The 57,671-nt window shown below is 50.4% G+C and carries 51 protein-coding genes and 2 pseudogenes (2 of these 53 only partly in view); 39 read left to right on the plus strand and 14 right to left on the minus strand.

What is annotated here, in order from left to right; genetic code table 11:
* The 6 genes in view from T458_RS0129450 to T458_RS52515 are tightly spaced (at most 16 nt apart) and all read left to right on the plus strand, a layout consistent with a single transcriptional unit that may run on beyond the window.
* Window positions 1–66 carry the 3' end of a tetratricopeptide repeat protein gene (locus T458_RS0129450; protein ID WP_031306231.1) on the plus strand. It extends 828 nt beyond the left edge of the window, so only the last 66 of its 894 coding nucleotides appear in the window; its start codon lies beyond the left edge, outside the window; the stop codon is at window positions 64–66.
* A gap of 1 nt (window position 67) precedes the next feature.
* Window positions 68–1,912 carry a DUF2194 domain-containing protein gene (locus tag T458_RS52505; RefSeq protein WP_023559150.1) on the plus strand — a complete coding sequence of 615 codons (1,845 nt, stop codon included), beginning with the start codon at window positions 68–70 and terminating at the stop codon, window positions 1,910–1,912.
* Window positions 1,913–1,916: 4 nt separating this feature from the next.
* Entirely contained in the window at window positions 1,917–3,356 is a 1,440-nt protein-coding gene (pelF, locus tag T458_RS52510; RefSeq protein ID WP_023559151.1) for a GT4 family glycosyltransferase PelF, read from the plus strand.
* Window positions 3,332–6,448, plus strand: a complete 3,117-nt coding sequence (gene pelG / locus T458_RS56730) for an exopolysaccharide Pel transporter PelG (RefSeq protein ID WP_144083907.1) — start codon at window positions 3,332–3,334, stop codon at window positions 6,446–6,448. The genes pelF and pelG overlap by 25 nt, the downstream gene beginning before the upstream one ends.
* The gene (locus T458_RS57030; protein ID WP_031306232.1) at window positions 6,449–7,159 is read left to right on the plus strand and encodes a polyphosphate polymerase domain-containing protein; all 711 of its coding nucleotides are present in this window, start codon (window positions 6,449–6,451) and stop codon (window positions 7,157–7,159) included.
* A gap of 16 nt (window positions 7,160–7,175) precedes the next feature.
* On the plus strand, window positions 7,176–7,856 hold the full coding sequence (locus T458_RS52515; RefSeq protein ID WP_023559152.1) for a DUF4956 domain-containing protein: 681 nt from the start codon (window positions 7,176–7,178) through the stop codon (window positions 7,854–7,856).
* Between the two features lie 437 nt (window positions 7,857–8,293).
* On the opposite strand, the gene T458_RS52520 is transcribed toward T458_RS52515, so the two are convergent.
* Genes T458_RS52520 through T458_RS52535 form a run of 4 tightly spaced genes read right to left on the minus strand, consistent with a single transcriptional unit; the run spans window position 8,294 to window position 12,034 of the window.
* Window positions 8,294–9,304 (minus strand): FecCD family ABC transporter permease, encoded by a 1,011-nt coding sequence (locus T458_RS52520; RefSeq protein ID WP_023559153.1) that lies wholly within the window; start codon window positions 9,302–9,304, stop codon window positions 8,294–8,296.
* On the minus strand, window positions 9,301–10,311 hold the full coding sequence (locus tag T458_RS52525; RefSeq protein ID WP_023559154.1) for a FecCD family ABC transporter permease: 1,011 nt from the start codon (window positions 10,309–10,311) through the stop codon (window positions 9,301–9,303). Before T458_RS52525 ends, T458_RS52520 begins: the two co-directional genes overlap by 4 nt.
* Window positions 10,312–10,316: 5 nt before the next feature.
* The gene (locus T458_RS52530) at window positions 10,317–11,240 is read right to left on the minus strand and encodes an iron-hydroxamate ABC transporter substrate-binding protein (protein WP_023559155.1); all 924 of its coding nucleotides are present in this window, start codon (window positions 11,238–11,240) and stop codon (window positions 10,317–10,319) included.
* Window positions 11,237–12,034 carry an ABC transporter ATP-binding protein gene (locus T458_RS52535; protein ID WP_023559156.1) on the minus strand — a complete coding sequence of 266 codons (798 nt, stop codon included), beginning with the start codon at window positions 12,032–12,034 and terminating at the stop codon, window positions 11,237–11,239. The genes T458_RS52530 and T458_RS52535 overlap by 4 nt, the downstream gene beginning before the upstream one ends.
* A gap of 139 nt (window positions 12,035–12,173) precedes the next feature.
* Between T458_RS52535 and T458_RS52540 the strand changes: the two genes are divergently transcribed.
* A complete protein-coding gene (locus T458_RS52540; protein ID WP_023559157.1) occupies window positions 12,174–13,223 on the plus strand; it encodes an NAD(P)/FAD-dependent oxidoreductase in 1,050 nt (349 codons plus the stop codon).
* Window positions 13,224–13,318: 95 nt separating this feature from the next.
* The gene (locus T458_RS52545) at window positions 13,319–15,994 is read left to right on the plus strand and encodes a YhgE/Pip domain-containing protein (protein WP_023559158.1); all 2,676 of its coding nucleotides are present in this window, start codon (window positions 13,319–13,321) and stop codon (window positions 15,992–15,994) included.
* Between the two features lie 9 nt (window positions 15,995–16,003).
* Here the strand turns inward: T458_RS52545 and T458_RS57980 are convergent, their stop codons facing one another.
* A complete protein-coding gene (locus T458_RS57980; protein WP_216087487.1) occupies window positions 16,004–16,333 on the minus strand; it encodes a hypothetical protein in 330 nt (109 codons plus the stop codon).
* 161 nt (window positions 16,334–16,494) lie between these two features.
* Window positions 16,495–16,669 (minus strand): annotated as a pseudogene (locus T458_RS57985) (AsnC family transcriptional regulator); the annotation flags it as partial.
* A 176-nt stretch (window positions 16,670–16,845) separates the two neighbouring features.
* Here T458_RS57985 and namA point away from each other — a divergent pair.
* Window positions 16,846–17,859, plus strand: coding sequence for an NADPH dehydrogenase NamA (gene namA, locus T458_RS52555; protein WP_023559160.1), 1,014 nt, complete (start codon window positions 16,846–16,848; stop codon window positions 17,857–17,859).
* A 66-nt stretch (window positions 17,860–17,925) separates the two neighbouring features.
* Here the strand turns inward: namA and T458_RS52560 are convergent, their stop codons facing one another.
* The gene (locus T458_RS52560; protein ID WP_023559161.1) at window positions 17,926–18,687 is read right to left on the minus strand and encodes an IclR family transcriptional regulator; all 762 of its coding nucleotides are present in this window, start codon (window positions 18,685–18,687) and stop codon (window positions 17,926–17,928) included.
* 337 nt (window positions 18,688–19,024) lie between these two features.
* Between T458_RS52560 and kduI the strand changes: the two genes are divergently transcribed.
* From kduI to T458_RS52615, 11 genes and pseudogenes are all read left to right on the plus strand, one after another.
* Window positions 19,025–19,855, plus strand: coding sequence for a 5-dehydro-4-deoxy-D-glucuronate isomerase (gene kduI, locus T458_RS52565; protein ID WP_023559162.1), 831 nt, complete (start codon window positions 19,025–19,027; stop codon window positions 19,853–19,855).
* A 15-nt stretch (window positions 19,856–19,870) separates the two neighbouring features.
* Complete coding sequence (locus T458_RS52570; RefSeq protein ID WP_023559163.1) at window positions 19,871–20,845, plus strand: C-terminal binding protein; 975 nt, start codon at window positions 19,871–19,873, stop codon at window positions 20,843–20,845.
* Between the two features lie 13 nt (window positions 20,846–20,858).
* On the plus strand, window positions 20,859–21,896 hold the full coding sequence (locus tag T458_RS52575) for a TRAP transporter substrate-binding protein (RefSeq protein WP_023559164.1): 1,038 nt from the start codon (window positions 20,859–20,861) through the stop codon (window positions 21,894–21,896).
* Between the two features lie 17 nt (window positions 21,897–21,913).
* Window positions 21,914–22,414: a TRAP transporter small permease gene (locus T458_RS52580; RefSeq protein ID WP_023559165.1), complete on the plus strand. Its 501-nt coding sequence runs from the start codon at window positions 21,914–21,916 to the stop codon at window positions 22,412–22,414.
* 6 nt (window positions 22,415–22,420) lie between these two features.
* A complete protein-coding gene (locus T458_RS52585; RefSeq protein ID WP_023559166.1) occupies window positions 22,421–22,636 on the plus strand; it encodes a TRAP transporter large permease subunit in 216 nt (71 codons plus the stop codon).
* A gap of 230 nt (window positions 22,637–22,866) precedes the next feature.
* Window positions 22,867–24,105 carry an IS110 family RNA-guided transposase gene (locus T458_RS52590; RefSeq protein ID WP_031305278.1) on the plus strand — a complete coding sequence of 413 codons (1,239 nt, stop codon included), beginning with the start codon at window positions 22,867–22,869 and terminating at the stop codon, window positions 24,103–24,105.
* Between the two features lie 115 nt (window positions 24,106–24,220).
* Window positions 24,221–25,318: pseudogene (locus tag T458_RS52595) on the plus strand (TRAP transporter large permease); the annotation flags it as partial.
* 33 nt (window positions 25,319–25,351) lie between these two features.
* On the plus strand, window positions 25,352–26,365 hold the full coding sequence (locus T458_RS52600) for a zinc-dependent alcohol dehydrogenase (protein ID WP_023559168.1): 1,014 nt from the start codon (window positions 25,352–25,354) through the stop codon (window positions 26,363–26,365).
* A gap of 21 nt (window positions 26,366–26,386) precedes the next feature.
* Complete coding sequence (kduD, locus tag T458_RS52605) at window positions 26,387–27,151, plus strand: 2-dehydro-3-deoxy-D-gluconate 5-dehydrogenase KduD (protein ID WP_023559169.1); 765 nt, start codon at window positions 26,387–26,389, stop codon at window positions 27,149–27,151.
* Between the two features lie 31 nt (window positions 27,152–27,182).
* Window positions 27,183–28,130, plus strand: coding sequence for a sugar kinase (locus T458_RS52610; RefSeq protein ID WP_023559170.1), 948 nt, complete (start codon window positions 27,183–27,185; stop codon window positions 28,128–28,130).
* A gap of 23 nt (window positions 28,131–28,153) precedes the next feature.
* A complete protein-coding gene (locus tag T458_RS52615) occupies window positions 28,154–28,777 on the plus strand; it encodes a bifunctional 4-hydroxy-2-oxoglutarate aldolase/2-dehydro-3-deoxy-phosphogluconate aldolase (RefSeq protein WP_031306235.1) in 624 nt (207 codons plus the stop codon).
* 68 nt (window positions 28,778–28,845) lie between these two features.
* On the opposite strand, the gene T458_RS52620 is transcribed toward T458_RS52615, so the two are convergent.
* Entirely contained in the window at window positions 28,846–30,351 is a 1,506-nt protein-coding gene (locus tag T458_RS52620) for a zf-HC2 domain-containing protein (protein ID WP_023559172.1), read from the minus strand.
* Between the two features lie 315 nt (window positions 30,352–30,666).
* Here T458_RS52620 and hmpA point away from each other — a divergent pair, with 315 nt between their 5' ends.
* Entirely contained in the window at window positions 30,667–31,881 is a 1,215-nt protein-coding gene (hmpA, locus tag T458_RS52625; protein ID WP_023559173.1) for an NO-inducible flavohemoprotein, read from the plus strand.
* Here the strand turns inward: hmpA and T458_RS52630 are convergent.
* Window positions 31,871–32,398, minus strand: coding sequence for a Crp/Fnr family transcriptional regulator (locus tag T458_RS52630; protein ID WP_023559174.1), 528 nt, complete (start codon window positions 32,396–32,398; stop codon window positions 31,871–31,873). The two genes, hmpA and T458_RS52630, sit on opposite strands and share 11 nt — an antisense overlap.
* 277 nt (window positions 32,399–32,675) lie before the next feature.
* On the opposite strand from T458_RS52630, the gene T458_RS52635 reads away from it, so the two are divergent.
* From T458_RS52635 to T458_RS52710, 16 genes are all read left to right on the plus strand, one after another.
* Window positions 32,676–33,737, plus strand: a complete 1,062-nt coding sequence (locus tag T458_RS52635) for a SulP family inorganic anion transporter (protein ID WP_023559175.1) — start codon at window positions 32,676–32,678, stop codon at window positions 33,735–33,737.
* A gap of 22 nt (window positions 33,738–33,759) precedes the next feature.
* The gene (locus T458_RS52640; protein ID WP_023559176.1) at window positions 33,760–34,314 is read left to right on the plus strand and encodes a phosphoribosyltransferase family protein; all 555 of its coding nucleotides are present in this window, start codon (window positions 33,760–33,762) and stop codon (window positions 34,312–34,314) included.
* A gap of 253 nt (window positions 34,315–34,567) precedes the next feature.
* A complete protein-coding gene (locus tag T458_RS52645) occupies window positions 34,568–35,662 on the plus strand; it encodes an iron-containing alcohol dehydrogenase family protein (RefSeq protein WP_023559177.1) in 1,095 nt (364 codons plus the stop codon).
* On the plus strand, window positions 35,659–36,777 hold the full coding sequence (gene hisC, locus T458_RS52650; RefSeq protein ID WP_023559178.1) for a histidinol-phosphate transaminase: 1,119 nt from the start codon (window positions 35,659–35,661) through the stop codon (window positions 36,775–36,777). Before T458_RS52645 ends, hisC begins: the two co-directional genes overlap by 4 nt.
* Window positions 36,778–36,789: 12 nt before the next feature.
* Window positions 36,790–37,830 (plus strand): ABC transporter substrate-binding protein, encoded by a 1,041-nt coding sequence (locus tag T458_RS52655; RefSeq protein WP_023559179.1) that lies wholly within the window; start codon window positions 36,790–36,792, stop codon window positions 37,828–37,830.
* Window positions 37,831–37,937: 107 nt separating this feature from the next.
* A complete protein-coding gene (locus tag T458_RS52660) occupies window positions 37,938–38,735 on the plus strand; it encodes an ABC transporter permease (RefSeq protein ID WP_023559180.1) in 798 nt (265 codons plus the stop codon).
* A 1-nt stretch (window position 38,736) separates the two neighbouring features.
* Window positions 38,737–39,519, plus strand: coding sequence for an ABC transporter ATP-binding protein (locus tag T458_RS52665; protein WP_023559181.1), 783 nt, complete (start codon window positions 38,737–38,739; stop codon window positions 39,517–39,519).
* A 254-nt stretch (window positions 39,520–39,773) separates the two neighbouring features.
* Window positions 39,774–40,841 (plus strand): ABC transporter substrate-binding protein, encoded by a 1,068-nt coding sequence (locus T458_RS52670; RefSeq protein ID WP_023559182.1) that lies wholly within the window; start codon window positions 39,774–39,776, stop codon window positions 40,839–40,841.
* Window positions 40,842–40,845: 4 nt separating this feature from the next.
* Window positions 40,846–41,619 carry an ABC transporter ATP-binding protein gene (locus tag T458_RS52675; protein WP_023559183.1) on the plus strand — a complete coding sequence of 258 codons (774 nt, stop codon included), beginning with the start codon at window positions 40,846–40,848 and terminating at the stop codon, window positions 41,617–41,619.
* Between the two features lie 4 nt (window positions 41,620–41,623).
* Entirely contained in the window at window positions 41,624–42,418 is a 795-nt protein-coding gene (locus T458_RS52680; protein WP_023559184.1) for an ABC transporter permease, read from the plus strand.
* Window positions 42,419–42,844: 426 nt separating this feature from the next.
* On the plus strand, window positions 42,845–43,318 hold the full coding sequence (locus T458_RS52685; RefSeq protein WP_023559185.1) for a GyrI-like domain-containing protein: 474 nt from the start codon (window positions 42,845–42,847) through the stop codon (window positions 43,316–43,318).
* A 182-nt stretch (window positions 43,319–43,500) separates the two neighbouring features.
* Window positions 43,501–44,856 carry an MATE family efflux transporter gene (locus T458_RS52690; RefSeq protein ID WP_023559186.1) on the plus strand — a complete coding sequence of 452 codons (1,356 nt, stop codon included), beginning with the start codon at window positions 43,501–43,503 and terminating at the stop codon, window positions 44,854–44,856.
* Window positions 44,857–44,996: 140 nt separating this feature from the next.
* A complete protein-coding gene (locus tag T458_RS52695; RefSeq protein ID WP_031306236.1) occupies window positions 44,997–45,680 on the plus strand; it encodes a hypothetical protein in 684 nt (227 codons plus the stop codon).
* 121 nt (window positions 45,681–45,801) lie between these two features.
* Window positions 45,802–46,941, plus strand: a complete 1,140-nt coding sequence (locus T458_RS52700; RefSeq protein ID WP_023559188.1) for a nitric oxide synthase oxygenase — start codon at window positions 45,802–45,804, stop codon at window positions 46,939–46,941.
* 116 nt (window positions 46,942–47,057) lie between these two features.
* Window positions 47,058–47,636 (plus strand): RNA polymerase sigma factor, encoded by a 579-nt coding sequence (locus T458_RS52705; RefSeq protein ID WP_023559189.1) that lies wholly within the window; start codon window positions 47,058–47,060, stop codon window positions 47,634–47,636.
* Complete coding sequence (locus T458_RS52710; protein WP_023559190.1) at window positions 47,611–48,543, plus strand: hypothetical protein; 933 nt, start codon at window positions 47,611–47,613, stop codon at window positions 48,541–48,543. Before T458_RS52705 ends, T458_RS52710 begins: the two co-directional genes overlap by 26 nt.
* A 150-nt stretch (window positions 48,544–48,693) precedes the next feature.
* Here the strand turns inward: T458_RS52710 and T458_RS52715 are convergent, their stop codons facing one another.
* From T458_RS52715 to T458_RS57375, 5 genes are all read right to left on the minus strand, one after another.
* Window positions 48,694–49,932 carry an IS110 family RNA-guided transposase gene (locus T458_RS52715; protein ID WP_031305278.1) on the minus strand — a complete coding sequence of 413 codons (1,239 nt, stop codon included), beginning with the start codon at window positions 49,930–49,932 and terminating at the stop codon, window positions 48,694–48,696.
* Between the two features lie 568 nt (window positions 49,933–50,500).
* A complete protein-coding gene (locus T458_RS52720; protein WP_023559191.1) occupies window positions 50,501–52,129 on the minus strand; it encodes a family 10 glycosylhydrolase in 1,629 nt (542 codons plus the stop codon).
* 101 nt (window positions 52,130–52,230) lie between these two features.
* Window positions 52,231–54,012 carry an SH3 domain-containing protein gene (locus tag T458_RS52725; RefSeq protein WP_023559192.1) on the minus strand — a complete coding sequence of 594 codons (1,782 nt, stop codon included), beginning with the start codon at window positions 54,010–54,012 and terminating at the stop codon, window positions 52,231–52,233.
* A gap of 14 nt (window positions 54,013–54,026) precedes the next feature.
* A complete protein-coding gene (locus T458_RS52730; protein WP_023559193.1) occupies window positions 54,027–54,965 on the minus strand; it encodes a hypothetical protein in 939 nt (312 codons plus the stop codon).
* The gene (locus T458_RS57375; protein ID WP_023559194.1) at window positions 54,962–55,111 is read right to left on the minus strand and encodes a hypothetical protein; all 150 of its coding nucleotides are present in this window, start codon (window positions 55,109–55,111) and stop codon (window positions 54,962–54,964) included. The genes T458_RS52730 and T458_RS57375 overlap by 4 nt, the downstream gene beginning before the upstream one ends.
* Before the next feature lie 177 nt (window positions 55,112–55,288).
* On the opposite strand from T458_RS57375, the gene T458_RS52735 reads away from it, so the two are divergent.
* Together T458_RS52735 and T458_RS52740 are read left to right on the plus strand one after the other, a co-directional pair.
* Window positions 55,289–57,082 (plus strand): vWA domain-containing protein, encoded by a 1,794-nt coding sequence (locus T458_RS52735; RefSeq protein ID WP_023559195.1) that lies wholly within the window; start codon window positions 55,289–55,291, stop codon window positions 57,080–57,082.
* 13 nt (window positions 57,083–57,095) lie between these two features.
* A protein-coding gene (locus T458_RS52740; RefSeq protein WP_023559196.1) for a tubulin-like doman-containing protein crosses the window boundary here: on the plus strand, window positions 57,096–57,671 show its start. 2,790 nt of this gene lie beyond the right edge of the window; 576 of the gene's 3,366 nt are visible here — the first part of the coding sequence; it begins with the start codon at window positions 57,096–57,098; the stop codon falls past the right edge of the window.

The raw sequence follows: 57,671 nt of genomic DNA on the forward strand, positions 1-57,671 counted from the left end.
CAGACGCCGTTGAGACTGTCCAATCACGCATTGACACTCGTCCGATTCTGGTCGGAGGGAGCTTAAAATGCAAAAGGAAGTTGGTTTTCGAAGAAATGTGTATTTGATTATGCTCACGATTCTGGGCCTTGCTGTTTTGATACAAGTCGCCAGGTCGCAGCTCGTGCTGCAATTCAAGCATAACGATGAGCATCTGAAGGAACGCGCAGCCATCATGGCGCGTGCTGCTGCCCCGGATTCACAAGCAGCCGGAGTCATGACGGACGAGCTGTTTTGCCTTGCCTACTTGGGCGATGACCCACCGAGTGTGGAATTGAAGGAAAATACAGCGCGCACCCTGTCCTATCTGAAGCGCCAGGTCCAAGAAGTTGATTTGAATACGGATGTCATTGACTATAAAGCATGCACAGCAGTTTTGCTTGCCACTGGCGAGCTTGACGCGTTGGAGAGCGGGGCTGGTCTGGAGGAGTTCGTCCATCACGGCGGAGCGGCTTTTCTCATGACCACGCCAGTCATCGGGGATCGCTTTCATCAGATGTATCGCAAATTGGGGATTATCGAGTTTGAATATCCCGTTCTCTCCAAAGGCGTTCGTCTCCTATCGAACGTACTCATTGCAGAGAAGGGGCTGGAGGTAGGGGAAGAGATCGTTTCCAACGTCTCCAATCCGGTAGAGCTGGATGCCGAGTCCACGAAACTGATCGAGAGTGAGGATGGGATCCCGCTGATGTGGAAACGCCAATACGGCGCTGGGAGCTTCATCGTCTACAACGGGGACAAGCTGCATTTGAAAAACAGCAGAGGCTTGGTCGTCGGAGGAGTAAGCATGATGCAGCCCGACTTTCTCTATCCGATCTTCAACTCGAAAATCTTTTACATCGATGACTTTCCTTCACCGATCGCCAAAGGCATCCATCCAGCCATCTATCAGCAGTATGGGATGGAGCTGCCCACCTTTTTCCAGGACATATGGTGGCCGGATATGCTGAAGGCAGCTCGCCTATACAATGTCAAATATACGGCTGCAGTCATTCAATCCTATAACGATGAGGTCAATCCTCCGTTCCGGGACCCGGTCGACCAGGAATGGCATCAGCTGGTTTCCTATGGGCGTGAAGTCGTCAAGAGTGGCGGAGAGATCGCCATACACGGCTATAATCATCAATCCCTGCAGACCAACAAGGCGATTGCGGATTATCTAGGCTATCAGATCTGGAACAGTCAGGAAGATATGGAGGAATCGATCAAGGAAGTGAATCGGTATCTTAAAACGGCATTCCCGAATTTTACTCCGATGTCCTATGTGCCTCCCTCCAATGTACTGGGCAGAGAGGACGGACGGGAAGCCCTGAAAAAGGCCTGGCCGGAGATGTCTGTCATTGCCTCCTTGTACGATACGGACTACGAGGGGCGGGCGTACGTACAGGAATTCGAGCTGTCCAAGGATGGGATTATCGAAATGCCGCGGGTGACCTCGGGATATTTTGAAACGCCATATACCAGATGGCTGGAAGCCAATACGATTACTTCTGTCGGCGTATTCTCCCACTTCCTGCATCCGGACGATTTGCTCGATCATGCCAGAGGCCGGGACCAGACGTGGGAAAAGCTGTACCAGGATTTTTCAGATTATCTGGAACGTTTGCACCGCACTTACCCATGGATGCGGGACATCACTTCTACAGAAGCAGGATTTGATATGGTCAACGTCCTTCAGACAAAAGTAAGCGTGACGAAAGAGCCCCAGCGCATCAAGGGAGTAGTGGATCAATACAAGCAACCGCTCTACTATGTGTTGAGGACAGAACGGAAAATTGCTGTACAAGAGAACTGCACGGTTCAGAAAATAGATGAGAATGTCTACCTGGTTACGGTGACAGGCTCGACATTCTCGATAGGTTTAGGGGGATGAGTCTATGAGGATCTGTATCATTGCCGAAGGTTCGTATCCTTATGTCACGGGTGGCGTGTCCAGCTGGATTCATAACCTGGTCCTTCAGATGCCCCAGCATGAATTCGTGATTTATGCCATCGGGGCCCAAAGCAAGCAAAGGGGTCAATTCAAATACGAGATCCCTCCCAATATCGTCGAGGTAAAAGAGACTTTTCTCGATGAGTACTTGAATGAGGAGGGGAAGTGGGGCAAACATTTCCGCATTCCCCCTGAGCAAAAAGAAAATATACAAATGCTGCTCGGTTTGGAAGGCGAGGTACATTGGAATCGACTGTTTGATTTTCTAAGAAACGGCAGCTTTCGCAATGCGGCTGATTTCCTCTCCAGCAAGGATTATTTTGATCTGTTGGACGATTTATGCCAGAAGCAATATTCACTCGTACCGTTCACGGAGATGTTCTGGACGGTTCGCTCGATGATTTTGCCGCTGTTTCTTGCCATTCGGAACGAAATTCCCAGGGCGGATCTCTACCATAGCGTATCTACCGGCTATGCAGGTGTTGTTGGGGCGTTGGCCAAGCATGTTCACGGCAGTCCCTTCTTATTGACGGAGCATGGCATCTATACGCGGGAGCGGGAAGAGGAGATTATCAAGGCAGAATGGGTCAAAGGATACTTCAAAGACCTCTGGATTCAATATTTCTACCGCCTGTCAACTTGCGCGTATCAGGCAGCAGATCAAGTAACGACCTTGTTCCACCACAACAAGGAGATTCAAGTCGAGCTGGGCTGCGAAGAATCCAAGATCAAGATTATTCCCAATGGCGTGGATATCGACGACTATCGTTATTTGCCGACGGCGCCAGAGGATTCCATCATACGAATCGGAGCAGTGGTGCGCGTCGTGCCGATCAAGGATATCAAAACCATGCTGCAGAGTTTTGCGGTGATCAAACGCGAGGTTCCTCAAGCGGAATTTACGATTATGGGACCTTATGAAGAAGATGAGGAGTATTACGAGGAATGCCTGCAGCTGGCTGCTGCGCTGGAACTGACAGACGTGACGTTTACCGGGTCAGTACGGGTAAAAGATTACTTGGGAAAAATGGACATGCTTGTGCTGACCAGCATTAGCGAGGGGCAGCCGCTGGCGATTCTCGAAGGAATGGCCAGCTCCAAGCCTTTCGTCGCGACAAACGTAGGAAGCTGCAAGGAGCTGCTCTACGGATTGAATGACGGCATCGGCCATGCTGGCTTGATTGCACCGGTCATGCACTATGAACAGATAGCCCAGGCCGTCATACAGCTTTGTCGTGACCGCGAGCTGCGGGAAGAGATGGGGCGCAATGCATTTTCGCGTGTGCGGAGATTTTACCGCCAGGAGGATGTCATTGCTGGCTACCGTACTTTATATGAATCGTTGGGGGGTGAGGAAAAATGGCAGGGATTGGCTTCGAGCTGAGAAAATTGTTTCGTGATCAAGGGCTGATCAATAACGTCAAAGCGTATGCCTACTCCTCATTGACGACGGTCGGTCCCATGATCCTGTGCATGGTTCTGATTATTGCTCTGCAACGAATCATGTCGTCTGCCAACAGCAGCTATATTGAATGGGAATTGTACATTGCAACCGTATCGTATTGCTTTGTTTTTTCCATCATTTTTACCAGCGGCATTTCCATGGTGCTCACCCGGTATGTAGCCGACATGATCTACGAGAAAAAGTATGATCGCTTGATGTCGTCCTATTACGGTGCTTTGATTCTGATTCTACCGATTGGAGCCGTTCTCGCAGGATGGTTCGTGAAGGATGTTTCTGCCGGGCTGGATTATAAGATTGCCGCCTACTTGTTTTTCATGGAATTGATCGTCATCTGGATTCAGGGCGTGTATCTCTCCGCGTTGAAGGATTATATCCGCATTGTCAAGAGCTTCATAATCGGGGTAGTAGCAGCGTTGATCAGCGGCTGGCTGTTGTTCCAAATCACCGGGCTGCAAGCGACGTCAGCGGCGCTTCTGGGGATCGATATCGGATTTTTCATCATTGCTGTGCTGTCCTTTCATCACTTCGAACAACGGTTTCCCAAGGGAAAAGCCGAAACCTTTTTCCATTTTCTAACCTATTTCCGCAAGTACAGCTCGCTGTTTTTTGCAGGATGCTTCATTTATTCCGGGGTGTATTTGCATAACTTTGTGTACTGGCTAGGACCCAAAGGCGTAGAGGTAGCCGATCGCTTTCTGGTCATGCCATTCTATGATTTGCCTGTGTTTTACGCGTTCATCAGTGTGATGCCAACGCTTGTCACGTTCGTCGTTTCGGTGGAAACCTCTTTCTATGAAAAGTTTCGCATCTATTATTTGAACATCCTGAACGGAGGGACGGTTACGGATATCAAGGGGGCAAAGGCAGCCATGCAAAAAACACTCATCCGGGAGATAAGCTTTCTGATGGAAGTTCAACTGCTTTTTACCGTTCTGGCGATCGCGCTGGGCATCAAATTTCTTCCCACAATCGGTTTTACGATGGCACAGCTGGACGTATTTATCCTGCTGGCGCTAGCTTACTTCCTGTTTATCATCATGTTTGTGCTCAGCCATATCCTGATGTATTTTGACGATCGAAAAGGCGTTCTGCTGATCGGGGCGCTGTTTGTCCTGTTGAATATCGGGTTTACCTATTGGATGATGACGCTTGAGTATGACGGGCTTGGGATGTTCCTCGCCTCCTTCCTTGCTTTGGCCATCGTGATTGCCCGCCTGCGGTATGTATTGCGCAACATTGACTACTTCACATTCTGCTCGCAGCCGATCAACGCGAACCAGCCGGCTCGTACCAAGTCCTTTTTTCCCAAGCCGAAGACGACCGTTTCCGCCCTGCTGCTGATCAGTCTGGTACTGTCTGGATGCACGGCAGCAAAGGATGCGGGGAACGCTTCAGGCCAGGAGGGGCAAGCCGAGGAAGTCATACAGATACAAGAGGAATCCTCCTCTTCCAGACTGTCAGAGGATAAAAGGATCTACGAGCGGGACCAGGATGATTCTCTAAAAACGATATACGTGACGATTTTGCCGGATAAGGCAAATGCAGACAAACCGCTTGACTGGTACGGTCTCAACCGCCTCCCGGATCGCATGGAAAAAGGCAAGCTGGAGATCATCATGCAGGAAGGCCAAGCGGACGGCAAAGGACCGGCTCCAGGGATGTTCGGCTACGGATCAGACCAGCCGAATGCGACGATTACCCTGCGAGGAAATACGGCATGGCATACCGCACAGAAATCCTATCGAATCAAATTGAATTCGGAGGCAGGCTTGTGGCTGGATCAACGGACGTTCAATCTAAACAAGCATATGCTGGATCCGTCCAGGGTGAGAAATAAGCTGAGCTTTGATCTCTTCGAAGAAATTCCCAATATGACAAGCCTGAGAACGCAGTTTGTGCGGATGTACGTAAAGGACTTGTCGACCGGGAACAAGCAAGCCCCCTTTGTGGATTACGGCTTGTACACGCATGTAGAGCAGCCCAACAAGCGCTTTTTGCAATCTCATATGCTGGATCCGAATGGGAATCTGTACAAAGTCGCCTTCTTTGAATTTGAACGTTACCCGGACAATATCAAGTCGCATGACGATCCGGAGTACGATCGGGAAGCCTTCGAGAAGATCCTGGAGATCAAAGGGCGCGAGGAACACGACAAGCTCATCCGCATGCTGGAGGATGTCAACAACAGAACGATCCCGATTGAACAGGTGATTGAGAAACACTTCGATCTCGACAACTTCCTGACCTGGACCGCTGCCAATATTTTGATGGACAACATGGATACAGACGCCAACAACTTCTACCTGTATTCACCGCTTAATTCAGAGAAGTGGTACTTTCTCCCGTGGGACTATGACGGCGGTTGGGAGCTGCAGCGTAAAAAGGGCAGCCTGCAACCCTACCAAAACGGAATCAGCAACTATTGGGGATCGGTTCTGCATAACCGATATTTCCGCCACGAGGAACATATCGAGCAGTTGAAGGAAAAGCTGGATGAACTCTCTGCGATCATTAACAAGGATCGGGTTGCGCAACAGCTGGACAAGTATGGTCCGGTAGTTGAGCCGTTTTTATTCCGGAACCCTGACATCGGTTATTTGCCGGGACTCAACACAGACTTCAAGAAAGAGCTGCAAAAAATCGCGGAGACTCCTGAACGCGGGCTGCAACGATTCTTGGAGGACCTCGAGAAGCCACGGCCCTTTTACCAGGGAGAGGTCGAGGAAGAGGATGGTCTGATGAAGTTTGTATGGGACATCTCGTTCGATTTTCAGGGAGACGACCTTTTGTATGATGTAGCGGTATCCAAGAATCCGCAATTTACGCAAGTCGTGGCCAGCAAGAACGGACTCAAGGAAAATAGATGGGAGATCCCCGCTCTTCCTCCCGGGACTTATTATTGGAAGGTTGTAGTCACTGACAGCAGCGGAAATCAGCAGAATTCATTTGATTACTACCTGGACAGCGATGAAAACTACTTTTTCGGGATGAGAGAATTTGAGGTGGAGTAGTTGACAAAGAGTCGTCAAACATTCCGGACCGAGCATAAGTACTACTTGCATATCCATGATTACCAATCGCTGCGGCATCGGGCATCGGCCATGCTTATGATGGACCCGAACTCAATCAATTTGGATGGTTACTGCATTCGGAGTCTGTACTTCGATGGCCCACATGACCATGCCTTGCATGACAAAAACAACGGGATATTCAACCGGGAAAAATATCGCATCCGGATCTACAACGGCAAGGATGATGTCATCGCCGTCGAGCGCAAGAAAAAGCGAGGAGACTATGTATTCAAGGAGTCGTTCCGGATCAATCGGGAGGAGTACGATCTGCTCCGGGTAGGAGACTACGAATTCCTGCAGAAAAAGGATTCTGCGCTGCTGCGTGATTTTTATCTTGCCTTGGCGCATCGAGCTTTCCGTCCTACAGCGATCGTCGAGTACTGGCGCGAGGCTTATGTCTATGAGTACGGCAATGTGCGCATTACGTTCGATAAGAAGCTGTCTGCCGGCGTCAATTCCTTTGATCTGTTCGATCCCAATCTGGTGCTGGAAGAGGCGATTGCTGTTCCGCAGACGATCATGGAAGTAAAGTTCGATTCTTTTCTTCCGGACTTGATCCGCAACCTGATTCAACCACAGAGCCAACATCGCTCTTCGATATCGAAGTACGTCATTTGCAGAGAAGTCAATGTAAAGCATTTTAAAGAATAGTCGGGCAGGTGCAGCTATGGATGAAGTATTAAGTTTTCAGGATATTATCAAGAAAAGCATTCTCCATTTGGAGGCTTTTCGCAGCGTGTCGTATATCGATATGATTCTGGGGTTGCTATGCTCGTTTGCAATCGGGATGTTTATTTACTGGATCTATCGAAAAACATTTCGAGGTGTCGTCTACAGTTACAATTACAATGTGTCGTTTGTGCTGATGTCGATGCTGACGGCGTTGATCATTATGACGATCAGCACCAACATCGTCCTGTCCTTGGGGATGGTAGGCGCCCTCAGTATCGTGCGTTTTCGGACGGCTGTTAAGGACCCGTTGGACATCGTCTATATGTTTTGGTCCCTGACTGCAGGGATTGCCAGCGGGGCGAAGATGTATCCGCTGGCTCTCGGGGGATCTCTCGTGATCGGCTTGGTGATCATCTGGATGTCCAAGCGCAAGGTGACGGAGCAAGCCTACCTCATGATCATTCGCCATACGGAGGAAGCGACAGACGCTCTGCGGGTAGAGCTGCGCAAGCTGAACAGCAAATTGAAGTCAAAGACCGTGCGCAAGGGCTTTACCGAGGTTACCGTAGAAGTGATGCTGCGGGATGACAATACTGCGTTCGTGCAGACGATTAGCGAGCTGGAAGGCGTAAGCGATGTTTCGCTGATCAATTACACAGGGGATTACGCTCAATAACGGAGCGGTTATTGAGAACAAAAGCAGCCATTCGACACTTGGATCGAAGGCTGCTTTTTTGTCAGGCTGGGGATGGTAAATTTCGGATGCCCTCCGAAGCTGAAGATACTCCATGAGAAGCCTGCAAAAGGTGGGGGGACCAGGCAAAGCTAGTCGAGGAAAAAGGGGAAAACCAGCGAAGGTATTTGGGATCTTGACACAGGTGCAACGGAAAAGGCGGAACACGGTTTCAGCGGCCAACCCTGAATCGCTTCATCGAAACGGCTGCTTTTGGCCGCGGTTCCGTCTTTGGAGTGGAGACGGCCAGAGCCAGCCCTCAGTGAAGATCCCAACCCACCTGAAGCGTTTTCCCCTTTTTCCTCCCCGCCGCTACAGCTGGTGGACCGCCAATTAAAAGGCCACGGGTGATCTTCCACGTTAATCTTGAATACCGAGCCTTACTTGCTTTGCAAAAGAAGCTTGATAAAATAAGGTGCTCCAATAAGCGCTACCATGATTCCCGCCGGAATGCCATCCGGCTCGACCAATTGCCGTCCTGCCGTATCTGCAAACAGGAGAAGCCATCCGCCGATCAGCAAGGCTACCGGTAGCAACAATTGATTTCGCGGTCCTATCAAGGCTTTGGCGATATGAGGAGCCATGAGACCGATGAAAGCGACCCCTCCTGTGACAGAGACGGCTGATGCGGCCAGGGCAACGGCCGTTACCAAGAGAATGACACGCTCCTTCTCGACGGAGACCCCGATGCCGATCGCGACGGATTCGTGAAGGGTCAGGAGGTTCAAAGCATGTGCTTTATACAGTGCAAACGGAACCAGGATCACGAGCCAAGGCAGAAGAGCCCATAGAAATGGCCAGTCCGATCCCCAGATATTCCCTGCGAGCCACTTGGCGATAAAGTCTACCTTGGATCGCTCCGCAGAGGAGATCAGAACAATCATCAACCCGGATAATGCCATGGAAAAGCCGACCCCTGTAAGGATTAAGCGGTTCGGTTGCAGTCCGGTCTTTTTGCTGTAGGAAAACAGGTAAATCAGACATGCTGTCAGAAGCGCGCCGAGAAACGCGACAAGCGGGAGCGCGTAGATAAACAATCCCGCTTGTACAGGGAAAAACAGAAAGAACAGCGCAATGGCTACGCCTGCCCCGGCATTAATCCCCACAATGCCTGGGTCTGCCAACGCATTTCTTGTGATTCCTTGCAGGATGGCGCCTGACAAGGCAAGGGCCATACCCGCCAGCAAAGTAATGAGCATGCGGGGCAGACGGAGCGAGAAGAGGACAAACTCCTCTTTAAAGGTCCCTTGACCAAGAAGCACAGGGATCAGTCTGTCATAGGAAACAGAGGAGTATCCGAGTCCCATGCCGATCCCAATCGTGACGGCAGTCAAGAGAAGCAAAAGCAAAATAATCATCCGTTGTTTTCGTATGACAGCGGGTTGGATCATGAGAGTGCAGACCCTCCTTTCCGTACGACAAAAAGGAAGAAAGGCAGGCCCATTACCGCGATGATCGCTGCTACTGGGGTTTCATACGGAGCGTTCACGGTTCGGCCCAGAGTATCAGCAATCAGCATGAACGAGGCTCCGACCAGGGCAGACATCGGAAGAATCGAGCGGTAATCGGTGCCGACCAAAGTACGGACGATGTGTGGAACCATCAGGCCAATGAACGTCATGTTTCCGATCAATGCCACAGAAGCGCCTGTCAGCATGATGATGACGAAAAAGAGCAGGATTTTGATTCTGGTGGTTTTTTGCCCCAATCCGACTGCTACCTCCTCGCTCAGACTGAGAATCGTCAGCTGTTTGGACAACAGCAGGGAGAGCAGGATGCCGAGCGTGATGCAAGGGACAATGACTTGAAGCTGGCTCCACGACGTGCCGATCAGCCCGCCAGCCGTCCACATGGATACATCCTTGGAGATCTTGAAGGCTAGCCCTACGCCCTCTGCGATCGCATAAAGCAACGAGGACACGGCTACACCAGCCAGGACGATGCGCAGCGAGGAAAATCCGCCCTTTTTTCCTGCACTGATCCCGAATACCAGCAATGCACCTGCAGCTGCACCGACCATGCATGCCAGCATCAAGCCGAAAGAACTGGCAGAGGGGACAAATGTCATGGAGATGGCCAATGCTGCATGTGCCCCGGCTGTCAGTCCGAGCAGTCCCGGATCGGCGAGCGGGTTTCTCGTCATCCCTTGCATGATGGCGCCGGCGATGGCAAGGGCAGCGCCCACGAAGATCGCAGCAATTTCACGAGGCAAGCGGAGGTCCCGGATGAGGGAGATTTTCTCCTCCGCAGCCTGCGATGAGACGGCCAGCCACACGTCACGCAGCGTCGTGTCGGCTGCTCCGAAAAGCATGGCGATCACGAACATCACCAGAAAGAACAGGAATCCCGCAAGCAGTTTATAGACGAATGGAATGGAATGCCGAAACGTTTTTTCCATGTCACTCAGTTCCCTAAAAAGTGTTTGAGAAAGAAATCGAGCTGCAGCTCCAAGGTCAACGGATCGTTGAAGTAGAACTCCTGGGCATTGGCTTCTAAGACGCGATTGTTTTTGACGGCAGGAATGCTTTGATACGCAGCTGTTTCCTGAAACGAATTGTCTGTCTCTTTGTTTTTGCTGAAGATCAGATAATCGCCCGCAAATTCGGGAAGCACCTCAAGGGACAGGGCATAATAACCGTCCTTTAGCGCCAGCTGCTTTACCTTCTCCGGCATGTTCAGCTTCATCTCTTGATAGAGAATTTCAGTTCCGCGTCCCCAGTTATCGCCGTAGACGTAGAGCTGTTTGTTGAAGTTTTCGATGACAGACACAGTAGCGTCCTCGCCAATTTTGGCCTTTATCTCTTCTCCGGCTTTCTGAGCTCGCTTTTTGAAATCATCGATCCAGGCCTGCGCCTCTTTTTCCTTGTTCAACAGCTTTCCAATCTCCAGATGCTGCGTCAAGTAGTCTACTTTTCCGTATGTAAAAGTGACTGTTGGTGCGATTTGTTTCAATTTGTCCAGATTTTTGACCGTGGACAGCCCGATGATCAGGTCGGGATTCAATTCGATGATTTTTTCCAGGCTCTCATCGGATACTTCCTCCACGTCTTGTAACGGCTCGTGGAAATTCGGATTCATTTTGGACCAGGAGTCGACGCCGACCAGCGGAACGTGCAAGGCCAAGACGTTTCCGGTGAAGCTGGAGAGGACGACAACTCGTTTGGGATCGGCAGGAACCTCGACAGGTCCCTCTTCAGACTGGTAAGTGATCGTATTGGCCTGCGACTGGTCGGCGGGTGTAGGTTCTGCATTTTCGGCAGATTGGCTGCTGCAGGCACTGAGCAGCAGGACTAGCACAAGCATGAGGGGAGTCCAGATGTTCTTCATTTTGCTTCTCCTTTTATCAGATCGTAGGTTAGGCAGACCGGTTTTTTGGTCCGCGGATCGCGGCCGATTTGGGCATCGATTTGAAATACCTTTTTCAGCACGTCAGGCTGCATGACTTCTTCGCAATCGCCGGCTTTGACGATTTGTCCGTCTCTGAGGGCGATCATGTAGTCGGCAAAACGGGCAGCCTGATTCAAATCATGGAGCACCATGATGATCGTGCGCCTCTGCTCCACATTCAGCCTGTGCAAAAGCTCGAGGACTTCAAGCTGGTGAGCCAGGTCCAGATAGGTGGTCGGTTCGTCCAGAAAGATCATCTCGGTATCCTGAGCCAGTGCCATGGCGATCCACACCCGTTGTCGCTGACCGCCGGACAAGGCATCCACAGGCCGATGCATAAACGCTTTGGTCCCTGTGACCTCCAGGGCCCAGTCAATCACCTCGACATCCCGTTTTGTCAAACGTCCCAAGCCTTTTTGATAGGGAAACCTGCCGTAGGAGACCAACTCTCCCACTGTCAGGCCGCTTGCGCCCTCGGGTGTTTGCGGAAGAATCGCCAGCTTTTTGGCGAGCTCCTTCGTGTTTTCCTTGGCAATTGGCTCACCGTCCAAAATGACTGCTCCTGATTGATGCGGAATGATCCGGGTGATGGCCTTCAGCAGCGTTGACTTTCCGCAGCCGTTCGAGCCAATGATCGCGGTGATTTTTTGATCGGGAATTTTCAGGCTGAGATCCTTCACAATCAGACGCTCTCCATAGCCGATGCGCAAGTCGCTCGTGTAAAGACGAACCATGATTTGACCTCCATGAAATGGTATGCACAACAAAATAAACGTTGATAATGATTATCAATTTCGGTATTGTAAACAATATAAAGACATCCGCCTTTTTTTGTCAACAGGTTTTCCAAAGGGCGTGAAGGAGTGATCGTGGATGGATCAGCAGGAGCTTTTTGATGTGACAGTGATTGGAGGAGGGCCGGCAGGACTCTATTCGGCCTTTTATAGCGGGCTTCGCGAAATGAAAACCAAATTGATCGAGTTCCAGCCCCAGCTGGGTGGCAAAATCCATGTCTATCCGGAAAAAATGATTTGGGATGTGGGGGGACTGACACCCGTACCCGGAGCAAAATTAATCGAGCAGCTTGTCGAGCAGGGACTAACGTTTGGTCCGGAAGTGGTGTTGAATGAAAAGGTAGAAGTGATTCACCGCAACGAAGAGGGGATTTTTGAATTGGAGACCGCTTCGGGGCGCAAGCATTTTTCAAAAACGGTCATTGTTGCGATTGGCAGCGGGATCTTGAAGCCGCAAAAGCTGGAAATTGATGGAGCGGAAAGGTTTGAGATTTCCAACCTGCATTACACAGTGAAATCCTTCCGCCCCTTCAAAGACAAGACGATTCTCATCTCAGGCGGCGGGAATGCTGCCCTGGATTGGGCAGCCGAGCTGGAGCCGATCGCCAAACAGGTGTATCTGACTTATCGCAAAGAGACGTTTGCCGGCCACGAAGCGCAGGCATCGCAGGTCTTGAACAGCTCTGTTGCATGCTTTTTCCAAACGACGATTACAAAGCTGATCGCGAGTGATAATCATGAAATCATTGACCGGGTCGAGCTGACCCATCTGGACACGGGAGAGGTCTCCCATCTGCCTGTCGATGAGGTGATTATCAGCCACGGCTACGAGCGCGATACGTCTTTGTTGCAAAATAGCAAGCTGCCCATCAAGATTGCGGACCAGTATTACATAGCAGGCAACGCCAATAGCGAGTCCTCCATTCCGGGACTGTATGCGGCAGGCGATATTTTGCGGCATGAGGGGAAATTGAATTTGATCGCCGGGGCCTTCCAGGATGCAGCGAACGCTGTGAACAAGGCCAAACAATTCATCCAGCCGGATGCCGGCAAAAGCGGAATGGTTTCCTCGCATAATGAGTTGTTCAAAGAGCGCAACAGGGAACTGGTAAAGCAGATGCTGAGATAGCAAAAAGGCGGCTTTCTTTCCGGATTTTTTTCTCCTGTGGTAAACTGTCTGTGAACAAGAAGCGATTTCACGACAGAATACTGGGTGGTTTATAGATGCGTTCAATATGGCAAATTTACAAAACAGACTGGCTCAACATTTTCAAAGTGCCGACGGGCATCTTTCTGATTGTCGCGATCTGTATTCTTCCCTCGCTCTACGCTTGGGTGAATATCAAATCCGTCTGGGATCCTTATGCGAACACAGAAGGCGTCATGGTCGCGGTAATAAGCGAGGACGAGGGGACGACGATCGGCGATAAAACGATCAATATCGGTGATGAGCTGATCCATAACCTGCAAAACAATCACAAGCTCGGTTGGACGTTTGTGGATCGAGAAGAGGCAAATAGAGGCTTGCAGAGGGGAGAGTACTACGCCAGTATTTTGATTCCGGCTGACTTTTCTTCCAAAATGACAGGCATTATCGACGGACGGCTGGACCGACCCGAGGTGGTCTACAGCGTCAACGAAAAGGTAAATGCGATTGCGCCGAAAATCACCTCTTCGGGCGTCTCCACGCTTGCCAAGCAAATCAACGAAAATTTCACGGAGGCGGTCAGCGAGGCCTTGCTGACCAAGCTGACAGAAGTCGGGATCAAGATCGAGGAGCAGCTTCCGACCATTCGCAAGATCGAGGCCGGGATTTTTGAGTTGGAAAGCAGGCTCCCTGAGATTCATGCAGCAGGGCAAAAGGTGCTGGAGCTGGAACAAAAGCTCCCTGCAATTCACGAAAAAGCGCAAGTCATCCTCGAAGTGGAGAAAAAAATCCCGCAGATCAATCAGGCGGCAGAGTCGATTTTGACATTGCAGAAGCATTGGCCGCAGATCAGTGATACGCTCTCGCGGGTCGGGGAGATTCAGGATCGACTCCCTGCTATACAGCACGCGGTAGCCCGCGTCCAGGAGCTGGATCAGAACTTCGACAAGGTCGCGGGAACGATCGAGCATGCGACGGATATAGCAGGACGGGCGATCGGGATCGTAGAGGCTGCTCAGGCAGCGATACCGCGCGTAGAGGATTTGGCAGACAAGGGTGCTTCCATTGCTGAGCGGATAAACGCATTCCTGACGCAGAATGAAGCAGCGTTCCAACTGATCGGTCCGTTGGTCAAGCAAAATCTGACGCTGGTACAGCAAGCTGCGGATGCGACGACAAAGCTGACGGAGAGACTGCTCCAGGTGGATCCTGCCCTTTTGCCAACAGCAGAGGAGGCAGCCGCATTGAGAGATCGGTTGGCTGGCGCGGGCCGGATCCTTGAACACACTTCATCGCTCTTGGAGAAAATCAACGCCTATCTTCCCGGACAGCCGCTAAACGGATTGATCGAGCGGCTCCAAGCCCGTACGGACTCCATCCACCAAAAGGTCCAGCTATTGGACATCGTTGTCAAGGCTTTGGAGAATGGAAAAACGCCAGCGCGGGATGTCGTGGAGCGCTTGCACAAGCTGTCTCAGGAGACGAGCAGCGTGCTGGGCGATATTCTCTCGCGCTATGACAGCGAGATTTTGCCCAAATTGGAGGACGGCATTGCGAGGCTGATTGATATTTCCGATGTCGCCACTGAAAAAATCGAGGCAGTACAAGCACGTCTCACCGCCATCGATGGGATACTGGCGGATGTGAAGCAGGGGTTGGAATTCGGTCAGACGGAATTGCAGCGAATCACGGAGCAGTTGCCGCAGATTCGAGCGAGGGTGCATGAGGCAGCCGTGGATCTGCAGCAAAAGGCGGATGAGTTTGAACGTGTGGTAAATATCGCGGTCCCGCTGATCCAGGAAAATCTCCCGACCATCGGCAAAAAGCTGGATCAGGCAGCAGCCTTCATCCAGAACGACCTGCCGAGAGCGGAACAGGAGCTGTCTCAATTAGCCGACTTCGTACGAGTGAGGCTTCCTGAACTGGAATCGGGCGTACATCGGGTCGCATCGTTGGTACGGGACGATTTGCCGCAGCTTGAGCGGGCGGTGAGTCAGGCCGCAGACAAGCTGCGCGAAGTGGAGGCGAACAATAACTTTGCCGCCCTCGCGAAGCTGTTGCGCGGCGATATCCAGAAGGAAAGCGAGTTTTTGGCAAGCCCGGTCCAGATCAAAGAGAACCGGCTGTATCCGATCCCCAATTACGGTTCTGCCATGTCGCCCTTTTACGGGGTTCTGTCCTTGTGGGTGGGAGCTACGTTGCTGATCTCTCTGCTGAAGGCAGAAGCGGACAATCCGGAGGGGCGCTACAAGCCGTACCAGCTTTATCTGGGCAGGCTGGGAACGTTCCTGACGATTGGGCAGCTTCAAGCGATCAGCGTCACGCTTGGAGACATGTGGATTCTGGACGCCTTTGTAGCGGACAAGCTCCCGTTTGTGCTCTTCGCCATGCTGGTGAGCGCGGTGTTTGTTACGATTACCTATACGCTGCTGTCGGTGTTCGGCAATGTGGGCAAAGGAATCGCGATCATCTTCATGGTGTTCCAGTTCTCCAGCTCGGGCGGCACGTTTCCAATCAGTATGACCGCGCCCTTTTTCCAGATGCTCAATCCGTTCATGCCCTTCACGTATGCGATCAGCTTGCTGCGAGAGGCGGTCGGGGGGATTTGGTGGGAGACAGCTTGGCGGGATATTTTAGCGCTGCTTGGCTTTATCGGTCTCAGCCTGTTCGTCGCGCTGGTCCTCAAGCGGCCACTGAGCGGCATTATCAAGAAGTCGACAGAGAATGCAAAGAAAACCAAAATCATCGCCTGATGATGAAATTCACAGCCCGCCTGCGCGCGGGCTTTTTTTCATCTCTAGATAGTCCCTCAAGTGGGCAAAATCGGTCGCATAAATATGTTCATGCCCATGATCGCCTTCTCGTTCCCCGACGATAGAGGCAAATTTGGCATACAGGCGATTCAGGTACGTATTCTCCGATTGGGCGAAAAATCGCACCTGCTTTACCTGGCTGTTCTCCGCTTGTATCTGCTCCACCATGTATCGGAAGCCCTGCAAAAACAGACGGCTGCTGCGAAACTCCTGCTTGATGATGGCAGAGAAGATAAAGACAACCTCTCCCTGAGGATCAGGCTGGTGCTCTTTCGTCACGTATTGATAATGACCCCAGCCAATTACGTTGTCCGGCGGGTCTACGACAAGGATGATCTGCGAGTCTTGAATATTTTCCAATACGTGGTAGATGGCATCGATTGCATGTGACTGCCTATCTGCTTTTTCACAGCAAGGATTGCGACAAGTTCGTCCAATTTGATTTTTTCCGGGGAAACGACGGCGCGATACTCGGAGATGGCACCCTTTTCCTCCAGTCGGCGCACTCTTTCCGTCACGGCTGGTTGAGAAAGCCCGACGATTTTGCCCAATTCTGTCATCGAAAGTGCCCTGGTTTTGCAGAAGGAGCAGGATATGCTTATCGACTTTATCCACGCTCACACACCACCTTTGTTTTCAATTTTTTATAGTTAAAATAACTTGAAAACCAATTTGTTTGATCCTTTATTCCGTTGTTATCTCATGTAAAACCTTGTAGTCATCTTATAAAATAAGGGTCAATTGAGCAAAGAAAATATTTTGCAAAAGCCGGAAGAAAGGGTGCGTGAACGATGAGTCTGCTATTTACGCCGATGACGATAAAGGGAGTCGAACTGAAAAACAGGATTGTCATGTCACCGATGGGGACGTTGGCTGCTGAAGAAGACGGCAAGGCCACCGAGTGGCATATGCTTCATTATGGAGCAAGGGCGATGGGACAGGTGGGTCTGATTATCTTGGAGGCGACCGCCGTATTGGAGGAAGGCAGGGATTATCCCAGCAATCTCGGACTGTGGTGCGATGATCAGATTCCGCCGATGCGCCATCTGGTGCGGATCCTGCATGAGAACGGCTCAAAAGCAGGAATTCAGCTCTGGCATGCAGGACGCAAACGAGTGATGGAGGGGGAACCGCGATCTTCCTCGGGATTGCCGTACAAGGGCAGAGCTACGAAAGCGTTGACTCCTGAAGAAATACGTGAAACGGTAGCGGGGTTTGGGCAAGCAGCAATCCGGGCAGCAAAAGCTGGTTTTGATGTGTTGGAGATTCACGCTGCTCACGGCTATCTGATCAATGACTTTCTTTCCCCGCTTACGAATACCAGGGGGGATCGGTACGGTGGATCAAGAGAGGGGAGGTATCAGTTTTTGCGGGAAATCATCGATGAGGTGCGGAGTGTCTGGAGCGGGCCATTGTTCGTTCGGGTTTCTGCAAACGAGTACAGCGAGCAGGGAAATAGCATCCGGGACTACGTGCAATTCGCCGCATGGATGAAACAGCAGGATGTAGACATGGTCGTATGCAGTAGCGGAGGACTCTTGCTGGAAAGTCCGAGGGTCTATCCGGGCTACCAAACTCCCTACGCAGAGATGATCCGACGTGAAGCTCATATTGCTACGGCAGCAGTGGGTTTGATCACACAGGGAATTCAGGCGGAGGAAATCTTGCAAAACGGTCGGGCCGATCTGGTAGCGATAGGCAGAGAATTGTTGCGAGATCCGTATTGGCCGCGTACGGCTGCAAAGCAATTGGGTGTGAAAATACAGGAACCGGCTCCGTATGAGAGCTTCTGGTTTGGAACGTAAACGCGAAGAAAGCCTTCCGCCGAACGACGGAAGGCATTTTTGCATGTTCGGGACCCAGTACGCAAGCTAGACCCGATAGCCAAGCTGCCGGGAAATCTCCTGCGAGGTTTCGCGGATTCTTCTGACCAGTTCATCCTGTACGCGCTCCATCGTGATCCGATTGCTTGGGCCGGAGATGCTGAAGCTGGCGATGATCTTTCCTTGAAAATCAAAGATTGGAGCTGCGATACAGCGGATGCCCTCTTCGTTTTCAATATTGTCCAGAGCGTACCCCTGATTTTTCACGAGCGCGACTTCTTCGGCAAGTGCATCAGCTGATGTAATCGTCTTGGCGGTCCTGGCTACGAAATCAATCCCGGAAACCACTTTGCGGTAGGTCTCTTCGCTCATCCCGGAGAGCAAGACTTTCCCAACCCCTGTACAGTACATGGGAGCCCGGCTGCCAATCCGGGAGAACATGCGAATCGTCTGATTGCTTTCGATCTTGTCGATATACATCACTTCGCCATTGTCGTCGATGCACAAGTGGATCGTCTCATTCACATCGTGGCAGAGCTTCTCCAGAAATGGCCTAGCGATCTGGATGACATCTATGCTGTTCAGGATATTTCGCGATAAATAGATGAGCTGAAAGCCCAGCTTGTACTTCTCCGTCTCCTCATCCTTGACGACGTAATTCATGTGTACAAGTGTGGCCAAGAGGCGATGCGTCGTGCTTTTGGACAGTCCGACTTGTTCGGATAAACGGGTAATTTGGATGCCTTCTGGATACTCCGACAAGACATTTAAGAGTGTAAGTGCTCGTTCTAAAGATTGCACATTTGACATGAACGTTCTCCTTCTCAATGAATGCTTCTATCCCACACATGAATCCCCAATCGATTTTCCAAAATCACCCTTTTGAAATGCTGTTCCATTTTTATCATAGTGGAATGAACTGGCTTTGTAAACCGAGGAAAGCCGAGCGGATCAGCGATTCGTCTGATAAATCGGGCAAGTTAAAAGAATTTGGGAATGATGTATTGAAATATTCCCGCAGTTCGTTGTAATATATTTATGGAACATTGTTCTACAATGCGGAACCGAAAATTATTCATACAAACAATGCTTGTTCACATGTGAACCCCACAGATTGATTTTCACCACAAAGAGGAGTTGATACCGAGTGAAAATTGTTTATGCTCACCATCCGGAGGACGTCAAAACGTACACAACCGAGAAGCTTCGCGAGGAATTTGTAATGGAAACCGTATTCGCAGCTGACGAGATCACGTTAACGTACAGTCACGTTGACCGGATCATATACGGCGGCGCCATGCCGGTAGAGAAAGCGCTGTCATTGGATGCCGGAAAAGAGCTGGCAGCCAAATATTTTCTCGAGCGCCGGGAGCTGGGCGTCATCAATGTCGGCGGCGACGGCACGATCACTTGCGATGGAGAAGTGCATGAGATCCGCGAAAAGGAAGGTATCTACATCGGCCGCGGGACCAAGGAAGTAGTGTTTGCCTCGAAAGACCCGTCTCGTCCAGCGAAGTTTTACCTGAATTCTTGTCCGGCCCATACGAGCTATCCGACGGTGAGGATCAATCGACAAAAAGCATTGGCTCGTCCTTTGGGGGACAATGCCACAATGAACAAACGGACGATTTATCAATTCATACATCCTGATGTCTTGCAGTCTTGCCAGTTGAGCATGGGCATGACAGTTCTGGAGGAAGGCAGCGGTTGGAATACCATGCCATGCCACACGCATGAGCGCCGGATGGAAGTCTATTTTTACTTCGATATGGCAGAAGACACGCGCGTCTTCCACATGATGGGCAAGCCCGATGAAACCCGTCACATCGTGATGAGCAATGAACAGGCGGTCCTGTCGCCAAGCTGGTCCATCCATGCCGGGATCGGAACTCGCAACTATACCTTCATCTGGGGCATGTGCGGAGAGAATCAAGACTTCGACGATATGGACCACGTAGCGATGAAGGATTTGCGATAGGTGGGTGAGAGAGACATGTCTGTTCAACAGGTAATCATTACGGACTGCGATCATGAAGATATAGAAATCGAGAGCAGAGTTCTGGACGAGGCGATTGTCCCTTTTGTCCTCAAGCAATGCAAGACGGAGGATGATGTCATTCGCGAAGGACAAGGCGCTGCCGTTTTATTGAACCAGTATGCGCCGATCACCGACCGGGTCATGAAAAGTCTCCCGGCACTGAAGCTGGTCGTACGCTACGGGGTAGGGGTCAACAATGTCGATCTGGAGGCAGCCACTCGCCGCGGCGTACAGATTTGCAACGTGCCAGATTACGGGACGAACGAGGTGGCCGACCATGCGTTGGCCCTGATGCTCTCCATGACACGCAAAATTTCTCGGATGACGGATGAGGTTCGTAAAGGCAACTGGAATTATCAGACGAGCATCCCGATCTTCCGCCACAGCGAGCAGACCGTTGGTGTAATCGGCGTCGGTCGCATTGGAACCTCGTTTGCCAACAAGGTAAACGCGCTCGGCTGCAAAGTGATCGGCTATGATCCCCGAATCAGTGAAAAGTCGAATCGAAGCATCCCTTCGTACATGGAACTGGTCGAGCTCGATGAACTGTTGTCGGTATCAGATGTAGTCTCGATCCACTGTCCACTCGACCATGCCCGCAATCTGATTGGCGAGGCAGAGCTGCGCAAAATGAAGCCAACCTCGTACTTGATCAACGTATCACGCGGGGGCATCATCGACGAAACAGCCCTGGACAAGGCGCTTTCAGAAAAATGGATCGCGGGAGCAGCTGTGGATGTGGCTGAGGTGGAGCCGTTGCCGATTGATTCTCCCTTGCTTCGCCATCACAACTTCTTTTGCACTCCGCATATGGCTTGGTATTCCGAGCAGGCTGCACAGGAGTTGAAACGGAAAGTGGCCGAGGAAGCGGTTCGCTTTTTGCGCGGGGAAGCTGTCCACTATCCCGTGAATCAAATAAAAAATAGATAAGGGGTTTTGAAACATGAAAAAATCATTCCGCTCTATCGCTGTATGTGTAACCGCTTTCCTTGCTTTTTCTGTGCTGTCGGCCTGCGGCAGCGGCAACAGCAGCAACGGCGGCACTGCTGCCAACTCTGGCTCTGGCAATGCCCAAGTGCTGAAAGTAGCTTTCAACCAACCGGAGAACCACCCGCAATTTAAAGCGATGAAAGAGTTTGGAGAAAAGCTGAAAGAGCGAACCAATGGCAAATACGCCGTAGAAGTTTACCCGAATGAATTGCTCGGAGCCCAACGCGAAACGATTGAGCTGGTGCAATCCGGCACAATTGCTATGTCCATTGTGGCGGGCAGTCTGATGGAAAACTTCAATCCTGATTTCGTGGTGTTCAATCTTCCCTATGTCTTTGACTCCAAGGATCACCAGATGTCCGTACTGAATAATCCGGAGGTAGTCGGTGACCTGTACAAGTCTACGGAGGACAAGGGAATGACGGTCTTGGGTGCATTCCACAGCGGAATCCGCAATGTGTACAACAAAACAAAGCCGATTGAGACGCCGCAGGACCTGGCTGGCCTGAAAATTCGCATTATCGAAAGCGATACCAATATCAAGATGATGGGTCTCATGGGTGGTACAGGAACGCCTATGGGTCAAGGGGAAGTGTACACCGCGATTCAATCCGGCGTCCTGGATGGCGGAGAAAACAACGAGTTGATCTATACCAACCTCAAGCATGTCGAAATTGCGCCATACTATTCCTACACGCAGCATCTGATGATTCCAGACTATTTGATCATCAACACCAAATTGCTCAATGGCATGACTGAAGAAGAGCAGGCCATTTTCAAAGAAGAGTTTGCGAAAGCCATCGATAAAGAGGTAGAGCTGTGGGAAGCCGATGTAGCGACAGCCAAACAAACGGCAGAAGCTGCAGGAGCCAAGTTTAATCAGCCTGATATCAAGATTTTCCAAGACGCTGTAAAACCGTTGCTGGAAGAAAAACTGACCACAGACAACACCAAAGCTTTGTATGAAAAGGTGAGAAAAGCAGCCCAATAAGGGATGGAGTGATTGGGATGGGAGCTTTGAAAAAGGGATTAGACAAAATTCTGGCTGCGTTTTGTATTGCACTGTTTGGCTTTCTCGTTCTGCTGGTAACTTGGCAAGTGGTAACCCGCTTCGTATTCAACGATCCGAGCGTTATTTCCGAAGAATTGGCAAAATACTGCTTTGTCTGGCTGGTTTTGTTTGGGTCCGCCTATGTATTTGGAGAAAACGGGCATATGGCCATCGAATTTGTAAAAGACAAGTTCCCTGCCGGCATGAAGAAAGGGTCGGAAGTTTTGATCCAGGTCGTGATCATCGTATTTGCAGCACTTGTTCTGTTGGTTGGCGGGTTCAAAGCGACGAGCCTGGCCTGGACACAGCTGTCCGCGGCTTTGCAAATACCGGTCGGGTATCTGTACGCAGCATTGCCGATCAGCGGGTGCTTCACGATCTTTTATTGCATCCACAATGTGTATCAGGTTCTGACACAGAATAAAGCCGGGCAGCACCAGGTGCAGGAAGGGAGTTAAACATATATGGACGTTGCTGTTCAGGCTGCGATGATTTTGTTTTTCGGAGTAGCGATCCTGCTGGTGATTGGGGCCCCGATCAGTGTCAGTGTAGGGATTGCCTCGGTCCTGGCGATGTTCTCCATACTGGAAGCGGACAATGCCTTGCTGACTTCCGCCCAACGCATGTTTACAGGGATGAACTCGTTCGCCCTCTTGGCTATCCCCTTTTTCGTATTATGAGGTCAGCCAGAAAAAACTGGCTGGCCATTTTTCATGGAAATGGCTTTACTCTATTGGTAGCCGGGTAGAACGATCCCCTTTTTGGGAAAAACCCGTGGAGGAAACTGTTCACCCCCTACTTGTACAACTATGTTTGGGCTGGTTGGGACAAGATCCCGTATCACATGCGAAGCTATGGCATACAAGTGCTAAAGGGGCTGCCGGTAAAAGAAGTGAGGGGAAGGAAGAACGTGAATCCAGTTGTAGGAATCGATGTGGCAAAAGGAGAAAGCCAAGCACAGATCTTTCTGGATCGGAACAAATTATACGGAAAAGGATTTCGTTTTTCGCATACCATAACAGATTTGGAATGGCTTCATGGAAGGCTAAAGGAAGTAGAAAAGGACAGCGGTTGTCGTCCAGCAATTATTCTTGAGGCTACAGGTCACTACCACCTTCCCATTGTAGAGTGGGCAGAGGAGAAAAATTATGACCTGTATATCCTTAATCCCTTATTAGCCCAGCGGGCTAAGAAAACGCACCTAAGAAAAGTGAAGACCGATAAATTGGACGCGGTTCATTTAGGAGAACTTTATTACAAAGAGGAGTTTGAACCGTACCAAAAGCAGGAAACGCACTGGCTTCATTTACGTCATCTCACGAGACAACATGAGGCAATGACGGATATGTATGTTCAGACAAAATTGCAATTTCGGGCTGTCCTAGACCAGGTCTTTCCCACGTATGAAGGTGTGTTTGGGGATTTGTATTCAACGGTATCATTGGGAGTGTTGGAAATGTATTCAACACCAGGGGCGGTAAAAACGGCAGGAGTGGACAAGCTAGCGGAGTGTATGAACACAAAGCTTGTTCGTGGACGGTCACCGAAGTGGGCAAAGGAAAAGGCAATAGATATGATGGCAGCGGCAGAAAAAAGCCCCTTTCAAGAAGGGGTCCATGAGAGTTATGTGCTTAGTTTACGTATGTTCATCACGTTGCTACTTCAATACCAGGAGCATCTATCCAAGCTTGAAAAACAAATAGATGCCCTGGCTGAAGAAAAAAAAGAATATGATCTACTCCGTTCGATTCCCGGCGTGGGAAACAAGATTGCTGCCACAATCCTGGCCGAAATTGGGGAAATCGAACGGTTTGACCACGCAAAGAAATTGGTCGCATTCGCTGGGGTTGACCCAAGTGTCACATCCTCCGGAAAGTTCACAGCAAGCACAAACCGAATTACCAAACGGGGTTCCAAACGCTTGCGAAGAGCGCTGTACCAAGCTGTACAATGCGGAGTAAGAAGACGAAAGGGGTGTCTCTTACAAAGCTCAGTAAATCAGCGATTACGTGAGTATTATGACGTGAAAAAGGGGGAAGGAAAGCCCCACAAACAGGTTGTGATTGCTTGTGTGAATAAGCTAATTCGCTGGATATACTGCATTTTAACGAGAAGCGAACCTTATAAGGCTGACTTTCAGTCAGCGTAATGGAATGAATTTCCATAACCTCTCCCTTTAGAGAGGTTATTTTGCATGCTTTTCAACAATATAGCACAACTTCAAAGAAAATAATAAGGATACTCTTGACAAAATATTAGCTGGTTTCATCCTGGCCGGGGTGATTATGAACAACGGAGGGATAGCCATCCGGCTGGTCAATTGTGCCAAGGTGCTCAGCGGCAGATTGCCGGGTTCCCTCGCCCACACGAATATCGTCGCCAACATGCTGTTTGGTTCCATCAGCGGTTCGGCTGTCGCAGCAGCGGCAGCCGTCGGCGGGACGATGACACCGTTGCAGGAAAAGGAAGGGTACAGAAGAGAGTTCAGTGCAGCGGTCAATATTGCCTCTGCCCCGACGGGAATGCTGATCCCGCCGAGCAACACGCTGATCGTGTATTCACTGGTTAGTGGCGGAACCTCGATTGCCGCCCTGTTTATGGGCGGATACATCCCGGGTATTTTATGGGGACTTGGCTGCATGATCGTCGCTTTTTTCCTCGCAAAGAAGTTTGGCTACAAGAGCGAGGGTGGAGTCACGCTCATGCAGGCCTTGCGTGTATTCTGGGATGCGATTCCCAGCCTGTTGCTGATCGTGATCGTCATCGGCGGGATCATCGGCGGGGTCTTCACAGCAACGGAAGGTTCAGCCATCGCCGTCGTGTACTCCTTGCTGCTGTCATTTTTCTATCGGACCATCAAGCTGAAGGATTTGCCACGAATTTTGCTGGAATCGACCAAAACCACAGCGATTGTGATTTTTTTGATCGGTGTTTCTTCCATTATGTCGTGGGTGATGGCGTTCACCAACATTCCGAACATGATTGCCAGCGGTTTGCTTGGGCTCACTGACAACATTTTTATTATTCTACTGATTATGAATATCGTGCTGTTGATTGTAGGGACGTTTATGGACCCGACACCGGCAGTGCTGATCTTTACCCCGATCTTTTGGCCGATTGCACAAAGCTTCGGCATCGATCCGGTTCATTTTGGAATCATGGTGGTCTTTAACCTGTCCATTGGGACGATCACACCTCCAGTCGGTCCCGTCTTGTTCGTGGGTACGAAGGTGGCCAATCTGCGAATTGAGCACGTCGTCCGTCCGCTTCTTCCTTTCTTCGCCGTGACGGTCGTGGTCCTGATGCTGATTACGTACATCCCGCAATTGTCGTTGTTCATTCCGAAGCTGCTGGGGCTATAGAAGTCCAGGAAACCATTTCAAGGAAGTGTTCAGATGAAAGCCATTGTCTTCGAAACGCCGCAAACCGTTTCCTTGCGAGAAATCGAAATGCCGACAGTACCTCAAGGATGGGCCTTGATCAAGATCTCCCATGTCGGTATCTGTGGAACCGATTTGAATATTTATGCGGGGAGCCATCCACGAGCCAAAGCGCCTTTGGTGATGGGGCATGAATGTTCCGGAACCATCGTGTCCGGTCATCCCACATTACCCGAGGGGACGCCTGTCACAATCAACCCCTTGCTTACTTGCGGCACATGCATTCCGTGTACGACTGGACAAAGCCATGTGTGCGAATCGTTGAAACTGGTCGGAATCGACTGTGACGGAGGCATGGCGGAGTATGCAGCTGCTCCGGTCGAACGCGTAGTTCCACTTCCGGAAGGTCTGTCGTTTGCAATGGGAGCACTGGTCGAGCCGGTGGCTGTCGCCATGCACGCGGTGAGACAGGGAGGGTATATACCGGGTGATCATGCAGTCGTTTTTGGGGCGGGTACGATCGGACTTTGCGTCGCCTTGGCTCTGAGAAGTTCGGGGGCTTCGCAAGTGACGATTGTGGAGACCAACGAGCTGCGTTTGCAAAAAGCCAGAGAACTCGGTTTTTCTACGATTCATCCGCAGCAAGAAAATGTCCGGGAGATCATCCTCGCCCAGACGAAGGGGACAGGTAGCGACTTTGTGTTTGACTGTGCGGGTCATCATTCGGTCTTGCCGCTGCTGACTGAGATCGTGAAGGTACGCGGCAACATCGTCATTGTCGCTGCTTATAAAAAGCCGGCAGAGGTTCATTTGCTGCAAGGCATGTTCAAGGAGCTGACGATGCGCTTTGTCCGTGTCTATACCGACAAGGACTTCGAATTGGCGGCACAGCTTCTGGTGCAGCAGCGTGATTTTGAAAGGATCATCACCCATACGCTGCCGCCGGAAGAGGCAAAGAAAGGCTTTGAATTGTTGACGAGCCATACCGACGCAGTCAAGGTCATGTATCAATTTTCATCAGACAGATAACGGAAAATGGAGGGATGCTAGATGCAATACGTACTGGATTTGTTCTCACTTAAAGGCAAAACCGCACTGGTGACAGGGGCGCGCACAGGGATCGGGCAAGCCATCTCGGTCGGTTTGGCTGCTGCAGGAGCCCATGTCCTGCTATTGGGTCACCGCGATAATCTGCATGAGACCAAGGCGAAGATCGAAGAAGTGGGCGGAACGTATGAAACCGTGCTGATCGATTTGAGCCAGGTAGACCAGATTCGCACTCAGATCAAACCTCTGCTGGAAAAACATCAAATCGATATTTTGGTCAACAACGCCGGGATCGTCTATCGCGAGCCTGCTGTGGATTACAGCGAACAAGAGTGGATGCGCGTGGTCAACGTTAACCTGAATGCCGTATTCATCCTTTCACAGGAAATTGGACGTGGCATGGTCGAGCGCGGGGCAGGAAAAATCATCAACATTGCCTCCCTCTTGTCATTCCAGGGCGGAATCTTCGTACCAGCTTATACAGCGAGCAAGCACGGGGTGGCCGGATTGACCAAATCCCTGGCGAATGAATGGGCCGCAAAAGGCGTACAGGTAAACGCCATCGCACCTGGCTATATCGATACCAACAATACAGAAGCAATCCGCAATGACAGCAAGCGCAATCAGGCCATTCTGGAGCGAATTCCAGCGGGGCGCTGGGGATTGCCGGAAGATTTGACGGGAGCGGCCTTGTTCCTGGCTTCCAAAGCATCCGATTACGTCAATGGCCATGTGTTGGTAGTAGACGGTGGATGGATGAGCAGATAAGTCGGACACCAAGAAAGGAAGAGGAGCCTTGATGGATATCATCACAATCGGGGATGGCATGATTACCTTTGATCCCCAGAGCAGGGGTCCGCTGCGGTTCGTCAATCAGTTTGAACGCAAAATTGGTGGCGCGGAGCTGAATGTGATATTGGGCTGCGCGAGATTGGGATTAAAAGCCGGTTGGATCAGCCGTCTGGGCAAAGACGAGTTCGGGCGGCACATCGTGAACACAGTACGCGGCGAGGGAATTGACATTTCCGAAGTTAAAATGATGGAGGGCTATGCTACTTCCGTCAATTTCAAAGAAGTAAAGGAATCGGGGGCGGGTCGTACATTCTACTACCGGCAAAAATCCCCGACGGAGACCTTGACGCCTGATTTGTTGCCCGAGGACTATATCGCAGACACCAAGATTTTGCACGTCACGGGCGTATTTCCGGCAATTCAGGAGAACAACCGCGCCGTCATTCTGCGAGCTTTGCAACTGGCGCAGCGTCACGGAGTAAAAGTGTCGTTCGATCCCAATATCCGCTTGCGCCTGTGGTCCAAGGAGGAAGCGAGGGAGACGATTCTGTCCTATCTGCCTTATGTGGATTACTTGCTGGCTGGACGTGAAGAACTGGAGCTTCTGTTCGATACTGCCGAGGAGCAGGCATTGCTTCAAACTCTCCAATCGTATTCGTTCCAGCACGTCGTGATGAAAGACGGGGATAGAGGGTCGTACGCGTTGGTGAATGGAACGTGGGTGCATTACCCCGGTTTCCCTGTTCAGAAAGTGGTGGACACGGTAGGAGCTGGAGATGGCTTTGACGCTGGGTTTTTGTACGGTATGATCCATCAATGGCCAATAGATAGGACCCTGGAATTTGCCAACGCGATCGGAGCGATGGTTGTGCAGGTACACGGGGACAATGAAGGGCTGCCATACCTGGAGGAAGTAGAGGGATTTCTGGGCACGCGAGAAGTGATCGAGCGTTGAGCGGGCCAGAGAGGAGGAAGGGAATGGCAATCGAGAGGCTAAGGGAAGTATCGCTGGTCCCTGTTTTGCGTAAAATCCCTTACGACAAAAGCAAGAAAATCGTGCAGGCGCTTCTGGACGGCGGGATCGAAGCCGTAGAAATTACGATGGAAACAGAGCGGGCGGAAGCAATCATAAGTGAGTCAATCGATTTGTTCGGTGATCGGGCGCTGGTCGGCGCCGGAACAGTCCTGGATGTAGAGGATTGCCGCCGTGCAATAGAGGCAGGCGCGCAATTTATCGTGGCCCCTGTACTTGACGAGAACGTGGTGCGATATGCAGCAGATCAGGGAATACCGGTGATTCCCGGAGTTTTTACCCCAAGTGAAATGCTTCGTGCTGCAAACCTGGGAGCAGCAATGATCAAGCTGTTCCCGGCATCGGTGCTGGGGCCTTCTTTCATCAAAGACGTCAAGGGTCCCTTATCTCATATTCCGATCATGTGCACCGGCGGCATCACGCTCGATACGGCGAAAGCCTACCTCGACGCAGGAGCCAATGCCGTAGGTGCCGGAAGCGCCCTGCTGCGCAAGGATTTGATCGAAGTCGAGGATTGGACAGGGCTGACAGAAGAAGCGCGGCGCTGGATGACGGCCATCCGAGGTTAACGGAGAAACGAATAGAGAAGAGAAGCAGGCCCTTCCTTTACGATGGGCCTGCTTTTTGTGCGTAAAACTCAAGGAGCGGGCGGGATTTCCACTCGCCATTGGAAGTTGTCATAGGTCTTTTTTTGTGTCTGCATCAGGAGTGTTAATTGTGAAGGCAGCTGGTCAAGCTGCTTGATCAGGAGCGTTTCCTTTACATGGGCACCCGCACTGGAGCCTTCGATGGGCGAGCGCTGGTAGTCGATTGCGACGGGATAGGAGCGCCCCTTGTCATCCCGCAGGAACCATTTCGGCCAGCTGGTAGTTGTGCCTACGATATCCAGCTCCATCTTCCAGACCTTTTCCCCCGTCCCTGCCATGGTCTCTTGCACAAGAGGAGAGAGGGTGTAGGTGTTATCCCCGATTTGCTGCCGAAACGGCTGCCGAGACAGCTTTTTGGGGTCAAAGGTGAGTGAGATGTCAGCCGGCTCATTCACCATGATCTCTTCCAGCACCAAAAACAGCTTTCCCTTCCCTTCATACGGAACGAACGAACCGTACCACCCTTGTTTGTCTGCATCGTTTTCCACTGTGTATTCTGTCAGTGACACCGTTTTTGTCTGGTTGACCGAACCCGGTACCATATCCGCATAAATCTGACCTTGTTCATCTTCCATATGATACGAGATTTTATGGGAGAGCAGGTCGTGCAGAAATGATTCATCCGGATCCATTTGCAGCCGTTCACGTGCTTGCTTTTGGATGCGTTCCTTTGCTTCCCCCGTCCACTGTGTTTCGATTTCCAGGCGAGTAGCGCTTGGGGCATACGTCACCTGTTTTGCATGCAGGTTCAGCCCCTCCGGTGTAGTAAAAGACTGATGGATCGGAATGGTTTTGCTCGCAGCCATGGTTTTTTCAATATCGACGGGTATTTTCAAACTCCATTGAACGGGTTTGATCTCCATGGCCCCGTACTGTTTGACGTCCATGTGAACGACAATATGATTGGGCGGGTTGCGAAGCGAAAAGGTTAGATCGGCATATTGCTCATCCCGTTGGAAGCGAGCACCCTCGGCGATTTTTTCTCCTTTTTCATCGGTTACATAGAGTTGATTGGGTCCTGATGTCTCGAAATACAAGTCGGGCAAAATGTCCCCCTGATCATCGACCAACACATAGGTGACGACCGCCCGAGTCGGGTCTGCCAGAATGTCCATGATCTTGAGCGTAATCCCCTGGTCCGTGACAGAAGCATGTACAGGTGTAGAAAACCATTGTTCAGCAGCCTTTTTCAGCCCCAGATCCTCTCCGAGACGGGTTAGGAATGACGTTCCTATCAACAATGCGATCAATAGAGTGGCTACTGTCGCAACTGTCCACTTTCGCCAGTCCTTCCTTTTCCGACGACGGCGCGAGCTTCTGGGCGGCAAGGAGGAGGTGGTCTCTTGAGCTGCTGCGGGCTTAGCTTGGAGTCTATCTACTCGTTGCTTACATGGCGGGCATGCTTGCAAATGTGCTTCGACGATCAACCGCAGTTCCCTGGAAATCTCATTGTCAACATAAGGAACGATGTATTTCTCAATGTCCTGACACTTCACGGGGTGCCCCTTCTTTCTCGATATGGTCCTCTTCCATTTTTTTCGCCTCCTGTGAAGACAGTTTCATGACTCCACACGTATCAGTACCGGACACCAAAAATGGGCTCAACAAGTAGTACCTCGTTGGGAATGGAAATGTTACCAAAAAGAAAGGGAATTCACAAAAATTTATTATTTTGGAAGGCATGCCCGGACAGTTTCTTATTCACAAATCGTTCTGTTTTCGTGTGATTCCAATCACAGTAGGGACGCCTCCTCTTTTCTATACTGAATGCAAGGATTCAAGTTCAGGTACAAAAAGAGGAGGAAGGCCCCATGTTACGCCAAGAAACCATCCAAATCATTCAATCTACAGTCCCTGTGTTGGAAGTGCACGGTACCGATATTACAAAACGATTCTATCAAATGATGTTTGCGAATCATCCAGAGCTGCTGAATATCTTTAACCACGCAAATCAAAAGAAAGGACGCCAACAGACTGCTTTGGCTAACGCCGTCTACGCCGCAGCCAAACACATCGACCAATTGGAAACGATTCTCCCCGTTGTGAAGGAGATTGGCCATAAACACCGCAGCTTGGGGATCAAGCCCGAGCATTATCCGATCGTAGGAGAGAATCTTTTGGCAGCGATCAAGGACGTATTGGGAGAGGCTGCGACAGATGAGATTATTCAGGCGTGGGCCGAAGCGTACGGGGTGATCGCGGATGCCTTCATCAGTGTGGAGGCGGATTTATATGAGAAAGCGGAGCAGCAGGAGGGAGGCTGGGAAGGATTTCGCCCCTTCCGCGTAGAGAAAAAGGTCACAGAGAGCGACGTCATCACCTCGTTCTATCTCGTTCCGCAGGACGGCAACAAGATTGCGAAGTTCGAACCCGGACAGTACGTGAGTGTAAGAATGGAGATCCCGGGCGAGAAGAATGTCCACATCCGCCAGTACAGCTTGTCAGACGCGCCAGGCAAACCGTATTACCGGATCTCCGTGAAGCGCGAGGACGGGCAAGCGAATCAGCCGGAGGGCAAGGTATCGACTTATCTGCATAAGCAGGTAGAGGAAGGAGACGTGCTTTGGCTGTCTGCTCCGGCAGGCGTGTTTACGCTGGATTTGAACGAAAGCCGTCCGATGGTGTTCTTGAGCGGCGGGGTCGGATTGACGCCGATGGTCAGCATGCTGCATACCCTTTTGGAGAAAAATCCGAGCCATCAAGCAACCTTCATTCACTCTGCGCATAACGGAAATGTGCATGCAATGAAAGATAAAATAGAAGAGTTGGCACAGAAGCACGAACAAGTCTCGGTATTTTGGGCGTACACAGAACCGACAGTGCAAGATCGAGAAAGGAAAGCCTACCATAAAGAGGGCTATATCGACCTTGGCTGGCTAAAAGAAGTGCTGGCGACGACCAACGCCAGATTCTATCTCTGCGGACCAGTACCGTTCATGAGTGCGATGAAAGGACTCCTGTTGCAATGCGGAGTAGCGGAGTCCGACATTCATTGGGAATTTTTCGGTCCGGCCGCTACTTTGTAGGCGGAGGGTTGCTCGCTGCAGCAACCTGTGCCCGCAGCAGACGGTTGACGGTCTCGCGCCTCAGCCCGATCAATTGCCCGATCTCGTCTTGCGTCAATACATCGGTCAATGTCGTTGGCGCGATATAGGCTTGAAACCAGCGCTCCAGCTTCTCCAGCTTTTTGGCGGGAGTCACCTCTGTCAACTGGTCGATTCGCTGCTGCATCATCCGCAGCTTGTCTTGTAGCTGCTTGGCGATGGCAAGGCATTTCTCCGGGTTTTGCTGCAAAGTGGGATACCACTCGCTCTCGGGCAAAACATCAACCTCGCAGGTCACAAGCGCGACCGCTGTTCCGTAGTATGGATTCGGACTGATGAGAGAGTGATGCGGGATGATCTCATCAGGGACGATGATATTCACCAAAATGGTGCTTCCATCTTCATGCACGCGCAGGATTTTCAGCAATCCGCTTTTGAGATGATAGAGAGGTCCTGATTCTCCCTGCCGAAAAAGCGTTTCACCTTTATGCAACCTCATAAATATGCCTCCAATGAAACAGCGAGGGATGCTTGCTCATCCTCTTCGCTGTTTTTTGTCATGCTGATTATAACAAGACAGGATCATGGAAGCGAATCCTCTCTATCGTTCGGAAATAATGAGTAAAAACCGAACGTTCGACAATATTCTCGTTGTATAATAAATAAAACACGAATGATAAAGTAAATTATATTGAAATCAATCGGTAATCATGTTAGTTTAAGGTGTATTCATTCGTAGTTTCAGGATTGAAATAGAGAAAAGGGGAACGAGAGAAATGGAATGGAAAGATATTGTCGCGGCACTCAGCGTCGTGCTCAACGGCTTGCCGCAGGGGTTGCTCGCGCTATCGCTCGGTTTTGCTTCTGTCCCTACGGCCTTGGCGTTTTTGGTAGGGGCGGCAGGTAATGCAATGACTGGATCGGTTGCAGTCGTTTCCTACCAAGCTGAGACGATTGCGGTGGCAGGGACGATGGGAAAAAGCATGCGGGACCGGATCTCGATGGTTTTTCTCGGGGGAGCGATCATGACCGTCATCGGTCTGTTTGGCCTTTTGGAGAAGATTGTAGATTTTATCGGACCTGTCATCACCAACGGCATGATGGCCGGGGTCGGAATCATGCTGGCAAAGGTATCCTGGGATATGGCCCGCAACAACATGTCCGTCGGAATCACATCGATGGCGAGTGGTTTGCTTACGTATTTCATCACCAAAGACCTGGTGTACACGATTACGATTTCCGTCATTCTCTCCAGCCTGGTCTCGAATATCCTCAAGCAGGATACGGCGATCAAGCCTTTGGAAAATGACCGTTTCAAGCTGCAAAAGCTGTCCTTCGCGTCGCATATTTGGCGCGGCGCCATGGCGATGGTCTGCTTGAACATCGGGGCCAACATCGCGTTCGGGCAAATCAACGGAAAAATTGCCAATACGGATGTCAACATTGATACCCTGACCATTATCAGCAGCGTGGCGGATATGGCGTCTGCCTTGTTTGGCGGTGCCCCGGTAGAGGCGATCATTTCGGCTACTTCCGGTGCCCCGAATCCGGTAGCATCGGGTGTACTGATGATGATCCTGATGGCTGCGATCTTGTTTGCGGGCTTGCTGCCAAAGATCGGCCGCTATATTCCGAGTGAGTCGATCGCCGGTTTCTTGTTTGTTCTGGGTGCGATCGTAACCGCTCCGGGCAATGCGATGGCTGCACTGACTGCCGAAGATCCGTCTTCCACTCTTGTTGGCGGTATGACCATGGTCGTCACAGCGATTTCTGATCCGTTCTTCGGGATGCTTGCCGGATTAGTAATGAGAGCGTTGATTAGCGTGTTTGGCATGTAAGAGAGATCGAGGAGGGAGTTTCGTGGAAAAGACATATACATTGGAAGTAGCAGGCGTCACAAGAACGTTGCCGATCATTCAGATCGCAGATGATCTGAGCATCGCCAGCTTTGTGATTTTGGGAGATACAGAGCTGGTGACGGCTGCAGCGCCGCTCTTGGCGGAAAAGCTGCCAGAGGTGGACGTGCTGATTACAGCCGAGGCCAAGGGAATTCCCTTGATTTTTGAAATCTCTCGGCTGCTCCAGATGAAAAAATACTATGTAGCTCGGAAAAGCACCAAACCGTATATGGAATCTCCTTTAATTAACGAGGTAGTGTCCATCACGACGCAGAAAACACAGATCCTTTGCCTGGATGGCGCAGATGCGGCCGAAATAAAAGGCAAGCGGGTGGCGATCATCGATGATGTGATCAGCACAGGCAAGTCCCTATTGGCGATTGAGGAATTGGTCAACAAGGCTGGGGGCCATGTCGTAGCTCGTGCAGCCATTCTTGCAGAGGGCAGTGCCGCCGAGCGCGATGACATCCTGTTTTTGCAGGAGCTGCCATTGTTTCCGCACGCGAAAAACGAATAGCAAAGAACTTGCCAGGTGCTGACCTACTCTGAAGGTCGGCGCCTTTTTATGATGAAAGGTTTTTTCCAGATAAAATTTCATTTTCACTAGTTCTCAAATTAATAAGAATGAACTAAAATGAATGAATATAAATGACTGACGATATTGACTCTTTCCTCAATTTCTAGTTGACAATTAACTTGTAAAATCATAAGATATTATATCGTTGCATAAACATACGTTATTTTGAATAAATGCACAGGGAGATGTCAGCATGTATACCATCCCAGGCCCGGGCAAGTATGTACGAGAAGCTGGTTTGTTGGAAGAAGTAGGTTCCTACATCAAGGAATTTGGCGATAGCGCTCTGTTTATAGGTGGGAAAACCGCTTTGTCAGTAGTAGAGACCAAGGTCAAGAACTCCTTGGACAACGATAAAGTAGAAAACAAAGGTTTTGAATGGTACGGCGGCGAGTGCTCCTGGTCGCAAGTAGAGCGATTGAGCCAGATCGTACAGGAGAAAAAGCCACAGGTGATCGTCGCAGTCGGCGGCGGCAAGGCGATTGACACGGTTAAAGCAGTCGCTTACGCAGTGAAGCTGCCTGTCCTGGCGATCCCGACCATTGCGGCGACCTGCGCGCCTGCAACACCCATCGCCATCATGTATGACGACGAAGGGACTTTTATTGAAATCAGCCATCGCTCCAAGGCGCCGAGCGTCGTGCTCGTTGATTCCGATGTGATCGCGAAAGCCTCCCATCGTTTCCTGGTCGCGGGGATCGGGGATACGTTGGCGAAGTGGTTTGAATCCTCGGTATCTGTGAAAAAGAGTCAGCCTACCGCGTTGAACCGAAGCGCCGTGAAGCTGGCCAATGAACTCTATCATCTATTGCTGGAGAAAGGTCCTTCCGCGGTCGAGACGATCAAGCAGGGGAGGGTGGATCAATCCGTAAATGACGTCATCGACAGCATTATTCTGATTAGCGGAAGCGTCAGCGGTTACGGCGGGGATGACTGCCGGACGGCTGCAGCGCATGCGATTTACTCCGGGTTAACGATCTTCCCGGAAATCCACGACACCTACCATGGCGAGATTGTTGCTTTTGGCATTTTGTCCCAGCTGGTGCTGGAAGGCAGAAGCGAAGAGGAGATTCGCGAGCTGATTGCCTTCTACCAAAAAGTAGAGCTTCCCTACACATTGGAAGATATGGCGGTAAAAGACCTGACCCCGGAAGACTGGAAGCGTCTTGGAGAAGTGACGGTCGAGATCGAGGATATGGCGAACATGCCGTTTGCGGTTACACCTGACATGGTGGTCCATGCCGTACAGGGAGCCGACCAAATCGGAAGGAAGGTAAAACAGCAATGAAACTGGAGAACATGGTCCGCAAAGTATACCCGAACCTGATGCCGTATGTCTGTCAATTGGCTGACCTGCCGATCGAAGAGATGAAGCAGGCATTGGGTAAAGAACAGGTGTACAAGCTGAGCTTCAACGAAAATCCGCTCGGCCCTTCACCCAAAGCGGTAAAGGCAATGCAAGAAGCCTTGCTCCAGTTGAATCTGTATCCCAGTTCTACAGGGGATGCGCTGCTGGCACGGATCGGGGATAAGGAAGGCGTAGAGGCAAAGAACGTCATCTTGTCCAACGGTGCAGATGAAATGATCATCCTGGTGGCCCAAACCTTCCTGGAGCCTGAAGACGAGGTGATCATTCCCGAGGTGAGCTTTGTCCAGTATCTGGCATCCACGCATATGATGGGAGCAAAACCCGTTTTTTCTCCGATGAAGGAAGATCTGGGCGTGGATCTGGATGCGATCATCGAACGCATCACCCCGGCTACCAAAACCGTGTTTTTATGCAATCCGAACAATCCGACAGGTACTGTGATTCCGGCGGACGAGCTGCGCGCCTTCCTGAAACGCGTACCGGAGAACGTCCTTGTCGTAATCGACGAGGCGTATCACGAATATGCAGACGATCCGGAATATCTCTCTTCGGTAGAGTTCGTCAAAACGTATAAAAATGTATTTGTCATTCGCACCTTCTCCAAAATCTATTCCCTGGCGGCAGCGCGCATCGGCTACGGAATCGGACAGGAGGAGCTGATCGAGGCGATCCATCACGTTCGACCGCCCTTTAACGTGAACAGCATCGCGCAGGCAGGCGCGCTGGCAAGTCTGGACGACGAACAGCATGTGTCCGAGTCAAGACGAATCAACCAGTTTGGCAGAAAGCTGCTGGCTGAACTGTTTGACGAGTTGGGCATGAAGTACCTGAAAAGCGCGACCAACTTTGTCTGTGTCGATACAGGACGAGACAGCGGCTACATGTTTGACCAGTTGGCGAAGCACGGTGTCATCGTGCGCAACCTTGCTGGCTACGGAATGACGACCTCATTGCGCGTGTCCATCGGTCAGCCTGAAGAAATGCAGGCCTTCGCTGCAGCCATGAGAGAAATACTTGAAAAAGAAGAGAAATAAGGGGGAAGTACCATGAAGAAGTTCAAATTTTTATTGTTGTCCGCACTGCTGAGCGTGGGCTTGGCCGGATGTGGCGGTGGCAATGCTGGATCATCGGCTCCAAGCCAACCAGCGGAAGGCTCTAACCAGGCTGCCCAGCCTGCTGAGAATGCTTCCAAAACACCGCTCAAGGTGACACTGCCAACCTGGACAGGCTATGGCCCATTGTTCCTGGCGAAAGAAAAAGGATTTTTTGAAAAGCACGGTTTGAACGTAGAATTGTCGACGATTGAAGGCTTGGCGGAGCGCAAGGCAGCACTGGCGGGGGGGGGGGTAGACGGCATGGCGACAGCACTGGACGTACAGGTCACGCTGGCGGCTTCCGGAGTGCCGATGCAAGTGGTATGGCTGCTGGATGATTCTTATGGCGGCGACGGCATCATTGCGAAGAACGAAATCAAGACACCTGCGGACCTGAAAGGCAAAAAAGTGGCGTTTGAACAGGGATCTACCAGTCACTTGCTCTTGCTGACTGCCCTCAAGCAAGCCAATTTGACAGATAAAGATGTAGAAATGGTGCAAATGTCTGCCGGAGATGCCGGAGCTGCTTTCGTAGCGGGTCAAGTCGATGCTGCGGTTACGTGGGAGCCATGGTTGTCCAAAGCTTCCCAGGCTGATGGCGGCGTACTGGTGACGACAAAAGAACTGTCCGGGATCATTGTGGATACGGTTGGTTTCCGTAAAGACGTCATTGAAAAACGTCCTGACGATGTAAAAGCATTTGTCGCAGCGATGGCTGAAGCGATGGACTACTGGAAAGAAAACGCAGACGAGTCCAACGAAATCATGGCCAAAGGTCTGAAAATCGATTTGGCAGAGTTCACAGGTACGGTTCCAGGCTTGAAATTCCTGCACAAGGAAGAGAACAAGGAACTCTTTGGTACTGCTGACAAGCAAGGAAATATCTATCAATCCACTCAGAACGCAATCGACTTCTATCTCGAGCAAAAGCTGATTGATCAGGCTCCTAAAGTGGAAGATGTACTGAATCCAACGTTTGTTGCCGGACTGTAGAGGAGTGCCCCACTGGGCCTCCTTTTCTCATGCCGCCTGGGCAGATCACCCGGACGGCGCGTATAGAACGGGAGACTATTATTTTTTGGAAAAATGAGGGATGACAGATGTGGAAGAATGTCTTTACCCCGAAAAAGGAGATCGCCAAACCGTTGTACTCCGGGGCGGGGATTGCTACGTTTCTCTTGCTGCTGCTCGTCTGGTCCGTGCTCACGTACGGGGGGTTTGTGAACGCGCTGTTCCTGCCAGCACCTGACAAGATTGTGACTACAGCCGTTTCCATGTTCCAAAGCGGTGAAATCCTTGGCGATATCGGGATAAGCTTCTCCCGTGTCCTCTCCGGATTTATACTGGCGGCCTTGATTGGAGTGCCGCTTGGAATGCTGATGGGCTCGCTGCGGATTATGGAAGGGGCCTTTGAACCGATTATTGGCTTTATTCGTTATATGCCGGCTTCCGCCTTTATTCCGCTGTTTATCCTGTGGATCGGCTTGGGCGAAGGGGAGAAGATGGCTGTTATCTTCTTCGGAACCTTCTTTCAGCTGACGTTGATGGTGATGGATGTCACCAAGAATGTACAGAACGAACTGATCGAGGTTTCCTATACCTTGGGAGCGAAAAAGCTGCAGCTGTTTCGACGCGTGATCCTGCCGGCTTCGATGCCAGGGATCGTGGACACGTTGCGCATTACGTTTGGCTGGGCATGGACCTATCTCGTCGTTGCTGAGCTGGTCGGGGCATCCGAGGGGCTTGGTTACATGATTATGCAAGCTTCGCGCTTCCTCAAGCCTGACAAGATCATCGTGGGAATCCTGATTATCGGTCTCATGGGATTGATCATGGATATCATCTTCAAGATGATTTATCGTGCATCTTTCTCCTGGATGAGAAAGGAAGGGTCATAAGATGACAACGCCAAAACTAGTGATCGATAACGTAGGCAAAGTTTTCTCTACCAAAAGCGGCAAGGTAACCGCTTTGGATCAAACCTCTTTTACCGTGCAGGAAGGCGAGTTTGTCACGATTCTCGGCCCTTCCGGCTGCGGGAAGTCTACGATTCTGCGCGTCGTTGCCGGACTGGAGGAGCCGACCACCGGACATGTCTATCTGGATGGGAAGGAAATCCACGGACCTGGCCCGGACCGCGGCATGGTGTTTCAATCGTACACGCTATACCCCTGGCTGACTGTAAAGCAAAATATCACCTTTGGTCTGGATTTGAAGGGTGTACCCAAGAAGCAGCAGGATGAGATTGCCCAGCATTATTTGGAGCTGATCGGGCTTTCAGGCTTTGACAAGCATTACCCGATCCAGTTGTCCGGCGGGATGAAGCAGCGTGTCGCGATCGCCCGTGCGCTTGCCAACGAGCCTGAGATTTTGCTGATGGACGAGCCTTTCGGGGCATTGGACGCACAGACGCGGGCGATCATGCAGGAGATTTTGCTGAAGGTGTGGGAGGAATCGAAAAAAACGATTCTGTTTATCACGCATGATGTCGAAGAGTCTATCTTCCTGGGTGATTCCATCTATGTCATGACGGCAAGGCCGGGACGCTTGAAGAAGAATATCAAGGTGCCGCTGCCTCGTCCCCGCGACTACCAGAACAAGAGCAGCGAGGAGTTTTTGGCGCTGAAGCTCGAATTGCTGGAGTTGATTCGGGAAGAGAGCCTTAAGGCGGTTAAGCCTTAGTCTATTGTAATCAGCATAATGACGCGGGTATTTGATGTATCCGCGTCCTTTTGATTTGGTGGTCCCCCAGCTTTAATAGCTTATTGTATGCCAGATGTACCTTCATTCTGCATGAGCATCTTCCAACTAAAAACAAGAGTGAAAGAATTGAATGGAAAATGATTTTTCGATATGATGTCCCAAGGAGCAAGTTTTTTGTTATGATATTTTAAAAATATCAACATGTATTAAAATTCTGTAGGAGGTAGAGAGAATTGAAAAAAGCAGTAAAATTTGCTTTGAGTTCCTTCCTCGTTCTCTCTCTGGCACTTGCGGGCTGTGGCAAGTCAGAGGGCGGAAGCACGACGGAACAACCGAAACCAGAACAGGGACAAGCTCCAGAAGCCGTATCCTTGGAGATTGGAATGCTGAAGCTGACAAGCTCTGCACCATTGTTTATTGGCATAGAAAAAGGATTTTTCCAAGAAGAGGGCATCGATGCCAAAGCCAAATGGTTTGATGCGGCACAGCCAATCGCCGTGGCCACTGCTGCAGGCAGCGTAGATGTCGGAGCGACCGGCATTACTGCCAGCTTGTACAACATGGTTGCAGGCGGACAGAAGCTTGTGATTGTAGCAGATAAAGGACGGGAGCAGGCAGGCTACTCTTCCTCGGCCTTGTTGTACCCAAGTGATTCACCCCTTAAAAGCATTGAAGAGCTAAAGGGGAAAAAGCTGGGAATCACCCAAACAGGCTCTACCTACCACTACATGGCGGGCAAATTGCTGGAGAAGCATGGTCTAACGCTGAAGGATATCGAGCTGGTTCCGCTCAACAGCATCAAAGGCTTGATGGAAGCGCTGAAAAGCAAACAGGTTGATGCTGTCCTGCTGAACGAACCAAACATTTCGACAGTTGTGGAAGAAGGCTACGGCAAAGTGATTGCCCAAGTCGGAGACGAAATGGAGTACCAAACTTCCGGGATTTTCTTCTCCCCGAAATTTGCTGACAACAAGGATGCAGCAGAGCGTTTCCTCAAAGCGTATGCGAAGTCCACTCGTTACTACTACGATGCCGTGCTGAATAAAGTGGATGGCAAAATTGTCCCTGGCGAGAACTACGATGAAGTGGTCAACATCATCGCGAAGTATACCGACCAGGAGCCGGACATGATCAAAAAAGGGCTGCCGTACATGGACCGAGACGGCAAATTGCTGGAGTCTGACATTAAAACACAGGTCGAATGGTATGCGAAAGAAAAATTGATCGATAAAGAAATTGATCCTAGCGAGATCGTGAATACACAGCTACTGGAAGACGCCGTGCAAAAATTAGGGAAGTGAACCTATGAGAATCGTCATTGAGAATGTAGACAAGACGTTTGTGGACGCGAAAAAAAGAGAAGTGACGGCATTGCAAAACATCAATTTTGCTATCGAACAACAAGAGTTTGTCGTCTTGGTGGGACCCAGCGGATGCGGGAAATCTACCCTTTTGAACATCGTCGGCGGTCTGATGTCACCGAGCAACGGCTCTGTCTATTTCGAGGGGACGGATAGCAAAAAACCAAATCTGGGAATCGTTTTTCAGGAGATCGCTTTATTCCCCTGGCGGACGGTGTACGAGAACGTCATTTACGGGCTGGAAGAGAGCGGTGCCAGCAAGCAGGAACAGCAGGAAAAGGGCAAGCATTACATTGATATGGTAGGTTTAAGCGGTTTTGAAAATGCTTATCCCAAGCAGCTCTCCGGCGGTATGCGGCAACGTGCTGGTATCGCCAGAGCCTTGGCGATCGAACCAGACCTGCTGCTGATGGATGAGCCTTTTTCCGCGCTGGATGCACAGACACGGACGATTATGCAGGAGGAGCTGCTGACCATCTGGGATCGGACGCGCTTGAGCACGCTCTACGTGACGCACAACATTCAGGAGGCCGTCTACCTGGCGGACCGCGTAATCGTTCTCTCTCGTCATCCGGGACAGATCAAGAGCACGATCCGCATTGATTTGCCGAAGATCGGACGGGATAAGGACGAATACCGGATGCGCTTCGAGCAGTATGTCGATGAAATCTGGCAGCTCATTCGCCACGATGCCCAAGAAGCGTCGAGGGAGGGGTAAAAAAATGCCGGATAAGCAAAGACAAGTCATTACCAATCGCGTTGCCTTTTTAGAGACGAAGATCCCCAGCTATGCTGCCGTTTTGGGTATTACGGTGCTGTTGGTACTTTGGGAGATCGTCTGTCGCCTGGGAATTGTGCCTCCGCTGTTTTTGCCAGCGCCCACCGCAATTTTGACGGCTGGCTGGGACATGCTAGTCAGCGGAGAACTGTATGAAGATCTGGCTGCCAGTCTCGTCCGAATTGGCGGGGGATACGCAGTCGGAGCAAGTCTTGGCATTATATTTGGTCTGATTCTAGGCTTCTCCAGATGGACAGACGCTATTTTGACTCCTATCGTGTATTCCATCTATCCCATTCCAAAAATCGCGCTGTTGCCACTGATTATTCTCTGGCTCGGAATTGGGGAAACGCCAAAACTAGCCATTATTGCACTCGGGGTCTTTTTCCCGGTCGTAATCAATACGTTTTCCGGGGTGAAAAACGTCGACCCGATGCTGATTAAAGCAGCGGTCACCTTTGGCTCCAATCACTTCAATGTCATTCGAAAGGTTATCCTGCCTGCGTCCTTGCCGATGATCTTCGCCGGATTGAAGCTGGCAGCAGGAACCTCGTTGCTCCTGTTGGTTTCCGCCGAGATGATCGCAGCACAGCAAGGGATTGGCTCGATGGTGCTGCACTACGGAAACCTGATGATCACCACCAAGCTGATGGTCGGAGTGCTGGTGCTTTCCTTGCTCGGATTGACCTTCAACCGAGTCTTGCAATGGTTGGAGCGCAAGCTGGTGCCGTGGAAGTAAGCAATCTACAAACGATACGGACAGAAAAAGCAGCCGGCAATTCGGCTGCTTTTTTCTTTGCAACTAGAGAAACTGCTTTTTTTTACGATAGGTGGAAGAAGGGATCACCGGTTCCCGATCAGTCATCATACCGGAACTCATGGATTTTCTGGATTCCCATGTGAAGCAGTCCCTGCCTGGTAACTTTTCCGGTGCGCAGGTAAAAAAGCTTCAGCAAATGTTCGGTTCATTCTAGCCTTTTAGAAAAAACAGTTGCGGGCATCCTATTATTTCCATTAGAATAAATCAATATTGTCCAACAGCGATATTGGGAATATGTACCGTGGCAACCGAATATTCCGCGAAGCCTCGCAATCGGTTTGCTGGCATTTGTCAGATCCAGTATTCATACAGAATTCTGCCTTTATATAGGGAGGTATCTATGAAATGGAAAAGACATTGTTTACTTGTGAACTGGTGACAAAGGAATGGAAAGTAGTCGGAATGCATATCACGGCGCCTTTTCCAGCAGGATTTCCCGACGCTGCCTTACAGATCCACCATGAGTTTTGGGCGAAACGCAATACGATCAAGCATGCCGTGAACCGGAATGTTTTGTTGTCTCCATTTATCTGCAATGAGATCGTAGCGACGTACTTTGCCTGCCTCGAAGTGGACAACCTCACCTCTGTCCCGGAGGGTATGATGGGTTTTTCCATACCGGCCACACGTTACGCACAAGTGTCCTGCACGAACAAGACCATTGAGAAGGGCTATGATGTGCTGTTGAATTGGATGCATCAAAACGGCTATCGGCAAAAGGTTTTCAAAGCCTTCCAGGTTGAGGTGTACGATATACAAGAGACGGCCGAGGAAGAAAGCGTCAAGCTGCTGATACCCATTCTGGAAGGTGAAGGGTGAACCGAAGAGCAAACGTTAGAAGCAACGCTGGACAAATCTGTCCGGCTTTTTTTTTCAAAAGTTATTGACAAAGATCGCTGAGGAAAGTAAAATCCCTGTATAAAACAAACGGATATAATAATCGTCTGCTAAAAAACAAACATTTGTTATATTTGTCTACAAGTTGAATAGAGGTGTTTTTTATGAATTGGCTAACCTCAGCAAAGCCAATGCTGGTTTTTCTGATTCCCGTGATCTTGTCTAATGTCTTACAGTCCGTGGGCCAAGTGTTTGGCATGATCGTTGTGGGACAGACGCAAGGAATTGATTCTGTCGCAGCCATCGCTGCGTTTTTCCCGCTTTTCTTTTTCCTGTTGTCATCTGCGATTGGGATCGGCTCAGGAAGCTCGATTCTCGTCGCCCAAACATATGGTGCAGGAAATATCCCGAAAATGAAGCAGGTTGTGGGTGTCACCCTGGCATTTACACTGATCATTTCGGTCGTGGTGGGTATTTTCGGAAGTGTATTTGCAGAAGGAATTTTACGGCTAATGGGTACTCCGGCGAATATTCTGGAGCAAAGTACGAAGTATGCGAGCATTCTGTTTCTCTCGATGCCGATTACCTTTTTCTATTTGACGTATACGACATTTCTGCGTGGAGTCGGCGATTCGAAGACACCTTTTTTCTTTCTTCTGATTAATACGATTTTGAATGTGATATTGTTACCCGTTCTCATTTTTGGCTGGTTGGGACTTCCTGCATACGGTCTCTACGGGGCTGCATACGCTGCTGTAGTTTCGGGCTTGCTGACCTGTGTTCTTTTGATCGTGTTTTTGCGTAAAAAGGATCACATTCTCAAGCTGGATCGTCAGGTGTTGAAGCATTTTAGGCTGGACGGCTCCATCTTGAAGACATTGCTGCGTCTAGCCATTCCAACCAGCGTAAGCATGGTCTCACTGGCGATGTCTGAAATCGCCGTGATTACGTTCGTCAATGACTATGGCTCGAATGCAACTGCCGCTTACGGCATCGTCAACCAGATTGCCAGCTACGTGCAAATTCCTGCAATGAGTGTATCGATTGCCATCTCGGTCTTTGCGGCCCAACTGATTGGTTCCAAAAAGCATGCACAGATCGGGCCTACTACGAAAACAGGAATCATGTTGAATTACCTGATGGGCGGTGTGCTGGTCATCCTGGTTTACTTGTTCTCCAGACCCATCCTGGGAGTCTTTCTGGACAATGCGGAAGCCGTCGACATCGCGCAAAGCCTCATTCTGATCTCCTTTTGGAGCTATCTGATCCTTGGTCATACGATGGCGCTCTCTGCGACGATGCGGGCATCCGGAACCGTCATGTGGCCGACGATTTTTACCATCGGATGCATTTGGCTGATCCAGGTGCCCGTGGCGTACTCGCTGTCGCATTTCACATCCCTTGGCATTCAAGGTGTATGGTTGGCGTATCCGATCGCCTTCCTGGTCAATCTTCTGGCGCAGTCTACTTATTACCGCCTGTTCTGGAAGAAAAAAGCGTTGCAGGCTTTGTTGGATTAAGCAAGGGAGAGCACATTTTTCTGATGGGGAAAATGTGCTCTCCTTGATTTTTAACCTTATGTGCAACGTATCCGTGTTCGAATATGTTTCGGAAGGAATTGGAGCCCTTGATACTTAATAACTTCTATAGGGTTGATGTTATGACAAAGTTTATGATGTTTTTTATCGCAATGGGACTTGTATTGGTTGGGTGTAGTAATCAAGATAAAGCAAACGAAAATAACGAAAAAAATACAAATAGCAGCGCAAATCATGCGATAAATACAGAAAATACACCCAGCACGGAACAGAGTGGATTACAAGATTCCGCCGAAGATGCAGCTAAAAATGAAGGGGAACTGTCTGTTCAAGATACTGAAACGGCTTATGAAATGTGTGCGAGAGCGCTGAATGACTATTATAAAGCGGTCTGGAACGGCTCGGTTATCGAATTGGATGCATTTATCGATAACGATAACCTGAAACAATATACGCAAAAGAAAATTGAATCCCAATATGCTGTGCATGTAAAGAACAAACAGACTGATAAGGTGCAAAATATTGAGATTGGCGCTTGGGAAGTAAAGTATACCGATGATGTGGATGGTGGTTTTCTCTATCTAAAAATACCTGTGCAAATTCATATGGATGTAGGTAGTTATGGCGAAGTCACTGAGTTTCTCGTACGCAATGCAAACGGCAAGCTAGTCATTGTGGATTGGTATACGGGTGCCAAGGATAGCTATGATTTCACGGTGCGTGGAGAAAATCAAAAGATTGACAACCCGAATATTTGGAATGACAGCGAATGGGTAAAATCTGTCTCCTTTCTGACAGAAATGTGAAGAACGGGCAGTCGATTGGAATTTGGCTTGGGGGAAATCTATAATGAGGGAAAGAAGCAAGCAAAGACAGGTGTCCGCTGCCTCCCTCTTTTGGAGGGAGTGAGCGGGAAAAGAGGACAGGATGCAAGATCATTTGCGAATAGAAGAGGCAGAGCGCTTTATCATAACTTGCTACCGTGAACTGGGCAAAACACAAGACGAGATCCAGGCGCGGTTGCAGGCAATCAGAGAGTCATTTGCAGCAAAAGGCTATTATGAGCATACAGCAGAAGAATTGAGTCATGGTGCGAAAATGGCCTGGCGAAACAGCAATCGATGCATCGGTCGCCTGTTTTGGGAGTCGCTGCATGTGTTTGATGAGCGTCATGTCACAAGTGAGGAAGAGATGGTGCAGGCTCTCCTTCGCCATATCGAATTCGCGACCAACGGCGGAAAAATCCGTCCGGCCATCACGATTTTCGCGCCTGCGACAGAGGGAGGTCCGCGCCCGCGCATTTGGAACCAACAGTTGATTCGCTACGCGGGTTATGAGACAGCGGACGGTGTGTTGGGAGATCCTGTGTCCCTGCCATTGACCCGACTGTGTGAGAGCCTCGGCTGGCGAGGTGAACGGACGCGTTTTGACGTCTTACCGCTTGTTGTGCAAATGGATGACAAACCCCCGCGCTATTTTGACATTCCCAAGGAATTGGTCCTGGAAGTTCCGTTGCGTCATCCGGAGTATCCCGCATTTTCCGAGCTGGATCTAAAGTGGTACGGGGTTCCCATCGTCTCCAACATGCGTCTGGAGATTGGCGGAATCGATTATTGGGCCGCACCCTTTAACGGCTGGTACATGGGGACGGAGATCGGCGCTCGAAATCTGGCAGATCAGGATCGCTACAACATGGTGCCGAAAATGGCGGAGATCATGGGTCTGGACACAAGCCGAGACATCACGCTTTGGAAGGACAAGGCGCTCATTGAGTTAAATATTGCCGTCCTGCACTCGTTCAAGGAGGACGGTGTCTCGATTGTCGATCACCATACCGCGAGCCAGCAGTTCCAGCTTTTTGAGCAACGGGAAAAGAAAGAAGGCAGGGAAATGACAGGGGACTGGACCTGGTTGATTCCGCCGATTTCACCTGCTGCGACGCCAATTTTTCATAGTCTGTACGACAACCGAATTGAGACGCCCAACTTTTTCTACCGGGATGAGCCTCGCTCAGGGGAATGTCCCATCCATGCCGATACCCTGACTTGTCCCGTCCACAAGTCGTAAAAATCGAGCTGCATCAAAGAAAATGCCTGCACGAAATAGGGCATTTTCTTTTTTTATGCATTCATGTCACATAATGGCTGCCCCGGTACGTTATATCAAATGAAAGGAGGGAGAGCGTGGACAGCAAAGAGACGGAAGGGCTGCTGGGTATGATTCTCCAGGGTGATGAAGACCGTTACGAAGAACTCATGAAAGCCTACCAGGTAAAGATTTTTCATTATTGCTACCACATTCTGGGGCATCAGATGGAAGCAGAGGATGCCACACAGGAGGTATTCTTCAAGGCATACCGCAATCTGAAAAAATACAAGCGAGAAATACCATTTGCCGCATGGCTCTACAAAATTGCCTATAACCACTGTATGGATGTGCTGCGAAAAAGGAAGTGGAGCAGGCTTCTCCCCTTCCTGCAAGAAGCCGAGAGAGGGGAGTCGCATATCGATAGCCACATTGAGGATGTGTACTTCAGTGAATCGGTGTACGTAGCAATGACCGCGCTCTCGGCCGAAGAGCGTACCCTCTTGATCCTGCGCGGGGTTGAAGAAAAAACCTATGAAGAGATTTCCCAGATCATGAACAAGAATGCGGCTAGTCTGCGCAAAAAATTCGAGCGCACGGCAGTCAAGTTTCGTACCGCTTATGTTCCGCTTGAGAAGGGAGGGGCTAAACATGCAGAATCAGCGCGACTCACATAAGGACATCAAAGACCTGTTTAGCGATCCTCGAATTCCACGGCAGATCGATGTCACGAAGGCAGTCATGGAGAAAATACAGTCCCAGAAGGAGAGGTTTTTTGTGAAATACAAGGTTAGTCTTCTCGTTGCGATCGGAATACTGGCAAGTGTCACTTCTGCTTACGCCGCTGTCGAGTACCTGCAATTGAAGAATGAGCAGGGAGAGGTCATTTATCAGGAAAAGGATGCGACACAGGCGCCAAATACGACCATACAAGCACCTGATTTGGCAATGCTGGCATTGATGCAAAGAGAGTCCGAAATCGAGGAACAGATGGAGCCTGGTACCGCGGCTGCTGTCTACGTCAAGGAAAATAACCCGAAAAAAAGTGTCCGCACGATTGCAAAGCCGTTTGAGTTTGCCAAGTTAGAGGATCTACAGAACAAGATTGGAACCCAATTCGCGATTCCCGCTGCCCTCCCGGATGGATTTGCGTTTACCAGCAGCAGTGTGGAATATGAGGTAAAGCGTGACTATGACAAGGAAGAATTGTATAAGCTGGCTGAAGCGACTGACCAGGACTATGTGCAGAAGCCTCAGGAATGGTCAGATCAATTGAGCCACATCGTGGTCAATTACGCAGCTGGTGAGGACACGATTCGGGTCGCGATCACGAATATAGAAGGTGTGCAAGACAATACCGTCTACTATGTGAATCAGGACGAAAGAAAAACGGAGAAAGTGGTCGTCGATCAGAAGGAAGCCATCTATTCGGAACAACCGATGCGAGAATCGACGTATAAAAGCATTGTGTGGGTAACAGAGGATACTGGCAAAAAGCTGGAGTACCGGATTTCCACGAATTCGTCCAAGTGGAATGCAGATGCGGCCAAGATTTGGATGAAGGCGTTTCTGACGGCGAAATAAGAGGGTGGTCATCTGACTGCGGTGGAGGGGAGGAAACCAGCTAATATTTTGTCAAGAGTATCCTTATTATTTTCTTTGAAGTTGTGCTATATTGTTGAAAAGCATGCAAAATAACCTCTCTAAAGGGAGAGGTTATGGAAATTCATTCCATTACGCTGACTGAAAGTCAGCCTTATAAGGTTCGCTTCTCGTTAAAATGCAGTATATCCAGCGGATTAGCTTATTCACACAAGCAATCACAACCTGTTTGTGGGGCTTTCCTTCCCCCTTTTTCACGTCATAATACTCACGTAATCGCTGATTTACTGAGCTTTGTAAGAGACACCCCTTTCGTCTTCTTACTCCGCATTGTACAGCTTGGTACAGCGCTCTTCGCAAGCGTTTGGAACCCCGTTTGGTAATTCGGTTTGTGCTTGCTGTGAACTTTCCGGAGGATGTGACACTTGGGTCAACCCCAGCGAATGCGACCAATTTCTTTGCGTGGTCAAACCGTTCGATTTCCCCAATTTCGGCCAGGATTGTGGCAGCAATCTTGTTTCCCACGCCGGGAATCGAACGGAGTAGATCATATTCTTTTTTTTCTTCAGCCAGGGCATCTATTTGTTTTTCAAGCTTGGATAGATGCTCCTGGTATTGAAGTAGCAACGTGATGAACATACGTAAACTAAGCACATAACTCTCATGGACCCCTTCTTGAAAGGGGCTTTTTTCTGCCGCTGCCATCATATCTATTGCCTTTTCCTTTGCCCACTTCGGTGACCGTCCACGAACAAGCTTTGTGTTCATACACTCCGCTAGCTTGTCCACTCCTGCCGTTTTTACCGCCCCTGGTGTTGAATACATTTCCAACACTCCCAATGATACCGTTGAATACAAATCCCCAAACACACCTTCATACGTGGGAAAGACCTGGTCTAGGACAGCCCGAAATTGCAATTTTGTCTGAACATACATATCCGTCATTGCCTCATGTTGTCTCGTGAGATGACGTAAATGAAGCCAGTGCGTTTCCTGCTTTTGGTACGGTTCAAACTCCTCTTTGTAATAAAGTTCTCCTAAATGAACCGCGTCCAATTTATCGGTCTTCACTTTTCTTAGGTGCGTTTTCTTAGCCCGCTGGGCTAATAAGGGATTAAGGATATACAGGTCATAATTTTTCTCCTCTGCCCACTCTACAATGGGAAGGTGGTAGTGACCTGTAGCCTCAAGAATAATTGCTGGACGACAACCGCTGTCCTTTTCTACTTCCTTTAGCCTTCCATGAAGCCATTCCAAATCTGTTATGGTATGCGAAAAACGAAATCCTTTTCCGTATAATTTGTTCCGATCCAGAAAGATCTGTGCTTGGCTTTCTCCTTTTGCCACATCGATTCCTACAACTGGATTCACGTTCTTCCTTCCCCTCACTTCTTTTACCGGCAGCCCCTTTAGCACTTGTATGCCATAGCTTCGCATGTGATACGGGATCTTGTCCCAACCAGCCCAAACATAGTTGTACAAGTAGGGGGTGAACAGTTTCCTCCACGGGTTTTTCCCAAAAAGGGGATCGTTCTACCCGGCTACCAATAGAGTAAAGCCATTTCCATGAAAAATGGCCAGCCAGTTTTTTCTGGCTGACCTCATAATACGAAAAAGGGAAAACGCTCCAGGCGGGTTGGGATCTTTGTTGGGGGGTCACTGGCCGCCTCCCACTCCAAAGGCTGAACCGCGTCCAAGAGCAGCCGCTTCGAGGAAGCGTATCAAGGTTGGACGCTAAAAGCGTGTTCCGCCTTTTCCGTTCCGGCTTGGTCAAGATCCCAAATGCCTTCGCTTTTTTCCCTTTTTCCTCGACCAGCCTCAGTTGTTTACCAAATCTCCTCCCTGGAGAATCTCATGGAGTGTTTGAAAATCAAAAAGCCCCGCATGCCTTTTCAGAGCAGACAACTCTCTGTAAGGCAGCGGGGCTTGTCCATTTTGCTTAGCGGCTGAAATAGTAATTGCGAAGCTCCTGAATCAGGCCAAGCGGGTTTTTGCGCAAATCCTTGGCGCTGAAGAAGATGCTTCCTTTCACTTCCGGATGCATCGTGTTGTAGTTGAGCTGATTGATGATCTCCTGCGCGTTTTGCCATCCGGCCTCATTGGTTCCCAGCTTGTACGGGGCGTGGCCGATGTACAGGGTGACATCTGTGCCGCGCACTTCATTGGCCCACCAGGTGACGAGCTTGTCGTACTGGGCAGGGGCAAAGGACATGCTCCAGTAGATTTGCGGAGTTACGTAATCGATCCAGCCCTGTTGAATCCAGGTGCGCACGTCCGCATGCATGTGATCGTACGCGGTGACGCCGGCTTTGGTGTCCGATCCCGTTTGATCCATAGCCTTGTTGCGCCATACGCCAAAGGGACTGATTCCGAATTGCACCTGCGGCTTCACGCTTTTAATCGATTGGTCGAGCTGTTGTACGAACTGGTTGATATTGTCGCGGCGCCAAGCGGCTTTATCCGTGAAGCCTTTGCTGTTGTACGCCTTGAAGGTAGCGTCGTCGGGGAAGTTGCCATTGGAAGGATAGAAGTAATCATCCAAATGAACCCCGTCGATGTCGTAACGATTCACAACCTCCATAATCGTGGCAATAATGTGCTGACGCGCTTCCGGAATACCTGGATTGATGTATGGCTTGTTGCCGGAATTGACGATCCATTGCGGATGCTGTTTCACGACATTGTTTGCAGCCAGCGTCTCTGTCTTGGCATCGGTTGCGGCGCGGAACGGGTTGAACCAGGCGTGGAATTGCATACCGCGACGATGTGTTTCCTCAACCATGAAAGCGAGTGGATCATAGCCCGGGTCTTTCCCTTGCGTCCCCGTCAAAAACTTGCTCCACGGTACGAGTGTGGAAGGGTAGATCGCATCAGCAGCAGGACGTACTTGTACGAAGACTGCGTTCAAGCCCATATTCTGCAGCTCGTCCAGCATTTGCACGTACTCTTGCTTTTGTTTTTCCTGATTCCCGTAAGAACCTGCAGATGGCCAATCCAGATTGAAAACGGTGGAAATCCACACGCCTCGCAGGGCAGTCTGTCCTCCCGGCTGATTGATTATCGGGGGATTCGTAATATCCTGCGGCGGCATCGGCTCAGGTACAGGTGTCGTTGCGATTGGGGTGTTGCCTGTCTGCAAGGTAATGGTCCGGGTAGACTGTTCCCACCCCACTTGCAGGCCGAGCTGTTCCGAGACGAAGCGCAGCGGCACCATTGTCCGTCCTCCCCGGTTCTCTACCGAGGCATCCAAGCCGATCTGCCCATCGTTCACCAGGGCGAATTTTTGGTTCGTCCTCATTGAAAGGACAGTGCCATCCTTGATGATGGTGGCTGTTTGGGACTGTCCATCCCAAAATACCTCTGCACCCAAATTCTCACTGATGACCCGCAGCGGAACCATCGTGACATTGACCTTTGGGATGATGTACGGGGAGACATCGCTATGTATCTGTTGCCCGTCCAAGAAGATGCTGATCACAGGTGTGTTTTGTGCTTGTGCCGGGGCGCTTGCTCCCGTGACACAGAGCACGAACAACAGGAAAAAAGAGAACCACTTCCGCCATCTCATTTTTGCAAATCCTCCAACCTTTTTGTTTTGCTGTACATTTCTTCACATGCGGTTAGACGCTTGGAAGGGCGCTTTGTTTCGCCAAGAAGGCAGAATTGGGGCTATGGTTCCACAGAGGGCCGAATCCATCCTTGCGTACCGTCAAAATCGATCTGCAGCCAGCCGTTCTCTTTGGCGATCACCTGGTATCCTTCTTCGACTACCCGGCCGATGATGGCATATGTATCGCCAGGTCCGGCATACACATCATACGTGCGCAAGGCAGGAATATCGGCAGGCTTTCCGTCGTTGGGATCTTTCTGCTGCCCTTCTTCGGCCTGTATGTTCTCACTGTCCTGCTCATCCATCTGCCCCGGTTCATCCTGATCCTCTGAATCGACCAGGTAATCTGCCCATTTTTCCGTGTATACAAGACCGCTCTTCTCCAGGGAGAAGCGGGCGATTTCATGTTCACCTTCACCGACGGGATTCTTTACGAGAATTTGATCGGGCTGTATAGCTTCCCATCCGTCTGCTTCCAGGTCCCAGCGCTTGACGAACATCTTGCGGGACAGATCAGGGACGAGACCGAGGTAGGCATAAGTGCGTTCCTTCCCGGCAGCTTCTACTGTAATGATCGGGCTCTCTTCGCTGCCCAAAGTATCGGAGAGCGAAAAGATAGCGGATTTGCGATTCAGTGAGAGGGCTTGCTCCAGTTTGACCGCAGCACCATCTTCGTCGAGGGCTGCCATGTAGAGAACGCCATCGCTTTCATCCCACCCGATGGCATACACCTGAGCACCCCAATGATCCACACCCGTCATGAGTGTATCCAGTGTTTTGTCGGGAAATTGCGCTTGCAGCAGGCGGCTTGGATCATAAGCGATCCAGCGCTTTTCCAGTTCAGTCAAACGCGCGGAAGTATCCTCCAGACGGCTTAATTCCTGATACAGCCCGAGTGCCTTTTCAAAGCGGTTGGAGCGGACAAATTGGTCTGCCTGCTGAAACAGGGTTTCAATCTGCCTGTCAATCAAAGCCAGCACGTCAGATCGGGACGGGAGGATGGATTTCTGTTCACGATAAGTTTTGGCTCTGTTGACGAATTCCGCCAGATCCTGCTCCCGGATCGTCTGATTGATCTCTTCCTTGGCGTAACGCTCCAAAAGCGAAACCAGCCATTCCGTAGGAAACCCTTCCTTTTCATAGAGGCCATGACTGTTTGCTAGACTTCCGACGACCTCTGCAAACGTGCCGGCTTGAGCCAGATCCCGCAGCTTGTTGCGCTCGTACTGCAGAAAAAGCGCCTCCAGTTCATTCTGCTTTTTTTCTTTTCCTCCATAATATTCATCCGGAATCGTCGCCAAGGTGTGGATGAATGTCTGGTCACGGTACTTTTTCTGGTCGAGACTTGCCTGTACCTGATCTTTTGCTTCTTTCATCGCTTGCTGATAATACATACCGAACTGATTCTCGATCGCGAGGTTTTGAGCGATTTGCTGGAAAAAGGCTGCGACCTGCTCATTTTCCCGTTGTGCTTGCTGCTGGAGGGAATGGTAGTTTTGATAGGCTGCCAGGGTCTGGTCCGCTTCGTTTTGTTCCATGGCTAAGCGCGCATTCAAAGCGAGAGATTCCAGTTCATGCCGTACGGTTCCCAAACGCAAGAGCAATTGGCTCCATGGCTCGTCTTCGGTGCGAATAGCCTGGATCGCGTCTGCATGGGAGAAGGCTGCTTCCGCCAGCACCAGGTTTTGCGCCTCAAAGTGCGCTTTGGCTTGCCCGAGCAAGACGGTTTTCTGGTAGCTTCGCGCCAGTTTATAAGCAGTCCCGATCAAGGCTATGATGACGAGTACAAGCAGGATGTTTCGGACCCAGAACGATCTTTGGTAGGGAGAGAAAAGCTTCATAGCGGGGTCCTCCTTCACAAAACGCCGTGGAAGTCAGGATCGAAGGAATGATGCGTCTCAATCCGCCGCTTGACGGCTTCCTCCAGGCGTTCCCAACCTCCTTCGTGATGATGGCGGCTGATCATTCTCGCCAGACGAAGCAAGCGCTCCCGAGGCAGATAGTCGATATATTCGATAATCAGCTCCTGATACTCGGCTACATAGGCACTCATCCGCAAGGCAGCGCCCGCTATCTGGCCGATGAGCTGCTCGCCGTTTTCATGCAGCAGAATCTTGCTTTTATACCGATTGACATAATCCAGTACGGAGCGTTTGACCAACTGCGGCTGCACCTTGACTACTTCCCGCAGATACTCGACGAAATCCTTGTCATACGTAGTGGGGAGCAGCGACTCCAGTTCAAGCTCCATGTCTTTGCGCAAAACAAAGTGATTCAGATACATGATTTTGCGCAGCTTGATCGTATCGGAGTGCAGGAATTGCCCCACTTCCCGAATCTTTTCATAAGCATCCTTGATGCGTTCTTCCTTGACGTCAAAGCCGATCTCTTCCTGGTGCAAGAGGAGCGACTTTTTGATGATTTCGGTCTCTTGCGTCATATAGCGCAAAAAGTCCACGTCTCGTTCATATGCCCCGAATTTTCTCTGCATCACAAAAAAGCACACAAACACGAGAATGCCACCGGCGCAGCCGACAGCAAGCTGTGTCAGCGTATCTGCGCAGAGAATGGCCAACAAAACAAAAAGCCCTAATAAAAGGAAGCGAGTCTGTACATACCGTCGTGTTACCTTTGCTGCAACCTCACGGATCGGCTGGTATTCGCGGCCGCACTCACTGCAATGCGTATCCCAGAGGACGTGATACGTATGGCAGCGCGTGCAGGTTTGCAAACGCTCGTAGACGTGAGCGGTCTTCTGCATTTTCCGAAATTGAACGCCAACTCGCTTTTTCATGGTAGTTCCTTCTTCCTGTTCAACAGGTCGAGAAGATGTTGATCCATTTGGTTTTCAGTGATATTCAGCCGCTTCCATTTCAGAAGTTTGAGAAAGCGGAAAACAAGCAGCAGCACAGCGGCAGACAGAAGAAAGTAGGTTAGCATAAATTTCCTCCCTCATCTTCTTGTCGAATTTTGCAACAAAAGGCCTACCCATATCGTAATACGTAATAGGGAGGCAAAAATAGCATTTTTTCTACTAGCACTTCTCAATATAGTGGTAATATTGTCATAATGTACCTCTATTTGCAACAATCTTAGAACAGTGGAGGGGTTTCACAGATGGTGATGCGATTCGAAAAGCTGCTTCGAAACCTGCTTTGTGTGGCGCTTCTGCTGGGTTCAGTAATGACAGGCGCGAATCTGGCTTTTGCCGGGACCAGCGGAAGCAACATGGATGCGGTGTTGGTTGTGGATGTCAGTACCTCCATGAACCAAAGCGATAAAAACAAAGTAAGCAACGAAGCCATGAAGATGTTCGTCGACATGACGTCGATTCAAGCGAACAAAATCGGAATTATCTCTTATACGGATAAAATTGAACGGGAAAAGGCCATGATCCAGGTCAATTCCGAGCAAGACAAGAACGAAATCAAGGCGTTTATCGACAGCCTGCAAAAAGGGGCGTACACCGATATTGCAGTCGGCGTAAAAGAGGCGGTCAAAATTTTGGATGCCGGACGTGATCCTTCCAACTCCCCGATCATCGTCCTTCTGGCGGACGGAAACAACTATCTGAATGCAGCGTCTGGGCGCACACAGGCGATGTCCGATCAGGAATTGCAAGCTTCTATAAAGGAAGCGCAAAGCAAAGGGTATCCCATCTATACAATCGGACTCAACGCGGATGGACAATTGAACCGTACGACGCTGGAGAAAATCGCAAAGGAGACCAACGGCAAATTCTTCGAGACGAGCACAGCCGACACATTGCCGCAGATCCTGAGCGAGATTTTTGCCAACCATCTGAAGCTGAAAGTAGTTCCGATCACCAATTTTACGTCCAACGGCCAGGCGCAAGACGTGGCGATCTCCATCCCCAACGCCAATGTGATGGAAGCCAACATTTCGATCATGTCGCAAAAGCCAGTAGAAGTAAAATTGTTTGATCCTTCGGGCAAGGAAGTACATATCCCTTCCGATCAGGTTCGACTCTCCCGCTCGTCGGCGTACACGATGCTCAAAATCGTCAAGCCGCAGCAGGGCGAGTGGAAGCTGCAGGTAAAAGGGGTACCACAGGATAAAATCGACATCAACATGATTTTCAACTACGAGCTGCAGCTGGAGATGGAGCCGGTCGCAAGCAAGACCTATCAAGCAGGGGACGTCATCCCTGTAAAAGCTGCGCTGGTCAGCAACGGACAGAAGGTAGCCAGCCCGGATCTGTACAACCAGATGAAGGCTACCCTGCTGATCCATGACCTAACCGACCAGAGTACGAGTGAAGTAGCCATCACCAATACCGGCAGCGGCTTTGAAGGCAGCTTTACGATTCCGGCCGACCACAAGTACGAGATCAGTGTCAAGGCAGAGGACAGCAGCTTTTATCGCGAGACACAGCCATTGATCATTGACGCATCGGCAGCAGGCAGCGGCACAGCCACTCCGACACCGCCGCCAGCGGGCGAGAATACAGCGCCCGAAGAGCCGTTCCCGTGGCTCACAGTCGTCATCGTGGCTCTCGGCGTGATCCTCTTGGCTGCACTGGCCTTCTATCTGCTGTCCGTATGGCGCAAGGCGAATAAAGGCTTTATCGGACAGATTGCCATTGAGATTGTCGACGAGGACACCGGAGATAAATCAAACCCGCAATACAAGAAGCTGAATGCATTCAAAGGAAAGGTCAAGCTGCACCAGCTTTTGCAGCTGGCTCCGGAATTTCAGGAGACCGATAAAGTGGTATTCCTGCCCGGCAAAAACGACACGCTGATTATCGAAAATCGCTCCACATGCCGGATTGAAAAAGGCGGCAGAGTGCTGGATGTCAGTCAGGGCAAGGAATTGAAGAAAAACGACAGAATCAAGATTTCTCTGTCGAGCGTAAACAAATCCGTATTTGTAGACTACATCGTCTAGGGGGGAAACGAGTATGAAAGCAGTCGTAAGAGAACATATTCAGCAATTGGATGTATCATTGGGCGGGGGTATCGTCAGCGACAAGATTCGTGTCGATACCATCGACAACCCCATGCTTGTGATCGGATTGGGCGGTACAGGGATCGATGCCCTGCTCCGTTTGAAATATCAAGTAAACCGACGCTTCAAGCTTCCGGTCGATCCGCTGTCGAAGAAGCGCAAAGAGAAACCGGACAATATCGAATTCATCGCGTTTGAAACCAACGAGCACGACCGCAACAAAAAATACAAAGGCATCGGCCTGGATCCCGTCACCGAATTCGTCCTGCTCTCCAACCCGGAGATCGGCGGCGTCCTGCAAAACCGCAGCATTCTGGAGCCGTACATCACGGATTGGCTCTCTCCGGAGCTGACGATTACGGATGGAATCAGCGGAGCATCCGGTGTGCGCCAGGCAGGCCGCCTGCTGCTGTTTACCAAAATCACGCAGGTTGTGCAGACGATTGAGAAGAAAATCAAAATGCTGACCGAAGGCACGAACAAAAAGCTGACAGTCTTCCTCTTGAGCGGACTTTCCGGGGGGACGGGC

This window comes from Brevibacillus panacihumi W25 (genome assembly GCF_000503775.1).
GTDB classification, from domain to species: domain Bacteria; phylum Bacillota; class Bacilli; order Brevibacillales; family Brevibacillaceae; genus Brevibacillus; species Brevibacillus panacihumi_A.

Coding starts and splice junctions, on each gene's coding strand:
- T458_RS52530 (WP_023559155.1), bottom strand. CDS start 11,240: ATGAAGAACATCTGGACTCCCCTCATGCTTGTGCTAGTCCTGCTGCTC.
- T458_RS52575 (WP_023559164.1), top strand. CDS start 20,859: ATGAAAAAATCATTCCGCTCTATCGCTGTATGTGTAACCGCTTTCCTT.
- T458_RS52695 (WP_031306236.1), top strand. CDS start 44,997: ATGACAAAGTTTATGATGTTTTTTATCGCAATGGGACTTGTATTGGTT.
- T458_RS52720 (WP_023559191.1), bottom strand. CDS start 52,129: ATGAGATGGCGGAAGTGGTTCTCTTTTTTCCTGTTGTTCGTGCTCTGT.
- namA (WP_023559160.1), top strand. CDS start 16,846: ATGAGTCTGCTATTTACGCCGATGACGATAAAGGGAGTCGAACTGAAA.
- T458_RS52505 (WP_023559150.1), top strand. CDS start 68: ATGCAAAAGGAAGTTGGTTTTCGAAGAAATGTGTATTTGATTATGCTC.
- T458_RS52525 (WP_023559154.1), bottom strand. CDS start 10,311: ATGGAAAAAACGTTTCGGCATTCCATTCCATTCGTCTATAAACTGCTT.
- T458_RS52615 (WP_031306235.1), top strand. CDS start 28,154: ATGGCAATCGAGAGGCTAAGGGAAGTATCGCTGGTCCCTGTTTTGCGT.
- T458_RS52635 (WP_023559175.1), top strand. CDS start 32,676: ATGGAATGGAAAGATATTGTCGCGGCACTCAGCGTCGTGCTCAACGGC.
- pelF (WP_023559151.1), top strand. CDS start 1,917: ATGAGGATCTGTATCATTGCCGAAGGTTCGTATCCTTATGTCACGGGT.
- T458_RS52535 (WP_023559156.1), bottom strand. CDS start 12,034: ATGGTTCGTCTTTACACGAGCGACTTGCGCATCGGCTATGGAGAGCGT.
- kduD (WP_023559169.1), top strand. CDS start 26,387: ATGCAATACGTACTGGATTTGTTCTCACTTAAAGGCAAAACCGCACTG.
- T458_RS57375 (WP_023559194.1), bottom strand. CDS start 55,111: ATGCTAACCTACTTTCTTCTGTCTGCCGCTGTGCTGCTGCTTGTTTTC.
- T458_RS52710 (WP_023559190.1), top strand. CDS start 47,611: ATGCAGAATCAGCGCGACTCACATAAGGACATCAAAGACCTGTTTAGC.
- T458_RS52600 (WP_023559168.1), top strand. CDS start 25,352: ATGAAAGCCATTGTCTTCGAAACGCCGCAAACCGTTTCCTTGCGAGAA.
- hisC (WP_023559178.1), top strand. CDS start 35,659: ATGAAACTGGAGAACATGGTCCGCAAAGTATACCCGAACCTGATGCCG.
- T458_RS52680 (WP_023559184.1), top strand. CDS start 41,624: ATGCCGGATAAGCAAAGACAAGTCATTACCAATCGCGTTGCCTTTTTA.
- T458_RS52700 (WP_023559188.1), top strand. CDS start 45,802: ATGCAAGATCATTTGCGAATAGAAGAGGCAGAGCGCTTTATCATAACT.
- T458_RS52520 (WP_023559153.1), bottom strand. CDS start 9,304: ATGATCCAACCCGCTGTCATACGAAAACAACGGATGATTATTTTGCTT.
- T458_RS52735 (WP_023559195.1), top strand. CDS start 55,289: ATGGTGATGCGATTCGAAAAGCTGCTTCGAAACCTGCTTTGTGTGGCG.
- T458_RS52685 (WP_023559185.1), top strand. CDS start 42,845: ATGGAAAAGACATTGTTTACTTGTGAACTGGTGACAAAGGAATGGAAA.
- T458_RS52725 (WP_023559192.1), bottom strand. CDS start 54,012: ATGAAGCTTTTCTCTCCCTACCAAAGATCGTTCTGGGTCCGAAACATC.
- T458_RS52610 (WP_023559170.1), top strand. CDS start 27,183: ATGGATATCATCACAATCGGGGATGGCATGATTACCTTTGATCCCCAG.
- T458_RS52570 (WP_023559163.1), top strand. CDS start 19,871: ATGTCTGTTCAACAGGTAATCATTACGGACTGCGATCATGAAGATATA.
- T458_RS52665 (WP_023559181.1), top strand. CDS start 38,737: ATGACAACGCCAAAACTAGTGATCGATAACGTAGGCAAAGTTTTCTCT.
- T458_RS52580 (WP_023559165.1), top strand. CDS start 21,914: ATGGGAGCTTTGAAAAAGGGATTAGACAAAATTCTGGCTGCGTTTTGT.
- T458_RS52730 (WP_023559193.1), bottom strand. CDS start 54,965: ATGAAAAAGCGAGTTGGCGTTCAATTTCGGAAAATGCAGAAGACCGCT.
- T458_RS52545 (WP_023559158.1), top strand. CDS start 13,319: ATGCGTTCAATATGGCAAATTTACAAAACAGACTGGCTCAACATTTTC.
- T458_RS52585 (WP_023559166.1), top strand. CDS start 22,421: ATGGACGTTGCTGTTCAGGCTGCGATGATTTTGTTTTTCGGAGTAGCG.
- T458_RS52560 (WP_023559161.1), bottom strand. CDS start 18,687: ATGTCAAATGTGCAATCTTTAGAACGAGCACTTACACTCTTAAATGTC.
- T458_RS52630 (WP_023559174.1), bottom strand. CDS start 32,398: ATGAGGTTGCATAAAGGTGAAACGCTTTTTCGGCAGGGAGAATCAGGA.
- T458_RS52660 (WP_023559180.1), top strand. CDS start 37,938: ATGTGGAAGAATGTCTTTACCCCGAAAAAGGAGATCGCCAAACCGTTG.
- T458_RS52645 (WP_023559177.1), top strand. CDS start 34,568: ATGTATACCATCCCAGGCCCGGGCAAGTATGTACGAGAAGCTGGTTTG.
- T458_RS52675 (WP_023559183.1), top strand. CDS start 40,846: ATGAGAATCGTCATTGAGAATGTAGACAAGACGTTTGTGGACGCGAAA.
- pelG (WP_144083907.1), top strand. CDS start 3,332: ATGGCAGGGATTGGCTTCGAGCTGAGAAAATTGTTTCGTGATCAAGGG.
- hmpA (WP_023559173.1), top strand. CDS start 30,667: ATGTTACGCCAAGAAACCATCCAAATCATTCAATCTACAGTCCCTGTG.
- T458_RS52655 (WP_023559179.1), top strand. CDS start 36,790: ATGAAGAAGTTCAAATTTTTATTGTTGTCCGCACTGCTGAGCGTGGGC.
- T458_RS52690 (WP_023559186.1), top strand. CDS start 43,501: ATGAATTGGCTAACCTCAGCAAAGCCAATGCTGGTTTTTCTGATTCCC.
- T458_RS52540 (WP_023559157.1), top strand. CDS start 12,174: ATGGATCAGCAGGAGCTTTTTGATGTGACAGTGATTGGAGGAGGGCCG.
- T458_RS52515 (WP_023559152.1), top strand. CDS start 7,176: ATGGATGAAGTATTAAGTTTTCAGGATATTATCAAGAAAAGCATTCTC.